The sequence below is a fragment of the Brevibacterium sp. S22 genome, from assembly GCF_004745485.1.
GTDB lineage: Bacteria > Actinomycetota > Actinomycetes > Actinomycetales > Brevibacteriaceae > Brevibacterium.
On sequence record NZ_RHFG01000012.1, the window covers coordinates 1 to 57671 of the forward strand.

Sequence of the window (57671 nt, forward strand, 5' to 3'; positions counted from 1 at the left end):
CGCTGCTGAGCTCAACGCCCGGCCCCGGAAACGGTTGGGTTGGAAGACGCCGGCCGAGGCCCTGGCTAAACTATTGAACGAACACGACGATTCGACAGGTGTTGCAACGATAGCTTGAATCCGCCGCTCGGAAATCACGGTGGATCGACCAGACAATCCAGACGAAACGGTGTCCGGGGGTGAGGATCCTTCGAATTCGGCAATGCTCAGGGGAGAACATCCGGCCGACCGGCCCTCCGGCACCCTGGCTGACGTGGAAAATCGCTCTGCACGAGGCTTGCGGCCAATCGTCGTCACACGTCACTCCACCCGCCCCGCCACACGCCGAAACCTGCGGATTTGCTGGGCAGGAGCGCAATATCGTCCTAAGATGAGAGACATGGCGACCAGAACGACTTCCCCCGCTTCTGGTTCCGGGAAACGCACAGCGCGCAAAAACGCTGGTCGGTCCGGTAAAGCGGGGACCGAAGAACCCGGGACAAACGTTGTCACCGGTGCATGGAGGGGAGTGGCCCACATGGCCGGCAACCGTGCGCGAAAGACTCTCAGCGACGAACCGACCGATCAGTCACCGACGAAGCGAGACGGCACCGCCTTCTTCCTCGTCGGGCTCTCGATCATCATCGCCGCCTTCGAATGGTGGAACTTCCCCGGCGCAATCAGCGACGGCGTCCGCGGAATCGTCGAAGGCACCTTCGGCCGGGTGGCACTCGCCCTGCCGGTGATCTTCACCTGCTACGCGATCCGCCTGTTCCTGCGCGGCGACGACAACCGCGGCAACAACCGCATCCTCATCGGGATGATCTTCGGCCTGTTCGCCGCCTCGGGCCTGGCCCATATCGCCGCCGGCAACCCGACCTTCACGAACTCCCGCGACGCCATGGCCAACGGGGGAGGCGCGCTCGGCTTCGTCGTGTCCTCGCCGCTGGTCGTCGCGACCACGGTGTACGTGGCCGTGCCTCTGCTCGTCCTCCTCGGCCTGTTCTCCCTGCTCGTGGTCACCGCGACCCCGGTGCGCGCCATCCCGCAGCGCCTCACCGCTCTGTACCACCGGCTGACCGGCGGTGCCCGACCCGATTCCAGCACCGAGGCGGCCCAGTCCGACCTCGTCGCTGAGAACGGCCGCACCTCCGACCTCAAACCCGTGCTGGGGGCCAAGCGCCGCAGCCGGAAGAAGAAGACCGAGATCCCCGATCCCGACTCCGAGTCCGCCGACGACGACACCGTGACGAAGGCCTACGACAAGGCTTATATCCACGAAAACGACGTCAGCGACGAAGAGGCCGACACCACGCGCATCGAGACCGACCCCGAGCCGAAGCTCAAACCCGGCCAGCGCCGCCCGACCAAGGCCGAACGCGAGATGGCCGAGCTGAAGAAGACCATCGGGATGGACGACGACGCCGCGAACCAGGCGAAGAAGGCCGACTCCGATGCCGCCTCGGCGCCGGTGCCGACGACGAACGCACCCGCGCCTCCGCCCACAGAACAGCTGCCCGAACGCGTCGAGCAGCTCACCCTGGCCGGCGACGTCACCTACACCCTGCCCGCCTCGGACAACCTTCAGCCCGGACCTCCCGCGAAGGAGCGCTCCGAGGCCAATGACCGTGTCGTCGAAGCCCTGCGCGACGTGCTCACGCAGTTCAAGATCGACGCCGAAGTCACCGGGTTCTCCCGCGGACCCACGGTCACCCGCTACGAGGTGGAGCTGGGCCCCGGCACGAAGGTCGAGAAGGTCACAGCGCTGTCGAAGAACATCGCCTACGCGGTGGCCAGTGCCGATGTCCGCATCCTCTCGCCGATCCCCGGCAAGAAGGCCATCGGCATCGAGATCCCGAACTCCGACCGTGAGAACGTGGCGCTGGGCGATGTGCTGCGGTCGAAGGCCGCCCGCAAGACCGACCACCCGATGGTCATGGGCGTGGGCAAGGACGTCGAAGGCGGATTCGTCGTCGCCGACCTCTCCAAGATGCCCCACCTCCTCGTCGCCGGTGCCACCGGTGCCGGTAAGTCGAGCTTCGTGAACTCCATGATCACCTCGATCATGATGCGCGCGACCCCCGACGAGGTGCGCATGATCCTCGTCGACCCCAAGCGCGTCGAGCTGACGATCTACGAAGGCATCCCGCATCTGATCACCCCGATCATCACGAACCCGAAGAAGGCCGCCGAGGCGCTCGAATGGGTCGTGCGTGAAATGGACGCCCGCTACGACGACCTCGCGAACTACGGGTTCAAACACGTCAAGGAGTTCAACAAGGCCGTCCGCGAAGGCCGCATCCAGCCGCCCGCCGGATCCGAACGCGTCCTCCAGCCCTACCCGTACCTGCTGGTCGTCGTCGACGAGCTCGCCGACCTCATGATGGTCGCCCCGCGCGACGTCGAAGCCTCGATCCAGCGCATCACGCAGCTCGCCCGTGCCGCCGGCATCCACCTGATCCTTGCCACGCAGCGACCCAGCGTGGATGTCGTCACCGGCCTCATCAAAGCCAACGTGCCCTCCCGTCTGGCGTTTGCGACCTCGTCGCTGGCCGACTCGCGAGTCGTGCTCGACCAGCCGGGTGCTGAGAAGCTCATCGGCCAGGGTGATGCCCTGTTCCTGCCGATGGGTGCTGCCAAGCCGATGCGTGTCCAGGGCGCCTGGGTCAACGAGTCCGAGATCGAGAAGGTCGTCGAACACGTCAAGGGCCAGCTGACCCCGAATTACCGTGAAGACGTGGCCGTCGAAGCTCCGAAGAAGGTCATCGACGAGGACATCGGAGACGACCTCGAACTGCTGCTCCAGGCGATCGAGCAGGTCGTGACCACGCAGTTCGGATCGACCTCCATGCTCCAGCGCAAGCTGCGTGTCGGCTTCGCCAAGGCGGGCCGCCTCATGGACCTCATGGAGTCCCGCGGCATCGTCGGACCCTCCGAAGGATCGAAGGCCCGCGATGTGCTCGTGCGCCCCGATGACCTGCCCGGCACTCTGGCCATCATCAAGGGCGAGACCCCGCCCGAGGACGGCTCTTCCGGAGCCGCCGAGGTTCCGGAAGGCGGCGCGGGCCACGGCGGCCAGGGCAACGGCCGATCTGGGCACGCCTCAGCCGCCGGTGACTACGACGAGGAGTTCGACGACGGCTACGGCGAGACATCGCACGGCTCGGCTTCGTCGCGCGGCGGCGCTTCGGCCGACCGCTACGCACACGGAGTCGGCCACGCCGGCGACCTCACCGTCGGCGATACCGACCCGGAGACCGGGCTCGAGGTCGTCGACGCCAGCGGAGAGGACGCATGGCAGCTCACCGGTCGTTGATCTGATCACGACCCCACCCCTCGCCGAGGCGGCGCACATTTTCAACGGTGCGCCGCCTCGGCGATTGTGGTTGGGGTGGCCTTCGTTGGAATGATCTGCTCAGCTCACTCCGATAGGCTGGACGTGTGAACGATCGAGTCGAGGCCGGAGCCTCTCAGCAGCCCTCTGCAGAACCCAGTCCGTGGAACATTCCGAACGCGCTCACGGTGCTGCGTATCCTCATGGTGCCACTGTTCCTGGTGCTCCTGCTGATCGACGGCGGCAACGATGTGACACTGCGCTGGTGGGCACTCGTCGTGTTCCTGCTGGCCATGTTCACCGACTTCGTCGACGGATACCTGGCCAGGCGAAACAACCTGATCACGAACTTCGGCAAGATCGCCGATCCCATCGCCGACAAGTCGCTCATGGCTGCAGCCCTGATCGGATTGGCGATCATCGTCGAACTTCCGTGGTGGGTGCCGGTGATCATCCTCGTGCGCGAGTTCGGCATCACCGTGCTGCGGTTCTTCATGATCCGCATCGCCGTCATGCCCGCCTCACGTGGGGGCAAGATCAAGACCGTCCTGCAGACCGTGGCGATCGGACTGTTCCTGCTCGTCTTCCCGATCTCGGACGTGGTGCCCCCCGTCGTCTATGTCATCCTGCTCGTCTTCGCGTGGATCGTCATGACCGCGGCCATCGTCGTCACGATCGTGACCGGAGTCGACTACTGCGTACAGGCGGCGAAGCTGTACAAGGACGCGAAGAACGATGGGGACGCGCAGCGTGGCTGAGTCCGAACCGATCGCGACCGCGCGTCGCATCATCTCCACCTGTGCTCAGCTGGGGATCTCACTGGCGTCGGCGGAATCGCTGACAGGAGGGCGGTTCGTCGCCTCACTCGTCGACGTGCCGGGGGCCTCAGCCGTGGTGCGCGGGGGACTGGTCACCTATGCCACCGACCTCAAGGCGAGCCTGGCCGGCGTCGCTGCCGACCACCTCGAAGAGACCGGGCCGATCGATCCGGTCGTCGCTGCGCAGATGGCCGTCGGCACCGCCGCGCAGTGCGTCGCCGATATCGGGATCTCGTGCACAGGAGTCGCAGGACCCGATCCTCAGGACGACAAACCCGTCGGACTCGTCTACACCGCGATCGCCTTCGGCGGGAAGGCGAAGGTCTTCGAGCACGAGTTCACCGGTGACCGCGACGCTATCCGCAGCCAGACGGTGCAGGCGATGGCGGTGAACCTCGATGAATTCGTCACCGATCTCGCCTTCGGGCCAGAGCGTGAGCAGGACGCGGAATAAGTTGGCACGCCGCGGGGTTGACTGAGTGATGACCATCGGACGAAAATTCTCCAAAGTCTTCGAATGGACTGGCAAAACCATCCGCTCGGGACACCAGGTTGGTGCAGTGTCACAGCCAGGTTGTAAGGTTGTTGGAACGACAATGACGGGACGCGCTGACAAAGGGAGGGCCGCGTTATGTTACTGAGAGTCGAAATCGGCGACGCACTACGCTCCGCCCGCCGCCGTCAAGGACGCACCCTTCGCGACGTCTCGACCGGGGCCAGCGTTTCGCTGGGTTACCTCAGCGAGATCGAACGCGGACAGAAAGAAGCATCCTCGGAGTTGCTGTCTGCCATCTGTGAGGCACTCGACCTGCCGCTGTCGGCACTGCTGTCATCCGTGTCCGATCGCTTCGCTCTCGAAGAGGGCGTGCAGATCCCCGACACCATTCCGCAGGAGCTCTCGGACAAGATCCTCGGCCACCCCGAGGGATACTCTTCTCCGCGCCTGGCTACTAAGCCCTGATGCGGCACACGCTCTACTGGATCCTCATGAACGAGGAGTTCGGTGAGGCTCGTGCTGCCTCCCTGCACACCGACCTGACTCTGAGTTCACTGGGTTCACGGACGGCCGAAGAGGCATTCTCCGCCGGAGTCGAACCCCGCGACATCTGGATCGCCGTGTGCGATTCCATGGGTGTGCCCGAATCCCGCCGCCTCGGCAAAGAGAAACCGCGCTCGACCCCGTTCTGAGTCATTGGTACGTCCATTTTCAGCATCCACGCGGCATCCACGCGATCGAATGCAACACGCGACACACCCGAATATATAGAACACCTGTTCCCATGTCGGATAGACTGATGCTGATTCACGGGACCTGTGACCATGAGTGGCTGGTTATCCACGGGGGAATCTCATCCTCTGTCGTTATGTCAGTGCCATCTTCTAGCCTTGGTCTCAAAGGAAAAGCAACGAAGAGGAGACGTCATGGCACGTACACCCAAGAACCTCCAGGTTCCCACCGGCGGCGACAAGTCGAAGGCTCTCGACGCCGCGATGGGACAGATCGATCGCAACTACGGCAAGGGTGCGATCATGCGCCTCGGCGACGGTGTGCGTGAGCCCATCGCCTCCATTCCGACCGGTTCGGTCGCTCTCGACATCGCTCTGGGCATCGGCGGTCTGCCGCGCGGCCGTGTGGTCGAGATCTACGGTCCGGAATCGTCCGGTAAGACGACCGTGGCCCTCCACGCGGTGGCGAATGCCCAGAAGGGCGGCGGAATCGCTGCGTTCATCGATGCTGAGCACGCCCTCGACCCCGAGTACGCGAAGAAGCTCGGCGTCGACACCGATCAGCTTCTCGTCTCCCAGCCGGACACCGGTGAGCAGGCGCTCGAGATCGCCGATATGCTCATCCGCTCCGGAGCCCTCGACATCATCGTCATCGACTCTGTTGCTGCACTCGTGCCCAAGGCCGAAATCGAAGGCGAGATGGGTGACAGCCACGTCGGTCTCCAGGCCCGCCTGATGTCGCAGGCTCTGCGTAAGATCACCGGTGCCCTCGCGCAGTCGAAGACCACCGCGATCTTCATCAACCAGCTGCGTGAGAAGGTCGGCGTCTTCTTCGGTTCGCCGGAGACCACCTCGGGCGGTAAGGCGCTGAAGTTCTACGCCTCGGTGCGCATCGACGTCCGTCGCATCGAGACCCTCAAGGAAGGTCAGGACGCGGTCGGCAACCGGACGCGGGCGAAGATCGTGAAGAACAAGATCGCTCCGCCGTTCAAGCAGGCCGAATTCGACATCCTCTACGGGCACGGCATCTCTCGTGAGGGCAGCCTCATCGATATGGGCGTCGACAACGGCATCGTGCGCAAGTCCGGCTCCTGGTTCACCTATGACGGCGACCAGCTGGGTCAGGGGAAGGAAAATGTCCGCAACTTCCTCCGCGACAACCCGGGCCTGGCCGAAGAGATCGAGCTGAAGATCAAGCACAAGCTCGGTCTGATCCAGGTCGACGAGCCAGAGGAAGACGCCGAGGCGGCCGGAGAAGCACAGACGGATGACGTCGAAGTCTCCTGACACCCCGTCGACTGACGACGGGTTCACCGACGGCGAGTCCACCGCATCGACCAACAAGGTCGGTGCGGGGGATTCCAGTCGGACCGGCTCGTCTCAGACCGAGGCACTCTCGCAGCTGCGCAGTGCGATCTCGGAGATCGACCAACGCCATGCTGAGGGCGAGACCGGATTCTTCGCCGGTCTCTCCGGACTCGATGACGATGATATTGCTGGTCGCGCCCGTTCGGGAGCGAGCACAACCTCGCGGCGGAAGAAGAAGACGAACAGCGGGAAGCGTCCGCGACCGGAACCCGACAACGGATGGGTCGAAGGCGGTACCGGGTCGATCCCGGATTTCGTCGACGGTCCCGACTTCCTCGGCTCGGACGACGCTGGAGCGGATCTCGCGGCCGGCCCCGGACTGAGCTTCGACGAGGACGAAGATGATGCCCCCGACTTCGACGCTGACTACGCACAGGCGAAGAAGACAGCGATGAACATGCTCGCCATGCGCGATCACTCCAGCGACGAACTGCGCAAGAAACTCCTCAAACGCGATCTCATGCCCGAATCGATCGAGGTTCTCATCGAGAAGCTGCAGAATTCGCGTCTGCTCAACGATGAAGAGTTTGCTCACCGCTTCGCCCGGGCCCAGCGAGAGAACCGGAAGCTCTCCCGCTCCGTGCTCAAACGGGAACTGAGCAAAAAAGGCATCAGCCCCGAACTGGCCTCCGATGCCGTGGCCGACATCGACGGGGAGGAAGAGCTCGCCCGCGAAGTGGCCGAGAAGAAGGCCGCCTCCACCCGGCGTCTCGACTATGCGGTGCGAGAGCGCCGGATCCTCGGAATGCTCGCCCGCCGCGGCTTCCCCTCAGCGATCTGCATCAAGGTCACACGGGAAGTGCTCGCCGACGACTGAAACGGTGCCTGCAGAACGGCTAGAATGGGTGCGCCATGACTGAACTGATTGAATTCCCGTCGACATCCGAGGCCATCGCTCGCAGCTACGAGGTCAAGACCTACGGATGTCAGATGAACGTGCACGACTCCGAGCGTCTGTCCGGACTGCTCGACGACGCCGGCTACGTTCAGGCGAATAGCGACGACCAAGCCGACGTCGTCGTCTTCAACACCTGTGCCGTTCGTGAAAATGCCGACAACCGTCTCTACGGCAACCTGGGCCAGCTCGCGAAGGTCAAAGAGAACCACCCCGGCCTCCAGATCGCCGTCGGCGGATGCATGGCACAGAAGGACCGCGACACCATCGTGAAGAAGGCCCCGTGGGTCGACGTGGTCTTCGGCACCCACAACATGGGATCCCTGCCGGCGCTGCTCGAACGCGCCCGCCACAACGAGGAAGCACAAGTCGAGATCCTCGAAAGCCTCGACGTCTTCCCCTCCACTCTGCCCAGCCGCCGCGAATCCCAGCACTCCGGTTGGGTCTCGATCTCGGTCGGCTGCAACAACACCTGCACCTTCTGCATCGTGCCCAGTCTGCGCGGCAAAGAGAAGGACCGCCGTCCGGGCGACATCCTCGCCGAGGTCGAGGCACTCGTCGCCGACGGAGTCGTCGAAGTCACCCTGCTGGGCCAGAACGTCAACTCCTATGGCGCCGAATTCCGTGACAAGGGTGCATTCGCGAAACTGCTGCGCGCCGTAGGCAATGTGGAGGGAATCGAACGCGTCCGCTTCACCAGCCCGCACCCGGCCGCTTTCTCCGACGACGTCATCGACGCGATGGCTGAGACACCGACAGTCATGCCGCAGCTGCACATGCCGCTGCAGTCCGGTTCGGACACGATCCTCAAATCCATGCGCCGCTCCTACCGGACCAGGCGGTTCATGAACATCCTCGACAGTGTGCGCGAACGCATCCCGCACGCAGCCATCACCACCGACATCATCGTCGGCTTCCCCGGCGAGACCGAAGAGGACTTCCAAGGCACGATGGACATTGTCCGTCGCGCCCGATTCTCCCAGGCATTCACCTTCCAATACTCCATCCGCCCCGGCACGCCTGCCGCGACGATGGACAACCAGGTTCCGAAGGACGTGGTGCAGGAACGATTCGAACGCCTGACTGCGCTGCAGGACGAGATCGCCTGGGACGAGAACAAGGCACAGATCGGCCGTGAGGTCGAAGTGCTCGTGACCAAGCTTCCCCACAACGATTCCCCACGCTTGAGCGGCCGTGCCGAAGACAATCGACTCGTCCACGTCGGAATCCCCGAAGGCGCCGAACTGCCCCGTCCCGGCGACTTCGTCACCGCCACCGTCACCGAAGCCAAGCCCTACTTCCTCCTCGCCGATTCCGGATTCTCCGTGCGTCCGTCTCGTGCCGGTGGCGCCTACGACCGGGCACAGGCCGAGAGCTGCGGCGCACCGACCCCTGGCCAGGGTTCGGCAGGTGCAACGAACCTCGGCATGCCGACCATCCGCCCCCGCGGCTGAGATGGGTGCCTTCGCCATCATCCCGGCTGCACCCGTACTGCTCGACGACATCGACGGCAGTGAGCCCGTTCGCATGGTCGAGCTGCGGACCGCCATCCGCGAGACCCTGAGGACACAGACCGATTGGGCTCTGCCCATTGACACTCTTCCGCCCGTGGCTGGGCTCGGCGGCTGGGGGATCGACCGTGGAGTCGACACTCGAACCGGTCGCCTGCTGTGCGGATCCGAATGGGTCGAAACCGTTGAGGCTCTGACCGAGGAAGAACGCACAGTCGCCGAGGCGGCCGACGCCGCCGTCATCGTCGCCATCCTTCACGCTCGCGCCGCCGACGTCGAAATCGGCCCGATCGGCTCGAGTGAGAATCTCCTGCTGCCTATCGACCTCTCGGGAGCCGCAACAGACGACGCGCCCTTGGCGCCGATCGACGGCGCCGCGGAATTCGACATCGCAGTCATCGAGGCACTCACGTCTGGGATTGCAATCGGCAGCGAAAGACTGCTCGAACTCTGTGATCAGGCAGAGTCCTTGGCCGCCAACCTCAGAGTGCTTGCCGCTGGGATCCGCCATGTCGTGGACCAAGGTGCTCGGCTCTCGACACTGCAGCCGGTCGTCGACGAACCCGTTCACGAAGTGCATTCGCTCTGCGGCACCGGACTCTGGGCATGACTGAAGACCATTCGTCGGCTCCGACCGACACATCGCTGCAGCAGGGAGACCGATCGGCACTGCCGATCATCACTGTGATCGGCGCTACTGCCACCGGAAAATCAGATCTTGCGCTGGACCTTGCCGGCCGCCTCGGCGGGGAGATCATCAATACGGATTCGATGCAGTTCTACCGAGGGATGGACATCGGCACGGCTAAGCTGCCGGTCGACGAGCGGCGGGGGATTCCACACCACCTCATCGACATCCTCGACGTCACCGAAGAGGCAAACGTCCAGGACTTCCAAGCACGTGCGCGCGCTGCGATCGCAGACATCCGAGGTCGCGGACTGCGGCCGATCCTCGTCGGCGGATCAGGACTCTACGTGCGCGCCGCGGTCGACCATATGGAGTTTCCGGGCACCGACCCCGAGGTGCGGGCCCGGCTCGAGGCTGAGGCGGCGAGGGACCGCTGGGGTCTGCACCAGAAGCTGCGGGAGCTCGATCCGAAGGCGGCCGCGAAGATCACCGTCAATGACCTGCGGCGCATAGCCCGAGCGCTCGAAGTCATCGAACTCACGGGGCGTCCCTTCAGCGCTCAGCTGCCGGACTATCAGGAGAGAGAACCGACCATCCATATCGGTCTGAGCATGGATCGGCCCGTTCTCCATGAGCGGATCGCCACACGCGTCGAACTCATGTGGGAGTCAGGCTGGGTCGACGAAGTACGGCAACTGCTCGACGCAGGACTGGCCGAAGGCAAGACCGCGTCGCGCGCCATCGGCTACGCCCAGATCCAACGCCATCTGACCGGAGAGCTCACCGCCGCCGAAGCGAAGGAAGACACGACGATCCGCACCAGGCAGTTCGCACGCCGGCAGGACACGTGGTTCCGTCGTGATCCTCGCATCCACTGGATCGACGGCAGCGCGGCCGATGCCGAGGCGAACCTGGGTGGTGCGCTCGAGGTTCTGAGCGAGCACTGAAGACCTGACCGGCTTGCCACCGATAGGATGGAGACATGAGCACTCCGGATTCCCCGTTCGCAGCCTGGACCGATGTCACCTTCGTCAAGGGGCACGGCACTCAGAACGACTTCGTTCTGCTCTCTGATGATGACAGCACACTGGAGATGCATCCCGAAACCGTCGCCACGCTCGCCGACCGGCGGGCCGGCCTCGGCGCCGACGGCATCATCCGCATCGTCCGCTCCGCAGCCAGCGGCATCCCGGGGGCCGCCGAGCAGGCCGAAGCCGGAGCCGAATGGTTCATGGACTACTACAACAACGACGGCAGCCTGTCCGAGATGTGCGGCAACGGTGTGCGTGTCTTCGCTCACGCGCTCGTCACCAGCGGTCGCGTGCCCGCAGATGCCCGCGACATCCTCGTCGGCACCCGCGACGGCATCAAAACGGTGCGCACCACCCTCAACCCCGGGCTCGGAGTGCAGACCGGCGACGACGTCGTCGGCACCGGCACGTCCGGACCTGGATCTGCCAGCGATGCGTGGTACACGATCGACATGGGCGACTGGTCACTCGACCCAACGAGTTCGGTGCTCGTCGACACCGGCGGCATCGAGGTCGCCCGACCCGGACTGCGGGTGGCCACCGGCAACCCGCATACCGTCGTCGCCCTGGCCGAAAACGCCGAGCTCGCAGCAGCCGATCTGCGCGATGCCCCGATCCTCGACCCCGTACCGCCACAGGGGTCGAATGTCGAATACATCGTCATGGAACCGGCCCGCTCCGATGTGGCCGGGGGAGAGGGCGCCTTGCGCATGCGCGTGTTCGAACGCGGCGTCGGAGAGACCCGATCCTGTGGAACCGGTGCCTGCGCGGCGGCGATCGCAGCCCATCACTGGGCCGGCGAGAAGTCGCCTCTGCAGTGGCGAGTCGATGTGCCCGGCGGTCAGCTGCGCATCGAAATCGAACCCGATGCCGAAGGCACGAGCGGACGCGTCAGCCTCGCAGGCCCTGCAGTCCTCGTCGCCCGCGGCACGATCAGCTGAGTCAGTCGCGCTCGACCGTGATCACGCGGAAGCCCTTCGACGAGCCCGTGCGCACGACCTCGCAGCCGTCGCCGAGCATCTCAGCGATCCACTTCTGCAGGGAATCGGCGCCGAGATTCTTCGACACGACCAGGTCGGCGCGGCCGCCCGGGGCCAGGCGCGGCAGCCATGTTTCCAAGAGTTCGTGCAGTGCTTCCTTGCCGATGCGGATCGGCGGGTTCGACCGGATCGCTGCAAACTGCACATCGTCGGGAACATCTGCGGCCGTGACGGTGTTGATCGTCTTGAGGCCGAGCCTGCGCGCATTCGCCGCAGTGGCTTCCAAGGACCGGGAGTTGACGTCGAGCGCCCACACCCGCACAGCCACCTCGGCGTCCTGGGCATCGAGGGCCGTGTGCAGGGCGATCGGCCCCCAACCACAGCCGAGATCGAGGATCTCGCCGGCCGGAGGCTGCGGCAGATGCCGCAGCAGCACAGCCGTGCCGAGGTCGAGGCGAGTGGGCGAAAACGTGCCTGATACGGTTTCGACGGTGACGGCGCGACCAGCCAACTCGAGGTTGAGCTCCCGCGACTTGGCCTCGCTGCTCGGCGATTCGGTGAAATAGTGCTCTGACACCGTTTCAGTCTAGACGGCTGTGGGAGAATTGACGGACACCACCGTCGGTGCGCATCGCGATGACCGATGCCAAGCATGACGACGCCCTCACGTGAAATTCCGTGCGGGCGGCAGAGAACAAAGGAATGAATGACGTCTGAAGACAAAGAGCGTCGCAACGCGATGCTCGACCGTGTGCTCTCCCGAGGCGCCCAAGCCCTCGACGATCACGACACCACCCCCGAGGATGACCAGTTCGACCTCGCCGAGCGCGCCGCCCTCACCCGAGTGGCCGGACTCTCCACCGAGCTCGAAGACATCACCGAGGTCGAATACCGTCAGGTCCGCCTCGAACGCGTCGTCCTCGCCGGCATCTGGAACACCACCCAGGCCGAAGCCGAGAACTCGATCCGCGAGCTCGCGGCGCTGGCCGAAACCGCCGGTTCCGAAGTCCTCGACGCCCTCATTCAGCGCCGCGACAAACCCGATGCCAGCACCTACCTCGGCAAGGGCAAAGCCGCCGAACTCGCCGACGTCGTCGCCTCCGTCGGTGCCGACACCGTGATCATCGACTCCGAACTCGCCCCCAGCCAGAGGCGCGGACTCGAGGACGTCATCAAGGTCAAGGTCGTCGATCGCGTCGCGCTCATCCTCGACATCTTCGCCCAGCACGCGAAGTCCCGCGAAGGAAAGGCCCAGGTCGAACTCGCCCAACTCGAATACCTCCTTCCCCGCCTGCGCGGTTGGGGCGAGTCGCTGTCCCGCCAGGCCGGTGGCCGTGTCGCCGGCGGTGCCGGAATCGGCTCCCGCGGACCCGGTGAGACGAAGATCGAACTCGACCGACGCCGCATCCGCGCCCGGATGTCGAAGCTGCGCCGCGAGATCAACGCGATGGCACCCTCACGTGAGACGAAGCGGAAGAACCGGGCCCGCCACCACGTGCCCTCCGTCGCGATCGTCGGGTACACGAACGCGGGCAAATCCTCCCTGCTCAACCTGATCACCGACGCCGAGGTGATGGTGCAGAACGCCCTGTTCGCCACCCTCGATCCGACCGTCCGTCAGGCCAAGACCGCCGACGGCATCGTCTTCACCTACACCGACACCGTCGGTTTCGTTCGCAACCTGCCCCACCAGCTCGTCGAAGCCTTCCGCTCGACCCTGGAGGAGGCCGCTGGTTCGGATCTGCTCCTCCACGTCGTCGACGCCTCCCACCCGGATCCGCACGGACAGATCCAGGCCGTGCGCGACGTCCTGGGAGAGGTCGAGACCGGGAACATCCCCGAACTGCTCGTGTTCAACAAGGCCGATATCGCCGAGGAGGCCGTGATCACCGGCCTGCGCGCAGAGTATCCGCAGGCCCAGTTCGTCTCCGCCGTGTCGAAGGAAGGCATCGATGACCTCATCGAGGCCATCGAGGACCGCCTGCCCGTCCCCGACATCGACATGACCGTGCTCATCCCCTATGAACGCGGTGACCTCGTGTCGAAGATCTACGCCCTCGGCACGGTCGAACACGAAACCCACGGCGCAGAAGGCACCAGCCTGCAGGCGAAGGTGCCGACCGAACTCGTCGACGAACTGCGCGAATTCCAACGTCCGGACCTGGTCATCGACGAGTGAAAGCTGTCGACAACCTCCTCGAATCCGCTGTCGGAGCCATCGGCGGATCGTCGCGCGCTGGTCAGCAGGAGATGGCCCAAGCCGTCGCCTCGGCGCTGGACAAGGGAATCCACCTGCTCGTACAGGCCGGTACCGGCACCGGCAAGTCCCTGGCCTACCTCGTCCCGGCCTCCGAATACGTCACCCGTACGGGAGGAAAGGTCGTCGTGTCCACGGCGACTCTGGCCCTGCAGACGCAGATCATCCACCGCGACCTGCCGCGACTGTTCAAGGCCGCGAAGAACGACCTCGATCCGCTGCCCAGGGCGGCGCTGCTCAAGGGGCGGCGGAACTACGTGTGCAAACACAAGCTCGCCGGCGGTTACCCCGACGAAGGAGAGGGAATGCTCTTCGACCTCGGCGCCGACGCCGAGGCGGGACGCAAACCCGCCGAGCGCTCCGGCCTGGGGGAGGAGATCCAACGGATCCGCACCTGGGAGAAGACCACAGATACGGGCGACCGGGACGACCTCATGCCCGGTGTCAGCGATCGTGCCTGGTCACAGGTGTCAGTCAACGCCTTCGACTGCCTCGGTTCGAACTGTCCGCTGTTCACCGAATGCTTCGCCGAACTCGCCCGGAACAAGGCCGCCGAGGCCGATATCGTCGTGACGAACCACGCCCTGCTGGCCATCGACGCCTTCGGGGAATTGAACGTTCTGCCCGAACACGATGTCATCATCATCGACGAGGCGCACGAACTCAAGGACCGGGTGACCAGCGCCCTGTCCGGTCAGATCAACACAAGCATGCTCTCGGCGGCGACGAGTTCCGTCCGCAAACACACCACCGTCCAAGACGGAGTCGTCTCCCTGCTCGATTCCGCCGCGGCAGCCCTCGAACGCGCCCAGAAATCGGTGCCCGAAGGCCTCATCCTGCATCTGAGCGAAGCGCTCGGACTGGCCATGGCGCAGATCCGCGACTCAGCACGACAGATCATCAACGACATCGGCGGCAAGACCGAGGACGCCGATGCCGGTCGACAGATGGCCAAGGCCCGCTGTCAGGAGATCTTCGAACTCGCCGAACGCTTCTGCGACCCGGGCAAGAACGACGTCATCTGGCTCTCTCGCTCGACCTTCAGGGAGAAAGAGACGACGAACCTCGTCGTCGCGCCCCTGAGTGTCGCCGGAACCATGCGCAACGGCATCTTCGAAGAATCCACGGTCGTGGCCACCTCGGCGACCCTGTCTCTGGGCGGGAACTTCGACGCGGTCGCTGCCTCATTGGGGCTCTTCGGACCGGATGCCCCGAAATGGGACAGCCTCGACGTCGGATCACCCTTCGACTATGGGAAACAGGGCATCCTCTACGTCGCCTCCCACCTGCCCAAGCCCGGACGAAGCGGGCTGAGCGACGAAGCCCTGACCGAGCTCGAAGAACTCGTCGAAGCCTCGAACGGCGGTGCCTTGGGACTGTTCTCCTCCCGCGCGGCAGCGAATGCGGCAGCCGAACACCTGCGGAACAAGCTCGATTTTCCGATCCTGCTGCAGGGCGACGACGGACTGCCTGCGCTGGTCTCCCAGTTCACGGCCGATGATCAGACCTGCCTGTTCGGGACCATGTCCCTGTGGCAGGGAGTCGACGTGCCGGGGCGGACGAACCGCCTGGTCATCATCGACCGTCTGCCGTTCCCACGTCCCGACGACCCGCTCATGCAGGCCCGGGCACGCGATGCCGACCAGCGCGGAGTCAACGGATTCATGGCCGTGTCAGCCACACACGCCGCGCTGCGCCTGTCTCAGGGAGCCGGACGGCTCATCCGTTCGACCGATGACAGGGGAGTGGTCGCCGTGCTCGATTCCCGGCTGCGTTCGGCCCGCTACGCCGGATTCCTCGTCAACTCGATGCCGAGGATGTGGCCGACGACGAACTCCGGGCTCGTCCGCAAGAGCCTGGCACGGCTGGCCGAGACCGATGACGACTGATATGACGATCAGCTGACCGGCTGATGGCCGGAAACCGACTGACTGAACCACGAAAGCCCGCGACCGAGGAGGTCGCGGGCTTTCATGCCGTGCCGTTGGACGGAGACTCAGAGGCGACTCAGAGGCGACTCAGAGGCGGCGGATGACAGCAACGACGAGTCCCATGATCTGCGCGTAGGTGCCGTCGATGGGCTCGTAGTTCTCGTTCTGCGGCATCAGCCACTGCTGACCGGCCTTGCGCTTGAGCGTCTTCACCGTGGCCTCACCGTCGAGCAGCGCTGCGACGATCTGACCGTTGTCAGCCGTATGCTGCTTGCGTACGACCACCCAGTCGTCGTGGCAGATGGCGGCTTCGATCATCGAATCGCCGACGACCTTGAGCAGGAACATCTCACCGGAGCCGACCACCTGGGTCGGCAGGGAGAAGACGTCGTCGACCTCCTGCTCGGCCAGGATCGGACCACCGGCGGCGATGCGTCCGACGACCGGAACCTGGACGGTGTTGTTGGCGAGCTCCTCGTACTTCGCGCGCTCGGCCTCTTCCTCCTCGAAGGGATTGACCACCTCGATGGCACGCGGGCGCTTCGGATCGCGACGGACATAGCCGAGGCGTTCGAGCTGGGCGAGCTGGTGGGCGACGCTCGAGAGTGAGGCGAGTCCTGCGGCCCTGCCGATCTCGCGCATGCTCGGCGGGTAGCCGTTGGTGACGACAGCGCGTTCGATGGTTTCGAGTACGAGGCGCTGGCGAGGAGTGAGGCGGAAGTCGCCCTCACCGGTCGACCCCTCAGGGATCTGGACCACGTCGTCATCGCTGCGAGCGGCAGCGATCTCGCTGGCAACATCTTCGTTGCGAGGCCTGCCTCTGCCTCGTTTGTTCTGAACCATTGCTCGTTCCCCTTCGTTCTATTCCCTGCCGCTGAACGCCGTGATCTCCGCTTCGGAAATTCTCGTGTCAGTGCCGACTGAGATGGTTCTGACAGATCAATCAACAACGCTGGTTCCCTCTCATTGTCGCATAGATGTTCGAGTTGGACTGGACATTTGTTCGATTGGCATGTTGAATAGAACAGACGTTCTACCGATTGCTGGTGGAATCGTACGAATGAAAGAGGTAATGCGATGTCTGCACAGAACACCGGGCTGCGCCTGACCACTCGTGGACGCCAGGCTGTGCGCCTTCTCCGGACCCTGCTGGTCGCTCTCGTCATCATCGGCGGAGCGCTCCTCCTCGCCACCCAGTCGTTCTCGGCCGCCGCCGTCGCTGAACCGGAGGCGGAGAGTATCGGCATCGACGCCGAGGCCGTCGTCGTCGGCGAAGGCGAATCGCTGTGGACCGTGGCTTCGAATCTCGGCATCGACCGCGACACCCGTGACGTCGTGGCCGATATCGTCGAGATCAACCACCTGGACACCCCGACAGTCCACCCGGGCCAGACCCTCGACGTCCCCGTCCGCTGAGGGCAGGGCGGATCCGTCCGCCTCGGCGAGTCTCGCGGCCCGACCCGCCGCCCGGGCGGCAGGGGTCTCTCGGTAGAATGATCGCCGTGGGAAACATCGAATCTCTGCCAGTGCGTTCCGACCTCGTCGGCCTCAAGCCCTACGGGGCTCCGCACCTCAATGTGCCGGTTCAGCTCAACGTCAATGAGAACGCCTATCCGCTTCCGGACATCGTCGTCGACAGCATGCGCGCCGCGGTCGACGATCACTTCTCCGGACTCAACCGATATCCCGACCGCGAATTCACCGCGTTGCGCGAACACCTCGTGAGCTACCTCGACGGAGTGAACGAACGCGCGGGCGACGCCGTCGAACTCGATCCGTCCATGATCTGGGCAGCCAACGGTTCGAACGAAGTGCTCAGCCATATCGTGCAGGCTTTCGGCGGACCCGGACGCACCGTCCTCGGGTTCACTCCCTCCTATTCGATGCACCCGCTCATCACCACGGGCACCGGTGCCGAATGGCAGCACGTCGAACGCAGGGACGACTTCACTCTCGATGCGGACACGGTCGCCGCCGAGGTGTCCCGCGCGAATCCGGACATCGTCTTCCTCTGCACCCCGAACAACCCGACTGGCACGTCGATCGGCCTCGACGTCATCGAAGCCGCCTACGACAACTGTTCGGGAATCGTCATCGTCGACGAGGCGTATGCGGAGTTCTCCCGCCCCGCCAAATCCTCGGCGATGACCCTGTTGGAGGGCCGCCCCCGCCTCGTCGTCTCCCGCACCATGAGCAAGGCCTTCGCCTGCGCCGGACTGCGTTTGGGCTACGCCATCGCCGCTCCTGAACTCATCGACGTCCTCCGCCTCGTCCGTCTGCCCTACCACCTCTCCGAGATCACGCAGGTGCTGGCCTGCACGGCACTCGAACACGCGGAGCTGCTGCTGGGCAACGTCGACCGACTCATCGACTCACGCAACCGGATGGCCAGCCACCTCGCCGAGGTCGGCTTCAGCGTGCACGACAGCGATTCGAACTTCGTCCTCTTCGGCAACATCGCCTCACCGGCCGATCTGTGGCAGAGGCTGCTCAACCGCGGAGTCCTCATCCGCGATATCGGCATCACCGGCCATGCCCGCGTCAACGCCGGCACCGAGGATGAGACCGAAGCGTTTCTGACCGCCATCGACGAGATCCTCGCCGAATCACCGGAGGTCCTCGCAGACCGTCCGCAGACCCCGACCCCGTCATCCGCCGCCCCGACGAAAGGCACTCCATGAGGCAGGCCCAGAACTCACGCACCACCTCCGAGTCCACGGTGTCCGTGTCCGTCGACCTCGACGGCACCGGCACCTCGAACATCTCGACGAGCGTGCCGTTCTTCGACCATATGCTCACCGCCCTGTCGAAGCACTCGATGATCGACCTCGACATCACCGCCACCGGCGACACCCACATCGACGTCCACCACACCGTCGAAGACACCTCCATCGTGCTCGGCCAGACCCTGCGTGAAGCACTCGGCGACAAGGTCGGCATCCGCCGCTACGGATTCGCCGCCGTGCCTTTGGACGAAGCACTGGCTCAGTGCGTCGTCGATGTCTCCGGCCGTCCCTACTTCGTCCACGAAGGCGAACCCGAAGGTCAGCAGTACCACCTCATCGGCGGTCACTTCACCGGATCGATGACGTCCCACTCGCTGGAGTCCATCGCCTTCAACGGCGGACTCACCGTCCACCTCGACCTCGTCCGCGGCCGCGACCCGCACCACATCGTCGAAGCCGAGTTCAAGGCCTTCGCCCGGGCGCTGCGCGAGGCCGTCGAAACCGACCCGCGAAGCAACTCCGTTCCCAGCACCAAGGGAGTCCTGTGAGCACGACCGTCATCGTGACCCCGTTCGGGGTCGCCCAGCAGCTCGCCGCCGCCTGCGTGCTCTCGAACATCTCCGGCACCATCGTGCCGATCGGCGAATTCAGTGGAATCGTCCTCGCCGACACCGATGTCCAAGCCGGCAACGAGGCGGCCGCAGCGATCTCGAAGCTCGCCGGCAAACATGAGGTCCTCCTCCTCGTGCGCAGCGAAGAGCAGATTGATGCCGGCCACTACCGCCACGGCAGCCGCGAATCCGACGTGCCGGCCGGACTGGCGCTGAAGAACCTGCCCGACGTGCTCGAAGGGCTGCTGCTCGAAACCGTTGCCGCAGAAGACATCGACGGCAATATTCCGACCTCATCGATGACGAAGCTGCAGGCCAGCGCCGCCACCATGAGCCCGGGCCGTGCCGCCATGGCACGCACGGCACTGCTGTGGATCATCGCCGCCGTCCTGGCCGGACTCGTCGCCGCCTTCGGCATTGCGCTGGGCCTGGGTGGGAACACCGTCGCCTGGGTCGTTGCCGCACTCGGCGCCATCGTCCTCGGATTCTCCCTGTGGAGGATCTGGTCGGTGCTGAGCAGGGGCGCGAAGCGATGACGACCGTCGCCGTCCTCGACTACGGAGCAGGCAATGTCCGCTCGGCCGTGCGCGCGGTCGCCGCGGCCGGCGCCGAGGTCACGCTCACGGACGACCATGATGTCATCAACGACTCCGACGGACTGTTGGTTCCCGGCGTCGGTGCCTTCTCCGCCGTGATGGCCGGACTGGAGAAGGTCGGGGGAGTCGAACTCATCCTTGCCCGCCACGCACAGGGCCGACCGCTGCTCGGCATCTGCGTCGGTCTGCAGGTGTTCTTCTCCCGCGGTCAGGAGCACGGAGTCAAGACCGAAGGCATCGGTCTGTGGCCCGGAGCCGTCACCGCGCTCGAGGCCCCGGTCATCCCGCATATGGGCTGGTCGAAGGTCGACGCGCCCGCGGACTCGGCCATGTTCGCCGGCATCGGGGACGAACGCTTCTACTTCGTCCACTCCTATGCCGCGGTCGAGCCGCCTGCGGACACGACGGTGACGACCGCCCGCCATGGCAGCGATTTCATCGCCGCCGTCGAAGACGGCACCACCTGGGCCGCGCAGTTCCATCCCGAGAAATCCGCGGCGGCGGGCGCCGGACTGCTTCGCAACTGGCTCGCCTCGTTCGCCGTCGACAGCAGTCCGGACAGCGTTTCCGGCCGCACCGGCACCAACACCACAGACGCACTCAGCTCCTGACCGAGCACACCGACTATGGTTGCCCGCAAACCCCGTGGCACCCTGGCAGAAAGGTCACAATGACAGACAGTTCGAACAAGCTGGTCCTCCTCCCCGCCGTCGACGTCGCCGACGGCAAGGCCGTCCGTCTCGTCCAGGGCGAAGCCGGAACCGAAACCGACTACGGCTCACCCATCGACGCCGCCCAGGACTTCGAGAACCGCGGCGCCGAATGGATCCACCTCGTCGACCTCGACGCCGCCTTCGGACGCGGATCGAACTCCGACCTGCTCAATCAGGTCGTCAAGGCAGTGGGGATCAAGGTCGAACTCTCCGGCGGAATCCGTGACACCGAAAGCCTCGAACGCGCACTCGACACCGGAGCCGAGCGGGTCAACATCGGCACCGCTGCCCTGGAGAACCCCGAATGGACAGCCGAGATGATCGCCCGTTTCGGCGACCAGGTCGCCATCGGCCTCGACGTACGCGGAACCACCCTGGCCGCCCGCGGCTGGACGCGGGACGGCGGCGACCTCTACGAGGTGCTGGCCACCCTCGAAGCCGCCGGCTGCTCCCGCTACGTCGTCACCGATGTGCGCAAGGACGGCACCCTGCAGGGCCCCAACGTCGAACTCCTCAAGGACCTCGCGCAGAAGACCGAGTCTCCGATCGTCGCATCCGGCGGAGTCTCCAGTCTCGATGACCTGCGTGCCCTCCGTGAGCTCGTGCCCTACGGCGTCGACTCCGCAATCGTGGGCAAGGCCCTCTACGCCGGCAAGTTCACCCTGGAAGAAGCCCTCGACGTCGCAGGACGGTGAGCCTGTGAGCACACACTCCCACGAACCGGACGAGCCCCGGTCCACCCCGTCTGCCGACCCGGCGGACGGCGCCCACACCCCAACGGATTCAGCCGGACAGGCGTGGGCGGGCCGGGACCTCAAACCCAACCCGTTCTCCGGTGACTCCGGCCTGGCCGACCCGGCCCTGCTCGAAGCCATGAACCTGGTCGCTCAGGCACCTCTGGACCCGGCCGCGCACCAACGAGTCGTCCAGGCACTGTCCGGGGCCAGGCTCTACGCCCCGATCGTGCCGATGGTCGTCGACCAGGAGGTCGGAGCCAACGGTCTGATGGCCGACAACTCCTCGGAGATGGCGATGGTCCGCCTCCAGGCCGAGGACGGACGCGAGTGCACCCCGGGTTTCTCCGGAATCCCACCGCTGACGGCGTGGCATGCCGATGCCCGGCCCGTACCGATCGAGTCCGAACGGCTGGTCCTCGGGGCGATCGAGGCCGAATCCCAACTCGTCGTGCTCGACCCCGGGGCCGAAACCTCATTCCTGCTGCGCCGACCGGCCATGTTCGCGTTCGTGCAGTCCCAGCCGTGGACGCCGTCATGGGCCGACGCCGAGGTGGCCCAGCGTCTGCGTGCCATCGCCGAGTCCTTCCCCTGGTTGGCCAGGCTCGGTGTGAGCCCCGGCAGCAGCAGCGTCCACCTCGGTGGGCCGGAGCTCGGCATCACACTCGGTGTCGAAACCGAAGTGCCACCGGAGGAAGTCCGCCGGTTCCAAGAGACCGTGGCCGGTGACGAAGACCTCGTCGCGAAGATCGATTCTCTGGCCATCCGCCTCGTCGAAGTCTGACTGTTCCGGGCGTGTCAGATCGGCAAGGCGCCTATGCTTGTGACCCATGAGCGACATCCGTGACCTCGGCCACTCGACCGCACCCGATGGCAGCTACCTCGACGAGATGGCTCGCCAGACCCGGACTCGGGCCGCGCAGGCCGCTGAGTGGGTCTCCGACTTCACCGGCGCCCCGGAGACGAGTCGTTCCCGCATCGCGGCAGGTCTGGAGGCCGTGAAGGGTGACCTCACGGATCTGCTCCACACCATCCATGGCCTGGCCGAGACCGCCTTCGAAGAGTTCGATTCGGTGGCTGCGGTCGCCTCGGTGCTGGAAAGACATGGGGTCGACGTCGACACGGGACTCTACGGCGTCGACACCACCCTCCGGGCCACGACCGGATCCGGCCGCGGGCGCACGATTGCGATCCTCGCCGAGTACGACGCCCTGCCGGAGATCGGTCACGCGTGTGGGCACAACATCATCGCCACCGCAGGAGTCGGCGCCTTCCTCGCCCTCCAATCCCTGTTCGAGAAAGACCCCGAGGCCGTGCCGGGCACTGTCGTGCTGCTGGGAACCCCGGCCGAGGAAGGCCACTCGGGCAAGGAAGTCATGGCCCGCGGCGGTGCCTTCGACGGGCTCGACGCGGCCATCATGGTCCACGGGTACGGCTACGACTGCGCCGACCAGGTGTGGCTGGGCCGCCGCCTGCTCACGGTCACGTATTCGGGAGTCGCCGCCCACGCCTCGGCACAGCCGTTCATGGGACGCAACGCCCTCGATGCGGCGAACCTCTTCTACCAGGGACTCGGCCTGCTGCGCCAGCAGATGCCTCCGATCTCCCGCCTGCACGCCGTCATCAGCGACGGCGGAACGAGGCCGTCGATCATCACAGAATCCGCCACAGTGCAGTGCTATGTCCGTTCGAAGTTCCCGGACACGCTCAAGGAGCTCTCCGACCGGGTCGAGGCCGCGGCGAAGGGCGCCGCGCTCATGACCGGCACAGGTGTCACCGTCGATTGGGACGAACACCCGCCCTCGCTGCCTGTGCGCACGAACCAGGCGCTGACCGCCCGGTGGGCCGAACATGAACAGACCCGCGGCCGCCATCCGCTTCCCGCCGGCGTCCTCGACGAATCAATCGCCGCGTCCACGGACTTCGGCAACGTCTCCTACCGGATTCCCGGCATCCATCCGCTCATCAAGACCGCCGACGCCGAGGTGGCCCTGCATACCCGTGAATTCGCTGCAGCTGCGCAGACCCCCGCCGCGGAATCCGCGGCACTCGACGCAGCCTACGGGCTCGCGTGCACTGCCTTGGACTTCCTCGCAGACGATGCCCTCGCAGCCGAGGTGACCGATGAATTCGCCCGCGACGGGGGAACGATCGACGTCGAGCACTTCTTCGACTGAGACCACCGCCGTACCCAGCTCCTCGCCAACGAGAAGAAGGACTGCTTATGTCGACGACGACTGATGGGAAAGTCGGTTTCGGCCAGCGCGCACTCGACTGGATCGAACGCATCGGAAACAAACTGCCCGAACCATTCACTCTGTTCCTCGGGCTCTTCATCATCACCGGTCTCGTCTCCACGGCTATGGCCATGGCCGATATCACCGTGGCCATCCCCGGCGGTGACGAGACCATCGCAATCAAGGGGCTGTTCACCGGTGAGGGCCTGTCCTGGCTGACCACGACGATGGGCGACAACTACATCGGGTTCCCGCCCCTGGCCACCGTGCTGCCGATCCTGCTCGCCGTCGGTGTGGCCGAGAAGTCGGGAATGCTCGCCGCCGCCGTGCGCATCGCCTTCGGCAAGAGCCCGAAGTGGCTGCTGCCGTACGCCGTCGGATTCGTCGGGGTGGTCGGGTCGATCATGGCCGACTCGGCCTTCGTCATCATCCCGCCTCTGGCCGCACTCGTGTTCAAAGCTGCCGGTCGGCATCCGATGGCCGGTCTCATCGGCGGGTTCGCCGCCACCGGTGCCGGGTATTCGACATCGATCGTGCCCACGAGCCTCGACGCACTGTTCGCCGGGATCACCACCTCGGTGATGGAGACCCTGCCGAACACCGACTACACCGCGGTCAACCCGGTATCGAACTACTACTTCAACATCGCCTCGTCGATCGTGCTGGCCGTCATCGCCGGATTCATCATCGACCGCCTCATCGAGCCGAATATGGTGCGAAAGGGAGTGCCCCGCGAATACGCGAACGCCGCGGCGAGCGGGCTCGCCCGCGAATACCAAGCACCCGACAGCCCGTACGGGAATGCCTCGGCGAAATCAGATGCCCCGTCCGAGTCCTCGGGCGAGGGCGATTCCACCGAGATCAAGGCCGAACTCGGACCGGAGGAGAAGCGAGGACTGATCTGGTCGCTGGCGGCGGCACTGCTGCTGACCGCGGTGATCCTGTTCTCCGTGCTCATCCCGAACTCCCCATGGCGGAACGAAGACGGCGGATTCCTCCCGGAGTCCCCGCTGCTGTCATCGATCGTCTTCATCGTCTTCGCCTACTTCATGCTCATGGGCGTCGTCTACGGCTTCGTCGTCCGCACCGTGCGATCGATGAATGACCTGGTGAGGATGATGAGTCAATCGATCATCGACATGATGTCGTTCCTCATCCTCGCGTTCATCCTCGGCCAGTTCATCGCCCTGTTCAATTGGACCGGCATCGGTTCGTGGATCGCCGTCGCCGGTGCCGACGGCCTCGAAGCGATCGGTCTGACCGGATTCGCCGCGGTCATCGGATTCATGCTCCTGGCCAGCGTGCTCAACCTGTTCATCATCTCCGGATCATCGATGTGGACGCTCATGGCTGCCGTATTCGTCCCGCTCTTCTCCCTGCTCGGGTACGAACCGGCGTTCATCCAAGCCGGGTTCCGCGTCGGTGACTCGGCCACCCAGGTCATCACCCCTCTCAACCCGTACATGATCGTCCTGCTCGGCCTCGTCCGCCGGTATGAGCCGAATGCGGGGTTGGGGACGGTCATCTCCCGGATGTTCCCGTTCGTCATACCGTTCTGGCTGGCCTGGGCCATGCTGCTGGGCATCTGGTTCGTCTTCGACCTGCCGCTGGGGCCGGGCAACGGAATCTTCCTCAAGTAGAGGTCGTTCCGTCGCGGTCGGGCTCCCGGCACGAGGCTCGTGCCGTCGCGGGAATCAGAGCATCTGGCGGACGCCGTCGCGCCAATCGGTCGTCGGGACAGAGCCTGCCAGGACGCCCTGCTCGATGATGCACGGCTCGTACCAGACGGGAGCGAGCTGACCCACCTCATACATCGAGCGGTCGAACAGTCCGATCGCCCGGATGACCCAGTGGGGCAGCGCCAGCGGTCGCTTCGCCCGGGAGCCGAGTTCGGCGTGCGTGAACTCGGCGATCTCGCCGAGAGTCGGATTCGATGCGGGAGCGAGGAGGAGCCGGTGCGTCCCCGCGGTGTCGTCGGCCAGCAGTTCGGCCGCCCGGATCATCGCTGCCGCGAGGTCGGCGATGACCGTGATCCCGTGGGCGACATCGGAACGAGCGGGGACGAACGCTCGCCGTCCGTGGGCGATCGGTTCCGTGATGCACATCCGGACCACCGAGGTCTTCGGTTCCGCAGTCCTGCCGAGCAGGTCACCTGCGATGACGCTCGCCGAGGTGGCCGGATGTGCCGCACGCGCCTGAAGGAGGCGCTGCCGGATCCGACCCTTGTCATCGACGGGGGCGAAGGGGGAGTCCTCCGTGATCGGTCGATCGAGTCCGGCGAAGGCATAGACGGATTCGGGGAAGACGACGGGGATGTCGAGTTCTGCGGCGGTGTCGAGGACCGCAGCATCGAGTGCCGGAAGGACCCGTTCCCAGACTCGGCTGTCATAGGCTGCGTGGGCGCAGGCGAAGATCACGTCGGCGCCAAGGGCGGCCTCGACGAGCTGTTCGCGATCGCTTGCGTCGGCCTTGATGTGAGTGGGAACGGGCGCAGCCGTGGTCGCGGGCGTGTCGGCGGTGGACCCGGCGATTGCCGAAGCAGCGGACGGGCGCGCGGTATCGGCTGCTGAGGGTGCGGAGGCCCTCGTCAGTATCGAGGTTGTGGTCGATTTCGAAGGCGCAGTCGAGCTCGTGGCTGCGTTTCCGCCGCCAGAGCGAGTGGCGATCCGGACCGTGGTCCCGGCTTCGCTGAGTTGAGCGGCGATCTCTGCGCCGATCTGTCCGTGTCCGATGATGAGTGCAGTGGTCATGGCGTTAAGTCCTTCATGTGATGAGTTCCCGAAAGTATCTCCGAGAGCAGTGCTCTCTCAAACGAGCCTAAAGCTGTCAGCCACTGAAAACAAGAGCAGTGCTCACTTTTGTTATTGACGCTCTCGGACCGTAGGGTGTCGGCATGGATCACACGACCCCGCGGCAGCGTGCGCGGCTTGAGACGGAAGCACATATCACACAGATCGGCAATCGGATGATCGACGACGAAGGCGTCGCCGGTCTGTCGCTGCGAGCGATCGCCCGCGAGCTCGGTGTCGTCTCGAGTGCCGTCTACCGGTATGTGCAGAGCCGCGACGAACTGCTGACGATCCTCATCCGCGACGCCTTCACGCAGATCGCCGATGCCGTCGATGTCGCATTGGCGGAGGAGCGGAGCGTGGAAACGCTGGCGCTGACGATGCTGAAATGGTCTCGCGCCTACCCGAACAGGTGGGCGCTCATCTACGGCACTCCGATCGCCGGCTACGAGGCTCCACACGAGGAGACCACGGTGCCGGGAACACGGATCATGGTCACACTTGCAGCTTTGGTGGCGGAGCTGACGGCCGACGCCGAAGAGACTGGTCAGAAGAGTGCCTACTCTGCTGACGGGAACGCACTCACGCCTCTGCGCGAAGGGCTCGAAGAGCTCGGCCTCGACTACGGCGACGACATCATCATGGAGACCATCACGATCTGGGTCGCGATCATCGGGCTGATCAACGGTCTCCGGTTTGGTCAGTTCGGGCCGGGATACGACGATGTCGAGGGTGATCTGATGACCGGAGTCATCGCCCGCCTCGGCGAATGAGGAAAAGAACGCGGCCCCCGATCGATGATCGAGGGCCGCGGGGAGAGCGGTCGGCGCGGAGGGTCAGCGGACGGGGCCGGTGAACTTCTCTCCGGGGCCTTCGCCGGGGGCGTCGGGGATCTCGGAGGCCTCGCGGAAGGCCAGCTGCAGACTGCGCAGTCCGTCGCGCAGCGGGCGGGCGTGGTGGTCGCCGATCACGGTGGCGGCGCCGGTGACGAAGCCGGCCAATGCTGTGATGAGCTTGCGGGCCTCATCGAGGTCTTGGAGGTCGGCGCCGCGGCCTTCAGCGGAGTCCTCGGCCAGACCGCACTTGACGGCGGCGGCGGACATGAGATGGACGGCACTGGAGGTGATGACCTCGACGGCGGGCACCTCGGCGATGTCGCGCGTAACGTCGTCGATCGCCTCGGCGGGAACAGATTCTTCAGAACTCATGCCATAAGCTTGACATATAAATCAATGCGGCGATCACACCAGGGCCTCGATGTGCGAAGAGTCATGAAGCGTAGTACACTGGTAGCTGGTGCGAAGCGGAGTCTGTCTCCCACCTTGATCGCGAAGAGCGATCGGGTCCAGAGATCTGTCCTTCGGATTCTGTCCGAGCGGATGCAGATCGAGGTGTATTCACTGAACGTACGTCTACCGTACTGCTCGTGTGTGCAGGCTCCCTTTGCATGTGTCAACGGGAGCCTTTTTCGTTGCCACGACCACATTTGAGCAAAAAGGAGTGAACACATCAGCGAGACGCGCATCAATGACCGGATTCGGGTTCCCGAGGTCCGGTTGGTCGGACCCAATGGTGAACAGGTCGGTATCGTTGCCATTCGCAAGGCACTCGATCTCGCCGGTGAGGCAGGTCTCGATCTCGTCGAGGTAGCCCCGCAGGCGAAGCCACCCGTAGCCAAGCTCATGGACTACGGAAAATTCAAATACGAATCTGCCCAGAAGGCCAGAGAAGCCCGGAAGAACCAGGCGAACACTGCGCTCAAGGAGATCCGCTTCCGTCTCAAGATCGACGAACACGATTACGAGACGAAGAAGGGCCACGTCACCCGCTTCCTCGAAGGCGGCGACAAGGTCAAGGTCATGATCATGTTCCGCGGACGTGAGCAGTCCCGCCCCGAGATGGGCATCAAGCTGCTCAATCGCTTGGCCGAAGATGTGTCCGACCTCGGCTCCGTCGAATCGTCCCCGCGAGTCGACGGTCGCAACATGGTGATGGTCATCGCCCCGCACAAGTCAAAGTCTGACGCCAAGGCGGAGGCCCGGAAGGCATCAGCAGGTGCCAAGGGCAAATCCGCTGAGGTGAAGTCCCGTCGCGATCGGGTCGCTGCAGAGAAGAACTCAGCAAGCCCCGACGCGTGAGAAATTAAGTAGCGTCGCGTTCCAGGTCCATCCTGGTCTGTGCGTGTGAAGTAGTTGCCGGCGGTCGACGTCGGCAACGAATTGCAAAGGAGAACGGCACTATGCCGAAGCAGAAGACGAACAGCAGCGCCAAAAAGCGCATGCGCGTGACTGGCAGTGGCAAGATCATGCGTGAAGGCGTGAACAACCAGCACAAGTTCGAGGGCAAGTCCTCGGGTCGTAAGCGCCGCGTGTCCACCGATCAGGAAATCACCGGCGGCGACCGCGCCATGGCCCGCAAGCTTCTGGGCAAGCTCAAGGGCAGGTGAGACCCCTCTCGGGTCTTTCTTCCCGGACAGTCTCCGGGATCTCCCACGGGCAGCTGAAACCGGCTGCCACAGCTTGAACCAGAGTCCGGCACCGCCGGCAGATACGAACTTTTCAAAGGAGTAACACGTGGCACGTGTGAAGAGAGCGGTCAATGCTCACAAGAAGCGCCGGGTCATCCTTGACCGGGCAAGCGGCTACCGCGGACAGCGTTCGCGCCTGTACCGCAAGGCCAAAGAACAGGTCATCCACTCGCTGGTCTACAGCTACCGGGACCGTCGCAAGCGCAAGGGCGACTTCCGTCGTCTCTGGATCCAGCGCATCAACGCTGGTGCCCGCGCCAACGGCATGACCTACAACCGTTTCATCCAGGGTCTCAAGGCCGCTGGAGTCGAGGTCGACCGTCGCATGCTCGCCGAGCTCGCCGTGAACGACTCGGCCACTTTCGCGCACCTGGTCAAGGTCGCCAAGGATGCACTTCCTGCTGACGTCAACGCAGCGAAGACCGACGCCGCCTGAGCAGCGTCATACAGACATTCGGTCACCTCGGTGACTGACCGGTCACCACTGTGATCGTCAACGGCCCCGAACTGACATGGTTCGGGGCCGTTGGTCATTGCCGATGGCGGTCCTTGGACAGTCCGTCGGTCTGGGCCGCGGTTTCCACCGCATCCTCCACCTCTCAACGGATCGAGAACACGGTTTCATGAAACTCCCTGACGTCATCTCCTCGCCCCAGTCGAAGCGGATCAAGAACGCTGCGAAGCTGCTCAAGCGTCGTGACCGAAAGTCGACCGGACAGTTCCTCGTCGAGGGCCCGCAGGCCGTGCGTGAGGCGTTGGCGTTGAAAGGCTCCGTCGTCGAGCTCTTCATCACCGACGAGGCCGCCCAGGAGAATTCGGAGTTCATCGCCGCGTCCAAGCACGGACGCATTCAGTGCAGCATCGTGACCCCCGAGGTGCTCACAGAACTCGCATCGACCGTGAACTCTCAGGGCGTCGTGGCGGTGTGCAAGACGCTCGACGTAGAGCTGACTTCGGTGCTCGACAAGGAAGCGCAGCTCATCGTCGTCCTCTCTCAAGTTCGCGACCCCGGCAATGCCGGCACCATCATCCGCCTGGCCGATGCCGCCGGTGCCGATGCCGTCGTGCTCACCTCCTCCTCGGTGGACGTCTACAACGACAAGACCGTGCGCTCGACCGCCGGATCGCTCTTCCATATCCCCGTGGTCACCGGCGTCGGACTCTCCGAGGTGACCGAACTCGCCCGTGCGCGCGGCCTGCAGGTGCTCGCCGCCGATGCGAACGACGAAGCCCACGATCTTCACCACCCGTGGGACACCGGCCTGGATCTCACCGCACGGACCACCTGGGTCTTCGGCAACGAAGCGTGGGGGATGAGCGCCGAGGATCTGGAACTGTGCGATTCGTCCGTGGCCGTCCCGATCTACGGCTCGGCCGAAAGCCTCAACCTCGGCACCGCCGCCGGCGTGTGCATCTACGAGAGTGCTCGCAACCAGCGGATGTGAGGGCTATTCGGCCCCGGCGGCCTTCGCCGTCTGCTCATTGGCGACGAGTTCCCAGATGTAACCGTCGAGGTCAGCGAAATAGCCCATGTACGAGCCATCGACGTCTTGACCCGCATCGGCTGATCCACCGGCAGCGACGGCACGGTTGAGCACTTCGTCAATCTCGGCTCGAGTGGCAAATGCGCACGAGATGATGCTGGCACCCGGGACCGGATTCTTCGAACCCGGCTGACCCGAGAGTTCGAGGTACTGTCCGTACTCGTCGGCGGCGATGAAGAAGATCGACAGGTTCGGCAGCTCGAACGCGACGATGCCGTCCTCCACACCGTCTGTTTCGAGTCCAAGTCCCTCTGAGTAGAAGTTCTCTGTGGCCTGCGGGTCGGCAACGGGCAATGACAGGATCGTTGTCAGTGGCTTCATGCCTGCAGTCTAGTGCGGGAGACGACTGTCGGGCAGGGGCCGACTGTGTCACACACAGCGGATAGGGTGGGCGCATGGTCACTACAGCTCCGCGCCCACCGAAGCTCAACCTCGGCGAACTGGTGGAAGGCCTCCTCGGCGATATTGGTTCAGAGGAATTCCTCGAAGGCATGGAGTTCACGGAGCTCAACCTCGCCGAGGCGGACGCCACCCAAGCGACGTTCCTCGACTGCCGAATGACGAACGTGAACTTCGGCGATGCCGACGCACCGATCGACCTCACCGGAGCCCGGATCTCCGGTACGGAGATCACGGACTGCCGTGCCGACACCTGGAACATGACCCGTGGAAACCTGTTGCATACCGAGATCTCCGGAACACGGATCGGGGCCGGCGTGGTATTCGACAGTGTGTGGGAGAAAGTGCGTTTCACCAACTGCCGCATCTCCTACCTCAATCTGCGCGAATCGAAGCTCACTGATGTCGAGTTCCGCGACTGCAAGATCGACGAAATCGACCTCGACCGTGCCAAAGTCAGCCGGGTTGCTTTTCCGGGCAGCAGTGTCGGGGTGTTCCAATGCGAAGGCGTCACCCTCGGCAACGTCGACATCCGGGGCTTGGAACCGCACAAGATCTCCGGAGCCCACTCTCTGCGCGGAGCGACCATCGACGATACTCAGCTCATGCTCTTCGCTGAACTCTTCGCCTCCGAGCTCGGCATCACCGTGGAATGAGTCGAAGACGGCTGCAGGGGCCAAGGAATCTCGCGGAATCCTGCAGCCGCCCGACCGACTCAGACCAAAGGACTTAGGCCATAGATGGAAGCTTCGCGATTGAGCCGGTCGAGCCCTTCGTTGGTGATGTCGGCACCGTTCTCCGCTGCGTCCAGTGACCGGTCGTGCTCGACGAGTCCGGGATAGTACACCCGCCCTCCGTCTGCTGGTTCCATCGACGAGATCGTGGCCAGGACCGTGTCGACGAGTTCACCGAACGCCGTCCCTCCGATGAACTTGTCGGGATCCAGCGCGATCATCAGATGGGACGTTTTAGCCGTCCTGCTCGCATCAAGAAGGTTTCCGACATCCCCGGTCACGGTCGTTCCAGACAGGACTCCAGTGAGCAGATCGATCATGAGCGCCAGTCCGGCTCCCTTCGGCCCTCCGATCGGCGCAAGCGAACCCTTGAGCGCCTCGTGCGGGTCGGTAGTGGGACGGCCCTGTGCGTCATTCGCCCAGCCGCGAGGAAGAGTTGTCCGACCTTCCTCCAGGTGGCGGCGGATCTTGCCGCGCGCCACAAGAGTCGAAGACATGTCCAACACCGCCAAGGGCTGGTTGAGGCTGGGAACTCCGATCGCCACCGGGTTCGTGCCCAGCAACTTGTCCTTGGCATTGAACGGAGGCAATGCTGGAGACGCATTTGTCATGACGATGCCGATCAGTCTGTTCTCCGCGGCGGTCCGTGCATAGTGACCGGCGATGCCGAAATGGTTGGAGTTCTTAACCGAAACTGCGGCGATGCCGGTTCTGCGTGCTTTGTCCATTGCCAGGTTCATAGCCAGGGTAGCGGCCACCTGGCCGAAGCCATTGGCCGCATCGACAGTGGCCACCGAGGCCGTCTCCGAAGTGACGACCACTTCCGGATCGATCTCCATGACGCCGGCCCTCACGCGTTCGAGGTATGTCGATAGCCTGGCGACTCCGTGGGAGCCGAGGCCGATGCGGTCGGCCGCGCACATCACCTTGGCCACGGTCGACGCGTTCTCCTCAGCCATACCGGCGTGGTGGAGAATCGTCGTCGCGAAGTCTTCGAGTCTCGACAGTTCTATCCTAGGCATTGTGCTCCTTTGCATGGGGCATCGGTGTATCGATGTGATGCAGACCGTTGAGCTGCATTGCGTGCGGTCGTCTCGGGTTCGTTCATGCGGGACCGGGTCGTTGTTGAACGGTCAGTCTTCGTCTTCACCGTCCTTGTCGATCGTGGTGTAGTAGCAGTATCCGAGCAGCCCAACCACGATTGCGGCGATGATGCTCGGCTGAGACAGCGACTCACGGGCGGCGTCGATCCACGCGCCCTGTGCGAAGAGGATTCCGGCGATCTGGGTGAAGACGATGAGGAAGGCGAGGAGGAGGAACACGACCATCGCCAGTGTGAACAGGGGCAGCAAAATGGATCTGAATGTGGCTTTCATGTCAACCTCCCATGGGGACAGGAACGATGCCCAGCGCGATTAAGACGCCGAGAATGAAGAATGGAACGACGTAGTAGATGACCAAGGGGATGAATGTCTTCTCCGGTCTGGCCTTCGTGATGCCGCAGGCGACGAAGATCGATCCCGAGGCCGGTGGTGACGCCCCCTCTGTCGACGCGAACACGAGAATCGCGATAACTGCCAGAAGCGGATCGATGCCGGCGCCCACCATCGAGAAGAGCGCCACCTGACCGACCGCACTCAACGTCGCGGTCGACGACAGCGGACCTGCGACGATGACGATGAGGGCACCGATGAGGGTCACCAGCAACCATAACGGCAGACTCATTGCGTCGAGCACGGAGTTGACGTCCTCATCGAGACCCAGCGACGCGAGTACCTCCGAGGCGGTGATGGCGAAGAAGAGTATCGCCCCGATGGTGAAGAAGCGAGGGACAGATCCCGCGAGGAAGTGCCACCACTGGGGAAGAGTCTTCGGCAGCTCTTTCCACGCAACGACCCCGCTGATGAAGATGATGAGGATGGGAATCCACATGATGAGCGAGATGTTCTCCAGCGAGTCGCCGATGCGCGGCGAGGACGCGAGCAGATCGGCGAGGGGCCCGACAGTGACCAGGATCGGGAGGACAGCGCCGAGGAAGATGAGCGCGGAAGTCCACCCGCGGCTCAGGGAAGTTTTCAGCGCAACGTGCTCGGCACCGGTTTCGGACCTGATTCCGTCGCGATGGACGAACCACCAGGTGAGGAACACTCGGTAGATGACCTGATACGAACCAGCCACCAGCAGTGCGAGGTAGACCTGCGAGGTCGTCACCAGCGTCCCGGCGAACCCGATCATGATGATCATCGAGGCACTGGGCGGAAGCGCCGCGCCGAGGCCGGCATTGCCGGCGATGACGGTGGCCGCGCGTTCTCTCTTCCACCCGGTGCGTACCATCCACGGCCCGGTGATCGAGCCGGAGGCCGCCGCGTTGCCTGTGTTCGACCCGCCGGCCAAGGCGCCCATGGCTCCCGACGCGGCCGTGTCGACAAAGGCAGGTCCGCCTGGGAGCCGGCCGAGCAGGGACGACAGGATTCCGATGAGTTTGTCCATCACTCCTGTCTTCTCGACGAAATACGTCATGAAGACGAACGCGACGGCGGCGTAGAGAACGTCGTTCTCAGACGCCTCGACAAGTGCGTCGGCCGCGTACTGCGGAGCGTTTCCTCCGGCGAACAACAGTGTGGCGATGAAGCCGAGCAGCATTGCTTCGGCCATGTTTCTTTTGACGACGACGTTCCACACCACGATGACTGTGATGAAGACCGCCAGAGCGATAAGGGCGAGAGGCATCTTTGTCCTCCCCTTTCTGGATTCGTTGGCGAAGTTCGTTACTGCGTCTGCTGGGACGCCTCTTGGCGCATGACCGCTTTACGGCCCTCTTCATCGGCCACGACGGCTCGACCATCGGCGAGGACCTTCTCCGCTTCGAGCGGATTGACGACGAAGACGCCGTCGGCGTCGGCGACGATGAAATCTCCGTGGTGGCACACGGCCCCTGCTGCGGATATGGTTTCGCGGAGTCGCCCGGGGCCGGTCTTGTACGGTCCCGCGGGAGAGACGCCGCGCGCCCAGACAGGAAATCCGAGCGCTTCGATCTCGTCGACATCGCGAATCGCGCCGTCGATCACCATGCCCGCGATTCCGCGAAGCTGAGCTCGCTCGGCGATGAGCTCACCGATGAGGGCACGTTCGCAGTCTCCTCCGCCGGCGACGACGAGGATGTCCCCGGGCTGAGTCAGGGGGAGCGCCTGGTGGATGGCCAGATTGTCCCCGGGGCGTGTGTGCACTGTGAACGCCCGACCTGAGATCGGCGCCGACTTCCACATCGGTTTGACGGCGGAATCGAGAAAGCCCAACCGATCGCCGGCATCGCCGAGAGCAGAGGTGGGAATCGATGCGAGCTGTTCGGCTACGGAGGCTTCTTCAGTCCGTGAAAGGGTGAGATGGACCGACTGCGCGGCTTGAGTCATGGGCCATTGGCGCGGGAAGCTGGCCAAGAGAGTCAGGCTGTCGTTGAGTTCGATCGATCGGCGCCGCGCGTGCTGTGCAGTGCCGTTGAGCAGTCGATCGAGTGCTTTCTCCCCGAGTGCGAGTTCGCCGGCGATCTGTGCTCGGACCCATTCGGTCTCTCCTGCCTCTTCACCGGCCTGAATGGCCTCTGTGATGAGAGCGCCCAGACCTTTCATGAAAACGCTGCGAAGGAGTTTGCGCTGTGAGGCGTCACCGATCTGCCCTTGGAGGGACTCGGTCTGGGCGCCGATCGTTCCCAGCACGGTGGCGGCAAGGTCGGAATATGGTCCCGACAGGAGCACGTGAGCCCGAGCCCCGAACTGAATGACGGATCCGATGACTGCACCATCGACGAATTTGGCATCGGATCCGAGCGCCGACTGCACCTCACGCTTCTTCTGTGGTGAAGCCGCGTTCATATCGATGTAGATCGCCTCGGAACGCAGATGACCGGCGGTTTCGGAAGCTACCGCAACCGAGGGTGCGGCAGTGGTCAGACCGAGGACGACCTCGGCCTCGGAGACGGCTTCGGCTGCCGAGGCGGCACGCGTGACATTTGGGGGAGTCGCGACCGGACTTGGGTCGAACCCGGTGACTGCGTGTCCCGCCTCGTCGAAGGCAGACGCATAAGCCGAACCGGCTTCACCAAGACCGAGAATGGTTACTCTCATATTATGTTCCTCTCACTGGATGATAGCTAATATCATTTGGCGCGGGTGACGGTAGTATTGAGTGGTAGTGCGCTCTTGTCAACTGTCGGCGACCGGAAATCGGTACGTCTTCGAGGCGGCGCTCGGAAATCTGCTGAGAGGACGTGAGATCGTGGAAGCCAAAGGAAACCAAGGGCGCACCCTCGACAGGGCGCTGGATGTGTTGGAGAGTGTGACGAACAGCCGGGAACCGGTCAGTCTGACCGACATCTCGAAGATGACTGGTCTGCACATCGCCACGACTCAGCGGCTAGTGGGGCAGTTGGTCGGACGGGACTATCTGCAAGGTGGCAAGCGCGGGTACACGCTGGGGCCGAAGGTTCTGCCGATGTCACATGCCTATGTGCTGCAGGATCGGTTGGCACTGATTGCGCCTGGTCTGCTGTCGATGCTGACCGCGCAGACCGGGCTCACCTCATCGGTGTTCGTCCGTGTGAAGGATACGAGGGTGTTGGTCGCACGGATTGAAGCGCCGAACCCTTTGAGCTATCAGTTCCCGGTCGGTCAGGTCCTCAGCCTCTTCTTCGGCGGCGGCAAGGTCTTGCTCGCCCATGCTGAACCGCAGGCGCGTCAGCAGCTCCTGGATGAATACTCGCCGATCCGATTGGAGAATGGACGCATCCAGGATCTGAACGCGTTGCAGGAGGATCTCGAGGCAATCCGACGGGACGGCTACCTGATTGCCGAGTCGGAGCGGAACCTCGGGGCGATGAGCATCACGGCACCCATCTGGTCGCCGGACATGGAGCTGCTCGGGTCGCTCAATTTGGTCGCCGAGCATGGTGAGATGGACAGGGAAGGGCTGTTCGACCACCGGGCAGAGCTCCTGCGAGCATGCAGGAAGATCACCGCACAGATGTGATGGCAGTGATCATCCTGCACTGACTCGAAGTCGGGTACCGGCCTGTCGTCACACCGACGTCGAATACCTCCTGGACCCGATGATGAGGAGGGCCACACTGCTGATCGCCAGCACCATCAAAGGCACCATCGACAGCGCAAAGCTTCCGGTTCGATCATTGATGAAGCCGATGAGGATGTTGTTGCCGAATGCCGCCAGCGATCCGATCGAGTTGATGATGGCGATCCCGGCGACTGCTTCCTTTCTGCTGAGCCACTCGGAGCTCAGGCTCCAGAAGGGCCCTTTGGCGGCATAGGTCCCCACCAGTACGCCGCAGATCACGATGACGAACACGACGATTGTCGACGCGTTCGGGACGAAAGCCAGAGAGATCGCGGCCACGATTGTGGGGACCAATGTCATCAGCACTCGTTCGGAGCGCCGATCCGACAGCTTGCCCCAGAGGTACATGAGGATTGCTGCCACTGCGAACGGGATCGCATTGATGAGGCCGACCTGAGAGTCCGTGAGACCGAAGCTCTTGATGATCTGCGGCTGCCATAGTGACAGCCCTTGGCTGATCGCGGCGGTTGAGGTGTACACGAGGGCGAGCAGCATGATGCGGCCGTTAGTGAAGAGTGTCCAGAAGCTGGTGTGGGATCGTGTCTCCTCGAGGGTCTGCTCCTGCTCGCTCATTGCTGTCGTCAGCCATACGCGTTCTTCGTCGGAGAGCCACTTGGCGTCCGTCGGGCCGTTCGGCAGCACTTTGAAGGCCATGACGCCGAGGATGACGGCCGGCAGACCCTCGATGATGAACAGCCATTGCCAGCCGTCGAGGCCGAACATCGACAGTCGCAGAAGGAGCCCGCCGATGATCGATCCGAGGACGTTGGACAAGGGAATGGCAATGCTGAACAGCGCCATGTTCCGCGCACGGTAGCGCGGAGGAAACCAGTAGGTGAGGTAGAGGATGATTCCGGGAAAGAATCCGGCCTCAGCTGCTCCGAGGAGGATGCGCATCGCCGTGAATGAGAAAGGTCCGATGACGAACGCCATGGCGGTCGCGATGATCCCCCAGGTGATGAGAATCCGTGCAATCCACAGTCGCGCGCCGACCTTGGCGAGCATGATGTTGCTGGGCACTTCGAGCAGGACGTAGGCGAGGAAGAACAGAGAGGACCCGAGTCCGAAGATCGTTGATGTCAGACCGATGGCGTCGTTCATCTGCAAACTGGCGATTCCGACGTTGTTGCGGTCGACGTGCGCGATGAAGTATCCGAAAGTGAGGAAGGGCATCAGTTTCAGTGAGATCTTTCGAATCGTCCTCCTTTCGAGCTCGCTGTGCTGCGATGATTCAGTGGCGGTATGTGACGACAATGTCAGCTTCCTTTCGTGGTCGGTCGGTGAATCATCAAGATTCAGGAGATTGAGTAGACGGAGGATGCGGTGCGGGCGAAGAGATTATCGATATCCTCCGCCGCCAGACCCTGGCAGAGTCTGAAATAGGAGTTCCACAGCACCGTGTACGAGGCGATTCCCTTGTCGACGGGGAAATTGCTCCCGAACATCAGCCGATCCGAGGTGAACTCGGTCAGCAGGACGTCGAAGAACGGAGCCTGGACCGTTGCCAGCTCCGCCGAAGACGGAGGTCGATCGCGGTGCTCGACCTCGAGCCCGAACGACCGCAGGCCGATGCCGGAGATTTTAATGTGGACATTCGGCAGGTCGGCAAGCCTGCGGACTCGATCCGACCACGGCGAGTTCGGTCGAGGCAAGCGTCCATTTTTACTCAGAGGCCCACCGAGGTGATCGATGACGATGCATGTTTTGTTACATTCCTCTGCGAGTGAGACCACCTCATCGAGCTGACTTTCGTAGGCCCATACGTCGAGGACGAGGTCGCGTTCACCGAGCAGTTTGACACCGTCGCGAAACGCTGGGTCGGACAAGCGGCCCGGGGGAGGAGGGAAGGGTGAGGTGACGATTGAAGGGTCCGAGTGCCACGCCGTCTGGTTGCGGATGCCTCTTAGGCGGCCGTCGGAGGCGGCGAGCATCGCGTCGAGGACGGAGTTCAGCGTGTCGCCCTGGTCGAGGTCAGCACCGGCGATGATCGCTGCTGCAACCTGACCGCGAGGTGAACGAGACGACTCCGCAGCGACTGCCGCCGCGAACTCCACCTCGCCCACGGACCTCATGCATTCTGGTCCGGTCGTCCTGTACCCCGTTCTGCTCTGCACATAGACACTCGCCCGAAGCTTCGGAACTGCGACTGCGTCCTGATCGAAGTCATCGAGCAGATAGCGATCCCCAGGCCTGTTCCAGAGGTGGTGATGCGAATCGATGATATCGACGTCGGACGTCAGCGGCTCTTCAGCACCGAGGGCCAGCCAGGCCGGTCGAATCGGTACATGGACTCGGCGCGGACCGGCCGATCGCGCACGGGGGTGGGTGGTACTCATCTCAGCATCTCCATCGACGTCGAAACTCGACAAACTATCATTAGATGACAACTTCTACCACTGAGTGGCAGATGAACGATAGAGTCCTCTGGAAGGCTTGTCAACGCCCAGGCAGCCCAGAAGAGTTCGGGCACGAACTGTGTCGAAGTTCGTCGGAAGAGAAGTGGGGTTTCGCGATGTCGCCGAGTTCTCCTCGAGACACCAGTAACATGCGGTCACTGGACAGAGCGATCACTGTGGTCGAGGCTTTGGAGGAAGCCGGTCGGCCATTGAAGCTGGTCGAGATCTCTCGTGTGACCGGACTGCACAATGCAACCGTCCAACGCATCCTCAACGCGCTCGAATCGCGAGGGCGGGTCGAGCGAGACGGAAGGGAATATCGATCCGGTGCCAGCGCGGTCTACGGTGCTCATGCGTATCTGACGACGAGCCCATTGGTCGAACGTGCAAAGCCTGTGCTCAGGGAACTGGCTCAGCGAACGTCGTTGACCGCGTCGCTCTTTGTGCGAGCGGGGTGGTCGCGTGTCGTCGTGGCCAGAGTTCCTGGGGCCAAACCGTTGGCATATGAACTTCCGATGGGGTCGCGGCTGTCCCTCCACCGGGGAGCGGGGAAGATCTTTGCCGCCGAATTCTCAACTGAGCAGTTGACTCAGTACATCGAACAGGTCGCTCCTGCAGAAATGTGCGGGGAGTCCGACGCATGGGGCGCGCAGCTGAGGGCGCAGCTCAATGAGATACGTGCACAGGGTTATCACATCGCAAGAGGCGAACGTATCGTCGGAGCAATGTCGATCTCGGCGCCTGTGCGAGATCGTTCCGCGGCAGTGCGGGCTTCGATCACTGTCGGTGCCGAGTCACGGGACGTCGCAGAGGCTGCCGAACAAGAGCTGCTGGCGGAGGTGAAACACGCTGCCGAAGCCGTTCGGCTATCGTGAGCCCTCAGCTCAGCTTCCTCTTCGCCTCCGATCTCGACATTTCCGTGGAGCGAGAGTGGGCGACGCCTAGCGGAGGTGCAGGCTCTCTGACCTTGTGAGACACCTATTGCGCAGATCACGCTTCGGTGAAAGACTCACAGCATCGCGGCATTCGCCCGCAGCGAGTCCGCGTTCTCACTTTCGACTCGACGGAGGATGCGCAAGATGGCCAAAGAGATTTTCGTTTCACTCGGTATCGACATCGACGCAGTGTCAGGTTGGCTCGGTTCCTACGGCGGGGAAGACTCTCCCTCGGACATTCAGCGGGGCATCTTCGCCGGCGAAATCGGAGTTCCCCGGCTCCTGAAGATGCTCAAACGCCGCGATCTCAAGGCAAGCTGGTTCATCCCCGGTCATTCGCTCGAGACCTTCCCTGACCAATGCAAGATGGTGCACGACGACGGACATGAGATCGGCGCCCACGGCTATAGCCACGAGAACCCTGTCGCAATGACGAACCGTCAGGAAGACATCGTCATGGAGAAGTCCGTCGAGCTCATCACGAACCTCACCGGCAGCCAGCCACGTGGCTACGTCGCCCCATGGTGGGAGCTGAGCGCATACACGCCTGAGCTGCTCAAGAAGTTCGGTTTCGAATACGACCACAGCCAGAGCCACAAGGATTTCGTACCGTACTACTCCATCGCCGGCGACGAATGGACGCCGATCGACTACTCGCAGACGCCGGAAACGTGGATGAAGCCGCTCAAACACGGCAAGGAGATCGACCTCGTCGAGATCGCCGCGAACTGGTACGTTGACGACTTGCCGCCGATGCTGTTCGTGAAGAGCAGCCCGAACAGCCACGGCTTCGTCAACCCCCGCGATATCGAGACCTTGTGGCGCGACCAGTTCGACTGGGTCTACCGCGAACTCGACTATGCGATCTTCCCGATCACGATCCACCCGGACGTGTCCGGCCGACCGCAGGTGCTGCTCATGCTCGAACGGCTACTGGACTACATCGGCGGGCACGACGGAGTGAAGATCGTGACCATGGGCGAGATCGCCGATGACTTCCGGGCACGCTATCCGTTCGAATCACCTGAACGCCCGCCGGCGTACTGAGCCTCGTTACGAGACCGTCCAGACTCACGACGAGAGCCCCAGCCGCGACGATCTCGGCTGGGGCTCTCAGCGTTTCAGCGAATGCCGCTCGCGATCGCCGATCGGTTCACCGTAAGTACTTCACCGCTTCCCCAACTCGTCGATGAGCACACGCTTGTTCTCCGAATAGTCGACGGGCACGACCACGACGTGCACACCGCCGGCCTCGAACGCATTCTCCAGCGCGTCGCTGATGCTGTCGACATCCTCGACGCGGGTGCCGGTGGCCCCATACGACTCCGCGTACTTCACAAAATCAGGGTTGCCGTAGGTCAGACCGTAGTCGGGGAATCCGTCCGCAGCCTGCTTCCACCGGATCATGCCGTAGGCGTTGTCCTCGAGAATGACGACAACAAGATCGAGACCCAAACGCACAGCGGTCTCCATCTCCTGGCTGTTCATCATGAACCCGCCGTCGCCGACCACGGCCATGACCCGACGCTCCGGGTAGGTCAGCTTCGCCCCGATGGCCGACGGCAGCCCGGCGCCCATCGCCGCCAGAGCATTGTCGAGCAGCAGGGTGTTCGCCCGGGTCGTGCGGTAGTTGCGGGCGAACCAGATCTTGTACATTCCGTTGTCCAGGGCCACGATCCCATCGGTCGGGACCACGTCGCGGACCTCCTGGACGATCCGCTGCGGGATGAACCGATCCTCATCGGCTCCCTCGTGGATCTTGATGAGGATCTCATCACGCATCGGCAGGAGCGCCTCGGCGGTGGGCACGGGACCGCCGAGTACCTCGGCGAGCTTGTCCAGGGACGGACCCAGGTCACCGATGACCTCGAACTGCGGGAAATACACCTGCTCGACGATGGCGGGACGGTACCCGATGTGCACGACGGTCGGCCCGGTCTCATCCATCGTGAACGGCGGCTTCTCCGTCGTATCGTGACCGATCGTGACGATGACATCGGCCGCATCGATCGCGTCATGGGCGTAGTCACCGGATGTCAGCGCCGCCGTGCCCATGTACAGTTCCGACGCGCCCGTCACCGACCCCTTGCCCATCTGCGTGGTGACGTAGGGGATGCGCATCTGGGCGACGAAACGCGACAGCGCCTCACTGCACGAGGCCCGGGAAGCATCCGCACCGAGCATGAGCAGCGGGTTCTTCGCCTCCCTGATGACGTTCGCGGCGTTCGCGATCGCCGTATCCCCGGCGACGGGCAGACCATTCGTATGCGGTTCGACGAGCTCGAACCCGTCGACCGGCATCCCCGCGATGTCCTCGGGCAGTTCGAGGTGCACTGGTCCCGGACGCTCGGCCTGAGCGGCGCGGAAGGCCTCGCGGACCATCGTCGGAATCATCGCCGCCGAGGTGATCTGCTTGCTCACCTTCGTCAGCGGGTCCATCGTCGCCACCGTGTTGACCATCTGGAACGCCGCCTGCTCGGCCGTGCGGATGCCCTTCTGCCCGGTGATCATGATGACCGGCATCCCGCCGAGGTGGGCGTACGCGGCCCCGGTCGCCAGGTTGAGCGCCCCCGGACCCAGGGTCGTCAGCACCACCCCGGGCTTGCCCGTCAGCCGGCCGTAGGTGGCGGCCATGAATGCGGCGGCCTGCTCGTGGCGGGTGAGGATGAGTTCGATCGAAGAGTTGCGCAGGGACTCGACGAAGTCGAGGTTCTCCTCACCGGGAATGCCGAAGATCCGCTCGACGCCTTCGTTCTCCAGGGCTCTGACCATGACATCTGATGCACGTTGTGTCGTCATGTGCCCGACCCTACGCTTTTCTCCGCTCAGTCCCTATGACCGGTCCCACACCTCCATCACGGAGGTGGACCACCCACCCAGCGGACGTGCGGAACCGCGGGGCCGCCTCGGCGAGGGGATCGCCCACCGAGGCGGCCCACCCACCCAGCGGACGCCGCCCCAGGTCCCGGCAGGGGAAGCGATAGACTTGCTGACGAAGAAGAATGACGTCCCAGCAGCTACGGGCAAGTACGGACAAAAGGACATTGATGACAGACCAACTCGACCCCTTGGACGAGTCGGCCGTGAAGCAGGCCGTCGACGCGGCACTGCAGGCATTCGCGGATTCGACGACTCTCGACGAGCTCAAGCAGGCGAAGATCGACCACACCGGTGACAAAGCCCCGCTGGCGCTCGCCAACCGGGCCATCGGCTCGCTCGACAAGGCCGACAAGGCCGCCGCCGGCAAGATCGTCGGCAAGTCCAGGGGCCAGGTCAAGCAGGCCCACGACGCCCGCCTTGCCGAGCTCGAATCAGAACGCGACACGGCGGTTCTCATCGAGGAGGCAATCGACGTCACTCTGCCCACCGATCGGCGCCGCCTCGGCGCTCGCCACCCGCTGTCGCTGATCCAGGAACAGGCGGCGGACTACTTCATCGGCCTCGGCTGGGAAGTCGCCGAAGGACCCGAGATCGAATCCGAGTGGCTGAACTTCGACGCGCTCAACTTCGGACCCGACCACCCGGCCCGGCAGATGCAGGACACCTTCTTCGTCGACCCCGCCGAGGCGGGACTGGTGCTGCGTACGCACACCTCCCCGGTGCAGTCGCGGTCCCTGCTCGAACGCGGAGTCCCGCTCTACGTCGTGTGCCCCGGCAAGACCTTCCGCACCGATGAGCTCGACGCCACGCACACCCCTGTCTTCCACCAGATCGAAGGCATCGCCATCGACAAGGGCCTGACCATGGCCAACCTCCAGGGCACCCTCGACGGCTTCGCCCGCGAGATGTTCGGACCCGAGTCGAAGACCCGCCTGCGGCCGAGCTTCTTCCCGTTCACCGAACCGAGCGCGGAGATGGACTTCTGGTTCCCCAACAAGGTCGGCGGACCCGGCTGGATCGAATGGGGCGGCTGCGGCATGGTCCACCCCAACGTGCTCCGCGCCGCCGGCATCGACCCCGAGGTCTACCAGGGGTTCGCGTTCGGCATGGGCATCGAACGCACCCTGATGCTGCGCGAGGGAATCAACGATATGCATGACATGGTCGAAGGCGATGTGCGCTTCTCGGCCCGTTTCGGAATGAAGGCTTGATATGCGCGTCCCACTGAACTGGCTGGCCGACTATGTCGATCTTCCGGCCGAGACAGATCCCCATGCCCTCGCGGCCGAATTCGCGAGCGTCGGACTCGAAGAAGAGGACTTCTTCGGCCCCGAGACCACCGGCCCCCTCGTCGTCGGCCGGGTCCTCGACCTGGTCAAGGAAGAGCACTCGAACGGCAAGACCGTCAACTGGTGCCGCGTCGACGTCGGCCCCGAACACAACGAAGCCCAGGATGATCCGAAGGACCCGCAGCCCGGTCCCGAGGTGCCCAGCCGCGGCATCATCTGCGGGGCGCACAACTTCGTGCCCGGAGACCTCATCGTCGCCTGCCTGCCCGGAGCCGTCCTGCCCGGCGACTTCGCCATCGCCGCCCGCAAAACCTACGGACACAAGTCCGACGGCATGATCTGCTCGGCCAAGGAGCTCGGCCTCGGCGAGGACCACTCCGGCATCATCGTCCTCTCCGACCTCGGTCTGACCGGTGAACCCGGCGACGACGCGATCGCCCTGCTCGGCCTCGACCAGGTCACCCTCGACGTCAACGTCACCCCCGACCGCGGTTACCAGCTGTCGATGCGCGGCATCGCCCGCGAATACGCGCAGATGAAGGGACAGTCCTTCACCGACATCGGCAGCCCCGCCGTCGCCCCGGTGAACGAACCGACGACTGATGGATTCCCCGTCGTCATCGACGACGTCAACCCCATCAACGAGGTGGCCGGCTGTGACCGTTTCACCGCACTTCAGGTGACCGGACTCAACCCGGAAGCGAAGACCCCGTTCTGGATGCAGCGTCGGCTGCAGCAGGCGGGCATGCGCCCGATCGGCCTGACCGTCGACGTGACGAACTTTGTCATGCTCGAACTCGGCCAGCCGCTGCACGCCTACGACTCCGCGCTGCTCGGCGACGAGATCGTCGTCCGCCGTGCCACCGCGGGGGAGAAGTTCACGACCCTTGATGACGTCAAGCGCAAGCTGGATCCCGAAGACCTGCTCATCACCGACCGCGGTGCTGACGGTACGGGCGGGAAGATCATCGGCCTGGCCGGTGTCATGGGCGGCGCCGACGTCGAAGTTCACTCGGGCACCACCGACGTCGTCATCGAGGCGGCCCACTTCGACCCGATCTCCATCGCCCGCACCTCGCGTCGCCACAGGCTCTCGTCCGAGGCCTCGCGTCGTTTCGAACGCGGCGTCGATCCGGAGCTCGGTCCTGTGGCGGCACGTCGCTGCGCGGACCTGCTCGTCGAACTCGGCGGCGGCACGCTCAGCCCGGCGACCACGCAGATCGGGGACGCCCCCGAACCGACCGTCATCGAACTCCCGGTCGAGCGCATCGGCAACCTCGTCGGGGTCGAATACACGACCGCCGAGGCGACCGGGCTGCTCGAGGGCATAGGCGCGACTATCGAGGTCGTCGGCAAAGATCGTCTGGCAGTGACCGTACCCAGCTGGCGCACGGACATCACCGACGACGTCGACCTCATCGAAGAAGTCGCCCGCACAGGTGGCTACGGGCGCATCCCGTCCGTGCAGCCCGCGGCGCGTGCCGGCAAGGGACTGACGACCGCGCAGAAGACACGGCGTCGGATCTCGAACCTGCTCGCCGCCGACGGCTTCACCGAGGTGCTGTCCTACCCGTTCACGAGCACGAAGCGGGACGATCAGCTCCGCCTTGAGGCCGATGATGTGCGACGTGAGCACATCCGCCTGGCCAACCCGATGTCCGAAGACATGCCGCTCATGCGCACGAACCTGCTGTCGACGCTCGTCGACCTTGTGGTGCGCAACCTCGGCCGCGGCGCCAAGGGCGTCGCGCTCTTCGAAGCGGGACTCGTGTCCACCTCGGCAGGACTGCCCGAAGGCCCCGGACCGCGGCACCTGCCGGGCTACCACCCCACCGAGGCAGAGCTCGAGAAGATCTACGCCTCCGTGCCGGCCCAGCCCTACCACTACGCGGGCATCATCGCCGGCAATGCGGAGCTGCCAGGAGTCTGGGGCAAGGGTCGCAAAGCCGAGGCGACCGACGTCATCGACACCGTGCGCCGGATCGTTGCCGTCAATGGTCTCGAGGTCACCGTCGAGTCCGACCAGATCGCCCCATGGCATCCCGGTCGGGCCGCGAAGTTCGTCCTCGCCGACGGCCAGGTGCTCGGGCATGCGGGTGAACTCCACCCGAAGGTGTGCGAGAACCTCGGCCTGCCCGCCAGGACCGTGGCCTTCGAGATCGACCTCGACGCGCTGCTGGCACAGGAGGACCTGCGAGCTTGGGACGGCGCCCTGTCGACGTACCCGGTGTCCCGTCAGGATGTCGCGCTCATCGTCGATGCGGACCTGCCGACGCAGACGCTCGCCGCGACGCTGCGTGAGGGTGCGGGCGAGGAGCTCGAGCTGCTCGAGACCTTCGACCTCTACACCGGTGACCAGCTGCCCGAGGGCAAGAAGTCGCTGGCGTTCCGCCTGACGTTCCGCGCCCCGGACCGCACGCTCAAGGCAGATGATGCCTCGGCGATGCGTGAGGCGGCGACGAAGTTGGCCGCCGAGCGTCACGGCGCTGAAGTCCGCAGCTGAGCTGAGTGCGTCACAGAGCCCGGTTGACCGCTACAGTGGTTCGACCGGGCTCTGCCGTATCCGTGCCGAGCATCGCGGCAGCGAGTACGAGAGCGATCGACCAAGCGGCGGTCAGAACCTGTACCGCACTCCACGACACCTGAAAACCCGCACCCGACCAACACCGAGGAGTCCTGAAATGTCTGAGAAGCTGCCCTACGGAACTAACATGCCGACGACCGATGGGTCCTCTGAAGCGACCGCGGCCCCGTCCGAGACGATCGCACTCATCACCGGCGGTGCCCGCGGAATCGGACGCCACCTGTCGGAGGCGTTCGCGAAGGCCGGGTATGACGTGATCGTCACGGCCACCTCGGCGGAGAAGGCGGAAGCTGCGGCTGAAGAGATCGCTGAATCGACCGGGGGAACGGTGACCGGTGTCGGTCTGCGCACTGATGACATCACTGTGGTGAACCAGCTGCGTGACTCTGTCGCTGAACTCGAGAAATCGACGGGGAAGCGTCTGCAGGTGCTCATCAATAATGCCGGTCGAATCGAGTCGACGGAGGGTCCGCTGTGGGAGGCCGACCCGGAGGCCATCAAAGGTGTCGTCGACGCGAACGTCCTCGGTGTCGCACTCATGGTGAACACGTTCGCCCCGGTGCTCATGGATGCCGCCGAGGCGACCGGTCGTCCCAGCCGGATCATCGACCTCAACTCGGGGTCGGGTGCGCAGGGCACTCCGGCGTATGCCGTGTACTCGGCCTCGAAGGCGTCGCTGTTCCGTCTCGCCGATTCGGTCGTGCACTTCGGCCATGAGAAGGGGCTGCGGATCTTCGAGATGGCGCCTGGTGTCGTCGAGACCGCGATGACGAAGTCGATGCCCGTCCACGACTTCCGTCAGGGAGATGACTGGACCTCGCCCGCGCAGGTCACCGACCTTGCGCTGGCGCTGGCTTCGGGGATTTTGGATGCGTTCACCGGGCGGTACGTCCGTGCAGGTGCGGATTCGGAGGAGTCACTACTCGCCGAGGCGGCCAACGGCCTGTCGGATTCGTCCCGGCGACTCGTGCTCGGGTGATTTGGTGTCCTTCTCGGCCGATCTGATCATCGACAGTAGATGAAACGGCTGTGGGTAGCGAAAGTTGGTTTAGACGAGGAATCCGAATCGCAGACTCGGTCGAGTGGGGTGAGCGGCTCAAAGATCACCTGAACGTTCTGTAGTTGAATCGTAACGTTTGCATAACCATCGGCGTAGTGTTAGGCAATTGGAATAATCGGCTAGTTTTGTCGGATACTCTAGTTTGAGTTTCAACTTCCGAGTGTCGAGGTGACATGAGCCAGAACCCAGCCCCTTACAACCAGCAGCCTCAGCAGAATGTTCCTGCTGGGCAGCCACAATACGCCCAGCCATCGGGCGCTCCTTTCGAACCCGCCTATCCTCAGGCCGGTGGGCCCGGTTCCTATGGCAGCACCGGCGGTCAGGACCCGCTCGCGGGACGAGGGGGACAGAAGCGCGGAAAGAACGTGATGGGAATCATCGCGTTCATCGTTGCGGTAGTCGGTTTTATTTTTGCTTGCGTTCCTGGGGCACTTATTGTCGGTTGGGTTCTTCTTCCAGCCGCATTTTTGCTTTCGATCATCTCCTTCTTCTTGAAAGGTAAGAAGGGTTTTTCCATTGCGGCCCTAATCATTTCGGTCGTGGGAACGATTGTCGGTATTCTTGTCTTCTTCTTCGTTGTCGCATCTTCGTTCGACGAGGCGTTCAGCGATGAGGTGTCCGCCGACACGCCAGTGCAGGAAGCAGATAGCGCTGCAGTCGAAGAAGGTGGAGACGCTGGGGAGGAAGGCACACGGGAAAACCCATACGCTATCGGTACCAAGATCAGTACCGATGACTGGGATATGACGATTACCGATGTGACCTTGGACGCCACGGACGAAGTTCTCGCAGAGAATGAATTCAACGAAGCGCCAGACTCCGGGAACCAGTACATGCTTATTGACGTCGAGCTGACCTATAAGGGCGATGAGCCTGGCGGTGAAATGCCAATGTCGACCGTCGAGTATGTGACGTCAGGAGGCAATACCTTTGATGGTCTCGACGACATGGTTGTTGCACCGAATGCGCTGGACGAGATGGAGAATCTGTATAACGGTGCTTCGGCATCAGGATCCGTTGCCATCCAGATCCCCACTGAAGACGCTGAGTCAGGAGTGCTCGCGGTGAGTCCTGACATGTTTGCGGACAAGGTGTTTGTTGCCGTCAAGTGACTCACTAGGTCGCAAGAAGACATGGTTCCTCCTGGCGCAGTTCTCGCTTCGTCAGACTGCCTTGGATGTATCGGTACCGCAGATTCTGCGGTACCGATACTTTTGACGTTCTGTTGAACCACGCTGGATCCCTATCGGTCGTTCAGCGCTTGTATGAGTCTGGTTGACCACGCACCTTTCGAATTGACCGGCGGCCGCTCGTTCTCGGAGAATGATGAAGCAATCGATGCATGGTTGTTGAGTAGCATCAGGGTCACTTCGTAGTCGGCTGAATCTGTCCATGCCGCGGTTCGCACCAATCGATCGAACTGCAGTCTTTGCCAGAGCGATTGGTATGGCGATCACCTACTGGCGAGGAGGCAGCTGTGGTTCGCACATTGCTCATCGACAACGCCGATTCATTCACACTCAATGTTTTCCACCTCCTCGCCGAGGTGAATGGTTGCGTCCCGACACTCGTGGCTAATGATTGGGCGGAGTTCTCGGCCGACGTGCTGACTGAGTTCGACAACATCGTCATCTCTCCGGGGCCCGGAACACCGGAGAAACCGGCAGACTTCGGAATCTGCACCGAGGTGATCGCACAGTCGCCGATTCCCATCCTCGGAGTGTGCCTCGGACACCAGGGGATTGCACACGTGCATGGTGGAGCGGTGGCGTATGCTCCCGAACCCCGACACGGTCGAGTGTCTCCGATCAGACATTCCGGCACCGGACTCTTCGCTGGCCTTCCGTCACCGTTCTCGGCGGTGCGGTACCACTCACTCGCGGTCACCGAACTGCCCGAGTCACTTGAAGCTACTGCTTGGTCCGAAGATGGTGTCATCATGGCACTGCAACATCGGACCAGACCGCAGTGGGGAGTTCAGTTCCACCCGGAGTCGATTGCTTCCGAGGGAGCCCGAGCACTACTGCAGAACTTTGCGCAACTGACGATAGAGTCCCGCGGTCGAGGAGCGAGTACTCCAGGAAGTGCCGAAAAGAACCCGGCCGGCGAGAGCATTTCGATTGGTGTAGGTACCATTTCAGGTGCCGACGTTCCCGCGGGGACGCGCTCAGCTTTCGGGTCTCCCAAGATCACTGATCATTTCCGCGAACGACCACGCCGCTACATTCTCGATACCGACGAACTGCCGCAGACGGTCTCCGATGCACGCCTCTTCACCGAACTCTTTGGCAACGAGCCAGAGTCCGTGTGGCTCGACGGGAATCTCCCCGGTAACGCCTCTTCGAGGTTCTCGATCATGGGCGCTCCGACGGGTCCGCTGACCGAGGTCGCGACTGCCTCGGTGCCGGAGGGAACTGTCAAAGTCCGAACGAACAATGACGGATCAGAGACTTCCATTGAGACCTCCGGTTTCTTCGACTGGCTCGACGGTGAACTCGCCGACAGGGAAGTTGAACTCTCTGCCATAGGAGAGGAGAGCTCGGACCTGCCGTTCGAGTTCCGCCTCGGGTGGGCCGGCTATCTCGGCTACGAGCTCAAAGCCGAGGTCGGCGCGCCGAACCCGCACGAGTCCGACCTGCCTGACGCTGTGATGATGTTCCTCGACCGTGGTCTCGTCATCGATCACGACACTGACCGCATCCATCTCCTTGCGCTGCGTGAGCCTGATGATCCTGCGGGCAGTGCCGCCTCGCAGCAGTGGTTCGACGATATCCGTGCACGGATCGCTGCTATCCCCGCTCACGACGTCGGTGAACTCGTTCGACCGAGGGCAGCCTCGGCGCGGGTTGAGGACACAACCCACGCAGACCACACACGCCCACGACTGTCGGCCCGGCACAGCCAGCAGGACTACCTCAGGCTCATCGACCGGGTGCAGCAAGAGATCACCGACGGCGAGACCTACGAGGTGTGTCTGACGAACATGCTCGAGGCCACGGTCGATCCACATGAGGACGCACTGGCGATGTACCTGCGTCTGCGAGTGGACAATCCGACGCCATTCGGAGCGTTCATCCGGACCCGGGACTCAACGATCCTCAGCACGTCGCCGGAGCGATTCCTGCGCATTGACGCCCGTGGGCGAGTGGAGTCGAAGCCGATCAAGGGCACGCGTCCCCGCGGGGACACACTCGAGGAAGACGCGGCGATCAAGGCCGAGTTGGCTGCCTCGGTGAAGGATCGGTCGGAGAATCTCATGATCGTCGATCTGGTTCGGCACGACCTCGGGCGCACGGCGGAACTCGGATCGGTTCAGGTGGACACGCTCTTTGGCATCGAGTCATATGCGACGGTGCATCAGATGGTGTCAACGGTGAGCTCACAAGTGGATGAACAGAGCAGTCCGGTGGAGTGTGTGCGGGCGGCATTCCCGCCGGGGTCGATGACCGGGGCACCGAAGTTGCGGACGATGGCGATCATCGACGAGCTCGAGGCCGGCGCGCGTGGGGTATACAGCGGTGCGGTCGGATACTTATCGCTGAACGGTGCCGTTGACCTCAGCGTTGTCATCCGCACCCTCGTGGTCCGTGACGAGACCTGGAGGTATGGGGTCGGTGGGGCGGTTGTCGCGTTGTCGGACTCGGATGAGGAGTATGCGGAGACCGTGCTGAAGGCGGAGCCGCTGCTGCGGTTGTTTGGTGGAGCGGAGTTCCCTGGTGTGAGCGACCGGAATGACGGGAGCGGAGTCAACTGTGATTATGGAGACGGTATCCATACGGTGATCCGCGCCGAGGTGGCTGGTGCTGCCAACGACAACATAGCCGAGGGTGCAAGTGGAGTAGACCGATGACTGTTTGGGTATGGGACTCGCAGGAGTCCCGATTCGAGGAGGCACCGGAGGACGTCGGAACGTGGACATTGCTAGCGGCGGATTCGTGGTTGGTCGAAGAAGGGCAAGTGAGGGCGTTCGAACGTCATCGAGCACGATTCGCCGATGCTGCGGTGCAGGTGGGTGTCGGCGCCTTGGTAACTGCCGAATTCTGGGCGTCGGTCGTCGAGAAGATCCCGGAGGCAGGGGAGTGGTTCCCGCGAGTGGACGTTCTTGAGACGGCACCGGGCGGCACTCGAGTACTGGCGCTCCGTTTACGGCCAGCACCGCCCCGGACTCATGAACTGGGAGTCCTCATCCCTCCCTATTTCGATCCGCGTAGCACGCCTGGGCGTAAGGGACCGGATATCGCAATGCTCGAGAACCTGCGGACGCAGGCTCGGGAAGAGTATGACTGCGACGAAGTGCTCCTGCTCAGCAAAGATGGCTACGTCATCGAGGGTGCGACGACGAGCCTGCTCTGGTGGGACGGAGACACGTTATGTGCACCGGACCCAGCCCTGGGTGCCTTGCCGGGGGTGACCTCGGCATTGATCCTCAATGAAGCTCGCGTAAGATCGATCCCGGTCGAGTATCACCAGGTGAGGCCCGAAGTGCTAATCCGGCACGAAGCATGGCTGGTTAACGCGTTGCATGGAATCAGACGGGTGTACCAGCTCGTAGACACAAGAACTGACTCAAGCCCCGTTCATGTTCAGTCCGCAACAGCCGTGGTATTCGGGCGTTGGCGGGAGTGGATGAATTCCCGCCAACGCCGCTTCCTCCGGCAGTAGTTCATCCAACTTGCGGATAATCGCGAGTGCGTTTCTCTATGACTGAGTGCATTGCTCAGTTGGCTGGTAACTCAAGTCATTTTCATTATCGTCGCCGCGAGACGATGCGCCGTGATCCAGTGTTGATCCATACCCCATGTCCCATCTGGTCGTGCCGAGCTCCGGGCTCTAATACCCCAGCTTTGCATTCGACAAGATTGGAATGCTCTGCCGCGCTCGTTTCGAGTGGTCAGGATCGATGTCGACGAAGGACAACGACTCTTCACCGCCAAGTTCAAGCAATACATGACCAAATGGGTCTACGACAGTGCTATGGCCAACACCAGTTGGAGCCTCGTGTGCTGCCGCCACGCCAGACATCCCAGGGTCTGCTTGGTCGACAGCGACAATAGTCGTATTACTATCCAACGCTCGGGCGCGAGTAAGTACCTGCCACTGTTCGACCTTCCCCTCTCCGGCTCCCCATGATGTCGGAACTACAACGACCTGCGCTCCGGACCTAGAGAGCTCGGCGAACAGCTTGGGAAATCTGATGTCGTAGCAGATGGCCAAGCCGAAAGTTACACTGCCGATGTTGATCGTAAGGACGGAACTGCCGGGTTCCACAGCTTCAGATTCTCGATAGCCGAAGGCATCATAGGTGTGAATCTTGGCATATGCCGCGCGAGTGCCGTCGGGAAGATACACCGCGGCGAGATTGCGGACTCGATGGCCAGCTTTCTCGAATTCTCCGATGACGATGCTGATTTCAGCCTCTTGCGCGAGAACTGACACGGTCTTCGTCCAGTATTCTCCGAAATCAGCACAAGCTTGGGTGAGAGGCGTTCCGAAGGCAGTCATCGTTGCCTCGGGAAACACGATCATCGAGGCGTCACTGTCCGCGGCCTCGAGGACGTATCGTTTGACCTTGTCTAGGTTGGCATCAACCCGGCCATCAGTATTTATCTGCGCTAGTGCGATCTTCATGTTCACATCCCTTATAAATACACTTGGTATACATTTGATGCATGCCTCCTCAGAAGTCGATGAACAGCCAGCAAAAGGCCTACGAGTACTTGCGGTCAGAGGTACTCGTTGATCCCGCGATCCAAGGGACCTTTCTGAACGAGCAGAACCTTGCTTCCGAGATCGGGGTGTCGCGCACCCCTGTTCGAGAGGCCCTGCGAGTTCTCGCGACTGAGGGGTTGGTGGAGATGGTCCCGAACCGAGGAACCTTCGTTTCGAAAGTCAGCCGTCAGCAAGCTCGCGACGTGATGGAACTCAGAAAAATTCTTGAGTGCCACGCCGCGCGTGTCAGCATTGAACGCGAGCGAACTCCGGTTGACATAATGCTTGAAATCCTCAACAAACAACGTAGCTTCATCAACAGTTCGTCGGACTCTTCCTCAATCGATTTCATCGCGCTCGACAGGGACTTCCACTTTGAGCTCCTCAAAGCCACCGGCAACTCGGAGATCATTCGTACCTATGATCGACTGCAGACGCGGCAGCGCATCATCGGTGCTGAGGCTCTCAGTACTTCGACTCGGCGAGAAGCAGTGTGCTTAGAGCACCAAGCCATCGTCGACTGCTTGGAGTCAGGCGATGTCGATCGAGCCGAGACTGCAGTGAGCGAGCATATCGATGTGACCGAAGCACACCTGCTGATGGTGCTCTCGGAATAGCCGAGGGGTCCGTACTTGCAACTCACACAGAGTCGAGACCAGCTCAGTTCGCATGTGTTTCATTGTCTGAGCCTGTCGACTGCTGCAAATACTGTAGGTCTTCTGCGGGCACCGAGTTTCTTCCGAGAGCGAGTCCAACCAGAGTCAGAACGCAGGCGATCGTCACGTATGTCGCAACTGGTACGAAGTTCTGGTCTCGGCCAGCGAGGACAGTGAACATCAGTGGAGCGAGCGCCCCTCCGAGCACACCTGCAAATGTGTATGCCAGAGAGGCTCCCGTGTAGCGCAACCTGGGGTGGAACTGCTCAATGACAAATGCTGCTTGTGGGCCGTACATCAATGAGTGACAGGTGCCTGCGACAACCATTGACAGTGCCAGGACCCAGAACGGTGCAGAATGAATCGTTGGGAACAGCAGGAAGGCCCAGATCGCTGCGATGACTGCGCCAGTCGCATAGACCAGTCGTCGGTTGAACAGATCTGAGAGCCAGCCCGCCAAAGGAATAGTGATGATCTGCGACGCCGACCCGAAGAGCACTGCGCTGAGAACAGTGCTGTTTGACAGCCCCTCGCGCTGCACGCTGTAGCTCAGTATGAACACGGTGTAGAGGGCATAGAAGACGTCGGGGCCGATCCTGGACAGGACGGCAGCTGTCAGTTGTCGGCGCTGTGTTGTGAAGACCTCGGTGATTGGCCGTTCCGCGCGGTCTCCCTTGTCTTGAAGTGACTGGAATATGGGAGTGTCCTCGAGCTTCAGACGAATCCAGAGACCGAAACCGACAAGGGCAAGCGAAAGAAGGAAAGTGATGCGCCAGCCCCAGCTGTAAAACGCGTCCTCGCTGAGTGCCATGGTGAGACCGACGAGCACTCCGTTGGCCATCAGATTGCCGGCTGGCGGTCCGATTTGAGCTGCTGATGCCCAGAATCCGCGCTTATTGGGATCGCCGAATTCGCTCGAGAGAAGTACAGCTCCACCCCATTCGCCACCGACGCCAACACCTTGTGCGAACCGCAGGATGACGAGCAAGACGGCGGCAGTAATGCCGATGCTGTGATAGGTCGGCAGAAGTCCGATGAGGAATGTGGAAATGCCGATCAGCAAGAGCGTCGCTACGAGAACCTTCTTGCGACCGATGATGTCGCCCAGCCTGCCGAAGACGATTCCGCCTAGTGGCCGGGAAATGTATCCGACCGCATAAGTGGAGAACGCTGCGATGGTTGCAGCGTAAGGGTCACTTGCTGGAAAGAACAGCTGACCCAAGATGAGTGCAGATGACACCGAATAGACGGCGAAGTCGTACCATTCCAAAGTCGTACCGGACAGAGACGCTGCGAAGGCTTTGTAGAGATCCTTCTTGGCTGGCACGTAGGTTCCTGTCGGCGATGGTGTCGCCTCAGGTCCATTCTGTGGAGTGCTCACGATTACCTCCTTGTAGCGCTTAGGATGACTCTAAGCAGATCGTGTATACAATGAGTATACACATGAGATCAATCTGCAACGACGAAGAACGGATCAAACTATGAACAGTGCTCAAGCATTGCCTGTGCTGCGCTTCCAGCTACCCGATGGGACAACTGCGGAAGCTACCGTAAAGCGGCTGCTGAATGCTGGATACGCCGGCAAAGACCAGCACGAGGTACAGGCCCATATCGATGAGTTGGCAAAGCTAGGAGTTCCGGTGCCCGGAACGACCCCTACTCTGTATCCGGTGTCTCCTTATCTCGCGCAGCAGGCTGACCGGATCGATGTGCAGCATTCAGAGACTTCTGGTGAGGCGGAATGGGCGATTATCGTTGACAACGATGGTCAAGTCCTCATCACCTGCGCATGCGACCATACGGACCGGAAGCTTGAAGCTCACGGAGTTGCATGGTCTAAGAATGCCTCTCCCGATGTTTTGGGTGACCGTGCGTGGCTCTACAGCGACATCGCAGAACGATTCGACGAAGTGATCCTGTCTTCTTGGGTCGGCGAAGAGCGAATGGTGATTCAAGAAGGGTCGGCGGCTTCATTGCTTGACCCGGAATATTGGTTGAACATCCTTGATGAACGAGGTGAACTCGAACCTGGCACTGTTCTGCTGTCGGGAACGATTCCGATGAACGCTGAAGTCGATCAATTCTCAAGCCGTTGGGGCGTGTCGCTCGAAGACCCGGAATTTGGAAGGATCAGTTTGGAATACGACATTGTGAAAATGCCTGCTCCTGTCGAATAGACGCTAGGAACAGCGTGTGTTTAGTGGGTGCGGGTGAGAATGTGCGCAGTGCCCAGTTAGCCAGATTGATGGCACCAACATAGACGCCGCACATTGTTGCGGGCTCTGTCATTGATCATCGAGCGGGCCGACAATGCCTAATGCAAACTGACCGTTCCACTGGTTCGGAGCCGACCACGAAGTTTCGGTGCATATCCGGAAGTCGGGTGTGATCACTCTCATCGCATTGAGGTTGTTGTCTGGCCGCTAGCGTAGCGTAATCACCTACGAGCGAACCAGCTACATGGGTGCTGAAGTATCAGGTCGAAGGACAACTGGCCGATGGTGGCGGCGATGACTCTCCGCCACCATCAGTTCTTCTAAACGGAGTTGGGTCAGCGGTGGAGCAGAAGTCGACTGGTCAAAAGGCTGATGGAGTTCACCACCAACCGAAGAGCGCCCAAACGATGAGTGGACCAACGACGACTGATATCAGACCATAGGCGAGCAGCTGTTTAAAGAGCCGTGGTCTCACTTCTTCTTGCGCCGATCCGAGAATGAGGCCACCGGTGATTCCTAAAGGATTGATATCGACGACAACAGAGGACAACGCGATAGCGAGAATTGCGCCGATCGGTGAGATTCCGGCTTCGACGACGCTCGGGATGAGCGGCATCGCAGTCACGAAGACGGCGATCGAACTTGCAGCGAACGAGGTGACTCCCGCGATGTAGCACAGGAGAAGCAACGTGATCATCGGCGAACCTTCGACGGTAAGCAACTGACTGATCCGCTCGAAGGCACCGAGGTCTTGCATCACGCCTATATATGTCAGCAATCCTCCAATCAGGAGGATAACTTCCCAGGGTATTTTCGCTACGGCTTCCGATGGCTCCATCCGCAATACTAGTAGTTGCAGGCAGGACACGGTGGCTCCCAGCAAACCGATGTTCGCATCGAAGCCCACAGCGAAAACGAGTACGAGAGCGATTCCACCGAGGGTGACGACGAGATCTCTCGTGCGAGGGGTCGTTCTTACAGCGGTGGCCACTCCGTACCCGGTGGACTCAGGTGAAACGACCGGCTGGTCGATTCGGCCCTTGGGGAGCAGTCCGCGTGCGCGTGAGAACGCCAACGCTCCCAAGCATACGAGTACACCCGCAAGGATCGACCCTGCCAGGAGAGTGATCGGCATATTGGACGGGACTGTCAGATGCGATGCTACAGATTGCTGTTTAGCAGCGATGCCGAATACGGCCAGCGGAGACAACAGTCCGCTGAGGATTCCCATGATTCCGAGGACAGCCATCATT

The 57671-nt window shown here is 62.9% G+C and carries 53 protein-coding genes and 1 pseudogene (1 of these 54 running past the window's edge); 39 read left to right on the forward strand and 15 right to left on the reverse strand.

The genetic code is table 11. The features are described from left to right. From EB835_RS11180 to dapF, 12 genes and pseudogenes are all read left to right on the forward strand, one after another. A pseudogene (locus tag EB835_RS11180) lies at window positions 1-118 on the forward strand (IS30 family transposase); the annotation flags it as partial. A gap of 399 nt (window positions 119-517) precedes the next feature. Then, window positions 518-3295: a DNA translocase FtsK gene (locus tag EB835_RS11185; RefSeq protein ID WP_135809554.1), complete on the forward strand. Its 2778-nt coding sequence runs from the start codon at window positions 518-520 to the stop codon at window positions 3293-3295. Between the two features lie 125 nt (window positions 3296-3420). Further along, window positions 3421-4071 (forward strand): CDP-diacylglycerol--glycerol-3-phosphate 3-phosphatidyltransferase, encoded by a 651-nt coding sequence (pgsA, locus tag EB835_RS11190; RefSeq protein WP_135809555.1) that lies wholly within the window; start codon window positions 3421-3423, stop codon window positions 4069-4071. Next, on the forward strand, window positions 4064-4585 hold the full coding sequence (locus EB835_RS11195; RefSeq protein WP_240688693.1) for a CinA family protein: 522 nt from the start codon (window positions 4064-4066) through the stop codon (window positions 4583-4585). Before pgsA ends, EB835_RS11195 begins: the two co-directional genes overlap by 8 nt. 177 nt (window positions 4586-4762) lie before the next feature. Then, window positions 4763-5092: a helix-turn-helix domain-containing protein gene (locus tag EB835_RS11200; RefSeq protein WP_135809557.1), complete on the forward strand. Its 330-nt coding sequence runs from the start codon at window positions 4763-4765 to the stop codon at window positions 5090-5092. Further along, window positions 5092-5319: a DUF3046 domain-containing protein gene (locus EB835_RS11205; protein ID WP_135809558.1), complete on the forward strand. Its 228-nt coding sequence runs from the start codon at window positions 5092-5094 to the stop codon at window positions 5317-5319. The genes EB835_RS11200 and EB835_RS11205 overlap by 1 nt, the downstream gene beginning before the upstream one ends. A gap of 234 nt (window positions 5320-5553) precedes the next feature. Next, complete coding sequence (gene recA / locus EB835_RS11210; protein WP_135809559.1) at window positions 5554-6645, forward strand: recombinase RecA; 1092 nt, start codon at window positions 5554-5556, stop codon at window positions 6643-6645. Continuing rightward, a complete protein-coding gene (locus EB835_RS11215; protein WP_135809560.1) occupies window positions 6626-7543 on the forward strand; it encodes a regulatory protein RecX in 918 nt (305 codons plus the stop codon). Before recA ends, EB835_RS11215 begins: the two co-directional genes overlap by 20 nt. 35 nt (window positions 7544-7578) lie before the next feature. Continuing rightward, window positions 7579-9075 carry a tRNA (N6-isopentenyl adenosine(37)-C2)-methylthiotransferase MiaB gene (miaB, locus tag EB835_RS11220; protein ID WP_135809561.1) on the forward strand — a complete coding sequence of 499 codons (1497 nt, stop codon included), beginning with the start codon at window positions 7579-7581 and terminating at the stop codon, window positions 9073-9075. Continuing rightward, window positions 9032-9742 (forward strand): hypothetical protein, encoded by a 711-nt coding sequence (locus EB835_RS11225; protein ID WP_205749927.1) that lies wholly within the window; start codon window positions 9032-9034, stop codon window positions 9740-9742. Before miaB ends, EB835_RS11225 begins: the two co-directional genes overlap by 44 nt. Further along, on the forward strand, window positions 9739-10707 hold the full coding sequence (gene miaA / locus EB835_RS11230) for a tRNA (adenosine(37)-N6)-dimethylallyltransferase MiaA (protein WP_135809563.1): 969 nt from the start codon (window positions 9739-9741) through the stop codon (window positions 10705-10707). The genes EB835_RS11225 and miaA overlap by 4 nt, the downstream gene beginning before the upstream one ends. 35 nt (window positions 10708-10742) lie before the next feature. Continuing rightward, window positions 10743-11732 (forward strand): diaminopimelate epimerase, encoded by a 990-nt coding sequence (gene dapF / locus EB835_RS11235; RefSeq protein WP_135809564.1) that lies wholly within the window; start codon window positions 10743-10745, stop codon window positions 11730-11732. Window position 11733: 1 nt separating this feature from the next. On the opposite strand, the gene EB835_RS11240 is transcribed toward dapF, so the two are convergent. After that, a complete protein-coding gene (locus tag EB835_RS11240; protein ID WP_135809565.1) occupies window positions 11734-12348 on the reverse strand; it encodes a class I SAM-dependent methyltransferase in 615 nt (204 codons plus the stop codon). A 129-nt stretch (window positions 12349-12477) separates the two neighbouring features. Between EB835_RS11240 and hflX the strand changes: the two genes are divergently transcribed. Together hflX and EB835_RS11250 are read left to right on the forward strand one after the other, a co-directional pair. Beyond that, the gene (gene hflX, locus EB835_RS11245) at window positions 12478-13950 is read left to right on the forward strand and encodes a GTPase HflX (protein ID WP_135809566.1); all 1473 of its coding nucleotides are present in this window, start codon (window positions 12478-12480) and stop codon (window positions 13948-13950) included. Beyond that, complete coding sequence (locus EB835_RS11250) at window positions 13947-15917, forward strand: ATP-dependent DNA helicase (protein ID WP_135809567.1); 1971 nt, start codon at window positions 13947-13949, stop codon at window positions 15915-15917. The genes hflX and EB835_RS11250 overlap by 4 nt, the downstream gene beginning before the upstream one ends. Before the next feature lie 129 nt (window positions 15918-16046). Here the strand turns inward: EB835_RS11250 and lexA are convergent, their stop codons facing one another. Continuing rightward, window positions 16047-16802: a transcriptional repressor LexA gene (gene lexA / locus EB835_RS11255; RefSeq protein WP_135809568.1), complete on the reverse strand. Its 756-nt coding sequence runs from the start codon at window positions 16800-16802 to the stop codon at window positions 16047-16049. 234 nt (window positions 16803-17036) lie between these two features. Here lexA and EB835_RS11260 point away from each other — a divergent pair, with 234 nt between their 5' ends. The 9 genes from EB835_RS11260 (at window position 17037) to EB835_RS11300 (ending at window position 25216) form a co-directional block, all read left to right on the forward strand. Further along, window positions 17037-17375, forward strand: a complete 339-nt coding sequence (locus EB835_RS11260) for a LysM peptidoglycan-binding domain-containing protein (RefSeq protein ID WP_135809569.1) — start codon at window positions 17037-17039, stop codon at window positions 17373-17375. 86 nt (window positions 17376-17461) lie between these two features. Continuing rightward, window positions 17462-18640 (forward strand): histidinol-phosphate transaminase, encoded by a 1179-nt coding sequence (locus EB835_RS11265; protein WP_240688694.1) that lies wholly within the window; start codon window positions 17462-17464, stop codon window positions 18638-18640. Next, a complete protein-coding gene (gene hisB, locus EB835_RS11270) occupies window positions 18637-19233 on the forward strand; it encodes an imidazoleglycerol-phosphate dehydratase HisB (RefSeq protein ID WP_135809571.1) in 597 nt (198 codons plus the stop codon). Before EB835_RS11265 ends, hisB begins: the two co-directional genes overlap by 4 nt. After that, window positions 19230-19832, forward strand: coding sequence for a hypothetical protein (locus tag EB835_RS11275; protein ID WP_135809572.1), 603 nt, complete (start codon window positions 19230-19232; stop codon window positions 19830-19832). Before hisB ends, EB835_RS11275 begins: the two co-directional genes overlap by 4 nt. Further along, window positions 19829-20503: an imidazole glycerol phosphate synthase subunit HisH gene (gene hisH / locus EB835_RS11280; RefSeq protein WP_135809648.1), complete on the forward strand. Its 675-nt coding sequence runs from the start codon at window positions 19829-19831 to the stop codon at window positions 20501-20503. Before EB835_RS11275 ends, hisH begins: the two co-directional genes overlap by 4 nt. A gap of 59 nt (window positions 20504-20562) precedes the next feature. Next, entirely contained in the window at window positions 20563-21300 is a 738-nt protein-coding gene (gene priA / locus EB835_RS11285; protein ID WP_135809573.1) for a bifunctional 1-(5-phosphoribosyl)-5-((5-phosphoribosylamino)methylideneamino)imidazole-4-carboxamide isomerase/phosphoribosylanthranilate isomerase PriA, read from the forward strand. 4 nt (window positions 21301-21304) lie between these two features. Next, window positions 21305-22123 (forward strand): SseB family protein, encoded by an 819-nt coding sequence (locus EB835_RS11290; protein ID WP_240688695.1) that lies wholly within the window; start codon window positions 21305-21307, stop codon window positions 22121-22123. A 46-nt stretch (window positions 22124-22169) separates the two neighbouring features. Beyond that, a complete protein-coding gene (locus EB835_RS11295) occupies window positions 22170-23516 on the forward strand; it encodes an amidohydrolase (protein WP_135809575.1) in 1347 nt (448 codons plus the stop codon). Window positions 23517-23563: 47 nt separating this feature from the next. Further along, window positions 23564-25216: an AbgT family transporter gene (locus EB835_RS11300; protein WP_135809576.1), complete on the forward strand. Its 1653-nt coding sequence runs from the start codon at window positions 23564-23566 to the stop codon at window positions 25214-25216. Window positions 25217-25270: 54 nt separating this feature from the next. Here the strand turns inward: EB835_RS11300 and EB835_RS11305 are convergent, their stop codons facing one another. Further along, window positions 25271-26326 (reverse strand): Rossmann-fold NAD(P)-binding domain-containing protein, encoded by a 1056-nt coding sequence (locus EB835_RS11305; RefSeq protein WP_135809577.1) that lies wholly within the window; start codon window positions 26324-26326, stop codon window positions 25271-25273. Between the two features lie 143 nt (window positions 26327-26469). Between EB835_RS11305 and EB835_RS11310 the strand changes: the two genes are divergently transcribed. Continuing rightward, a complete protein-coding gene (locus tag EB835_RS11310; protein WP_135809578.1) occupies window positions 26470-27138 on the forward strand; it encodes a TetR/AcrR family transcriptional regulator in 669 nt (222 codons plus the stop codon). A 63-nt stretch (window positions 27139-27201) separates the two neighbouring features. Here the strand turns inward: EB835_RS11310 and EB835_RS11315 are convergent, their stop codons facing one another. Next, a complete protein-coding gene (locus tag EB835_RS11315; RefSeq protein WP_135809579.1) occupies window positions 27202-27573 on the reverse strand; it encodes a DUF1844 domain-containing protein in 372 nt (123 codons plus the stop codon). Window positions 27574-27888: 315 nt separating this feature from the next. Between EB835_RS11315 and infC the strand changes: the two genes are divergently transcribed. The 4 genes from infC to EB835_RS11335 all read left to right on the forward strand — a co-directional run bounded on the left by infC (window position 27889) and on the right by EB835_RS11335 (window position 30337). Then, window positions 27889-28503: a translation initiation factor IF-3 gene (infC, locus tag EB835_RS11320; protein ID WP_276606002.1), complete on the forward strand. Its 615-nt coding sequence runs from the start codon at window positions 27889-27891 to the stop codon at window positions 28501-28503. Window positions 28504-28604: 101 nt separating this feature from the next. Next, window positions 28605-28811: a 50S ribosomal protein L35 gene (rpmI, locus tag EB835_RS11325; RefSeq protein ID WP_135809581.1), complete on the forward strand. Its 207-nt coding sequence runs from the start codon at window positions 28605-28607 to the stop codon at window positions 28809-28811. Window positions 28812-28938: 127 nt separating this feature from the next. Then, entirely contained in the window at window positions 28939-29328 is a 390-nt protein-coding gene (rplT, locus tag EB835_RS11330; RefSeq protein ID WP_025779787.1) for a 50S ribosomal protein L20, read from the forward strand. A gap of 187 nt (window positions 29329-29515) precedes the next feature. Continuing rightward, window positions 29516-30337, forward strand: a complete 822-nt coding sequence (locus EB835_RS11335; protein ID WP_135809582.1) for a TrmH family RNA methyltransferase — start codon at window positions 29516-29518, stop codon at window positions 30335-30337. A gap of 3 nt (window positions 30338-30340) precedes the next feature. Here EB835_RS11335 and EB835_RS11340 read toward each other — a convergent pair whose 3' ends face one another. Further along, window positions 30341-30757 (reverse strand): VOC family protein, encoded by a 417-nt coding sequence (locus EB835_RS11340; protein ID WP_135809583.1) that lies wholly within the window; start codon window positions 30755-30757, stop codon window positions 30341-30343. A 74-nt stretch (window positions 30758-30831) separates the two neighbouring features. On the opposite strand from EB835_RS11340, the gene EB835_RS11345 reads away from it, so the two are divergent. Further along, on the forward strand, window positions 30832-31491 hold the full coding sequence (locus EB835_RS11345) for a pentapeptide repeat-containing protein (protein ID WP_135809584.1): 660 nt from the start codon (window positions 30832-30834) through the stop codon (window positions 31489-31491). Window positions 31492-31550: 59 nt separating this feature from the next. Here EB835_RS11345 and EB835_RS11350 read toward each other — a convergent pair whose 3' ends face one another. The 4 genes from EB835_RS11350 to EB835_RS11365 all read right to left on the reverse strand — a co-directional run bounded on the left by EB835_RS11350 (window position 31551) and on the right by EB835_RS11365 (window position 35690). Next, on the reverse strand, window positions 31551-32591 hold the full coding sequence (locus EB835_RS11350; protein ID WP_168216714.1) for an Ldh family oxidoreductase: 1041 nt from the start codon (window positions 32589-32591) through the stop codon (window positions 31551-31553). Between the two features lie 111 nt (window positions 32592-32702). Beyond that, on the reverse strand, window positions 32703-32945 hold the full coding sequence (locus EB835_RS11355) for a hypothetical protein (RefSeq protein ID WP_135809586.1): 243 nt from the start codon (window positions 32943-32945) through the stop codon (window positions 32703-32705). Between the two features lies 1 nt (window position 32946). Continuing rightward, on the reverse strand, window positions 32947-34299 hold the full coding sequence (locus tag EB835_RS11360; protein ID WP_135809587.1) for a TRAP transporter large permease subunit: 1353 nt from the start codon (window positions 34297-34299) through the stop codon (window positions 32947-32949). Between the two features lie 38 nt (window positions 34300-34337). Next, window positions 34338-35690 (reverse strand): RraA family protein, encoded by a 1353-nt coding sequence (locus EB835_RS11365; RefSeq protein WP_135809588.1) that lies wholly within the window; start codon window positions 35688-35690, stop codon window positions 34338-34340. Window positions 35691-35841: 151 nt separating this feature from the next. Between EB835_RS11365 and EB835_RS11370 the strand changes: the two genes are divergently transcribed. Further along, entirely contained in the window at window positions 35842-36591 is a 750-nt protein-coding gene (locus EB835_RS11370) for an IclR family transcriptional regulator (protein WP_229664192.1), read from the forward strand. A gap of 48 nt (window positions 36592-36639) precedes the next feature. On the opposite strand, the gene EB835_RS11375 is transcribed toward EB835_RS11370, so the two are convergent. Both EB835_RS11375 and EB835_RS11380 read right to left on the reverse strand, forming a co-directional pair. Next, window positions 36640-37866: an MFS transporter gene (locus tag EB835_RS11375; RefSeq protein WP_135809589.1), complete on the reverse strand. Its 1227-nt coding sequence runs from the start codon at window positions 37864-37866 to the stop codon at window positions 36640-36642. Window positions 37867-37988: 122 nt separating this feature from the next. Next, complete coding sequence (locus tag EB835_RS11380; RefSeq protein WP_135809590.1) at window positions 37989-39029, reverse strand: amidohydrolase family protein; 1041 nt, start codon at window positions 39027-39029, stop codon at window positions 37989-37991. 209 nt (window positions 39030-39238) lie between these two features. Here EB835_RS11380 and EB835_RS11385 point away from each other — a divergent pair, with 209 nt between their 5' ends. Together EB835_RS11385 and EB835_RS11390 are read left to right on the forward strand one after the other, a co-directional pair. Then, a complete protein-coding gene (locus EB835_RS11385) occupies window positions 39239-39964 on the forward strand; it encodes an IclR family transcriptional regulator (RefSeq protein WP_168216715.1) in 726 nt (241 codons plus the stop codon). Between the two features lie 204 nt (window positions 39965-40168). Further along, window positions 40169-41071, forward strand: coding sequence for a polysaccharide deacetylase family protein (locus EB835_RS11390; protein WP_135809592.1), 903 nt, complete (start codon window positions 40169-40171; stop codon window positions 41069-41071). 120 nt (window positions 41072-41191) lie between these two features. On the opposite strand, the gene EB835_RS11395 is transcribed toward EB835_RS11390, so the two are convergent. Beyond that, window positions 41192-42823, reverse strand: a complete 1632-nt coding sequence (locus tag EB835_RS11395; protein ID WP_135809593.1) for an acetolactate synthase large subunit — start codon at window positions 42821-42823, stop codon at window positions 41192-41194. 248 nt (window positions 42824-43071) lie between these two features. Here EB835_RS11395 and pheS point away from each other — a divergent pair, with 248 nt between their 5' ends. From pheS to pabB, 5 genes are all read left to right on the forward strand, one after another. Continuing rightward, a complete protein-coding gene (gene pheS, locus EB835_RS11400; RefSeq protein ID WP_135809594.1) occupies window positions 43072-44115 on the forward strand; it encodes a phenylalanine--tRNA ligase subunit alpha in 1044 nt (347 codons plus the stop codon). Between the two features lies 1 nt (window position 44116). Continuing rightward, window positions 44117-46696 carry a phenylalanine--tRNA ligase subunit beta gene (gene pheT / locus EB835_RS11405; RefSeq protein ID WP_135809595.1) on the forward strand — a complete coding sequence of 860 codons (2580 nt, stop codon included), beginning with the start codon at window positions 44117-44119 and terminating at the stop codon, window positions 46694-46696. Window positions 46697-46874: 178 nt separating this feature from the next. Continuing rightward, window positions 46875-47756: an SDR family NAD(P)-dependent oxidoreductase gene (locus EB835_RS11410; RefSeq protein WP_135809596.1), complete on the forward strand. Its 882-nt coding sequence runs from the start codon at window positions 46875-46877 to the stop codon at window positions 47754-47756. 254 nt (window positions 47757-48010) lie between these two features. Beyond that, on the forward strand, window positions 48011-48949 hold the full coding sequence (locus EB835_RS11415) for a DUF308 domain-containing protein (RefSeq protein ID WP_240688697.1): 939 nt from the start codon (window positions 48011-48013) through the stop codon (window positions 48947-48949). A 365-nt stretch (window positions 48950-49314) separates the two neighbouring features. Further along, the gene (pabB, locus tag EB835_RS11420) at window positions 49315-51687 is read left to right on the forward strand and encodes an aminodeoxychorismate synthase component I (protein WP_135809597.1); all 2373 of its coding nucleotides are present in this window, start codon (window positions 49315-49317) and stop codon (window positions 51685-51687) included. Between the two features lie 980 nt (window positions 51688-52667). On the opposite strand, the gene EB835_RS11430 is transcribed toward pabB, so the two are convergent. Beyond that, window positions 52668-53465, reverse strand: a complete 798-nt coding sequence (locus EB835_RS11430) for a nitrilase-related carbon-nitrogen hydrolase (protein ID WP_135809599.1) — start codon at window positions 53463-53465, stop codon at window positions 52668-52670. 41 nt (window positions 53466-53506) lie between these two features. Between EB835_RS11430 and EB835_RS11435 the strand changes: the two genes are divergently transcribed. Beyond that, window positions 53507-54163: a GntR family transcriptional regulator gene (locus EB835_RS11435; protein WP_135809600.1), complete on the forward strand. Its 657-nt coding sequence runs from the start codon at window positions 53507-53509 to the stop codon at window positions 54161-54163. A 43-nt stretch (window positions 54164-54206) separates the two neighbouring features. Here the strand turns inward: EB835_RS11435 and EB835_RS11440 are convergent, their stop codons facing one another. Next, complete coding sequence (locus EB835_RS11440) at window positions 54207-55529, reverse strand: MFS transporter (protein WP_240688705.1); 1323 nt, start codon at window positions 55527-55529, stop codon at window positions 54207-54209. A 154-nt stretch (window positions 55530-55683) separates the two neighbouring features. On the opposite strand from EB835_RS11440, the gene EB835_RS11445 reads away from it, so the two are divergent. After that, window positions 55684-56379, forward strand: coding sequence for a DUF2848 domain-containing protein (locus tag EB835_RS11445; protein WP_240688698.1), 696 nt, complete (start codon window positions 55684-55686; stop codon window positions 56377-56379). Between the two features lie 418 nt (window positions 56380-56797). Here the strand turns inward: EB835_RS11445 and EB835_RS11450 are convergent, their stop codons facing one another. Beyond that, window positions 56798-57671: the 3' portion of an SLC13 family permease gene (locus EB835_RS11450; protein WP_135809602.1), read on the reverse strand. It continues 218 nt past the right edge of the window; the window shows 874 of its 1092 coding nt (coding positions 219-1092); the start codon falls outside the window, past its right edge — the gene reads right to left on this strand; it ends in the stop codon at window positions 56798-56800.

Excerpts from the sequence above, each read along its gene's own strand:
- EB835_RS11185 (WP_135809554.1), top strand. The coding sequence starts at position 518 with ATGGCCGGCAACCGTGCGCGAAAGACTCTCAGCGACGAACCGACCGAT.
- EB835_RS11200 (WP_135809557.1), top strand. The coding sequence starts at position 4,763 with ATGTTACTGAGAGTCGAAATCGGCGACGCACTACGCTCCGCCCGCCGC.
- EB835_RS11205 (WP_135809558.1), top strand. The coding sequence starts at position 5,092 with ATGCGGCACACGCTCTACTGGATCCTCATGAACGAGGAGTTCGGTGAG.
- recA (WP_135809559.1), top strand. The coding sequence starts at position 5,554 with ATGGCACGTACACCCAAGAACCTCCAGGTTCCCACCGGCGGCGACAAG.
- EB835_RS11215 (WP_135809560.1), top strand. The coding sequence starts at position 6,626 with ATGACGTCGAAGTCTCCTGACACCCCGTCGACTGACGACGGGTTCACC.
- miaB (WP_135809561.1), top strand. The coding sequence starts at position 7,579 with ATGACTGAACTGATTGAATTCCCGTCGACATCCGAGGCCATCGCTCGC.
- miaA (WP_135809563.1), top strand. The coding sequence starts at position 9,739 with ATGACTGAAGACCATTCGTCGGCTCCGACCGACACATCGCTGCAGCAG.
- dapF (WP_135809564.1), top strand. The coding sequence starts at position 10,743 with ATGAGCACTCCGGATTCCCCGTTCGCAGCCTGGACCGATGTCACCTTC.
- hflX (WP_135809566.1), top strand. The coding sequence starts at position 12,478 with ATGACGTCTGAAGACAAAGAGCGTCGCAACGCGATGCTCGACCGTGTG.
- lexA (WP_135809568.1), bottom strand. The coding sequence starts at position 16,802 with ATGGTTCAGAACAAACGAGGCAGAGGCAGGCCTCGCAACGAAGATGTT.
- EB835_RS11260 (WP_135809569.1), top strand. The coding sequence starts at position 17,037 with ATGTCTGCACAGAACACCGGGCTGCGCCTGACCACTCGTGGACGCCAG.
- hisB (WP_135809571.1), top strand. The coding sequence starts at position 18,637 with ATGAGGCAGGCCCAGAACTCACGCACCACCTCCGAGTCCACGGTGTCC.
- hisH (WP_135809648.1), top strand. The coding sequence starts at position 19,829 with ATGACGACCGTCGCCGTCCTCGACTACGGAGCAGGCAATGTCCGCTCG.
- priA (WP_135809573.1), top strand. The coding sequence starts at position 20,563 with ATGACAGACAGTTCGAACAAGCTGGTCCTCCTCCCCGCCGTCGACGTC.
- EB835_RS11295 (WP_135809575.1), top strand. The coding sequence starts at position 22,170 with ATGAGCGACATCCGTGACCTCGGCCACTCGACCGCACCCGATGGCAGC.
- EB835_RS11300 (WP_135809576.1), top strand. The coding sequence starts at position 23,564 with ATGTCGACGACGACTGATGGGAAAGTCGGTTTCGGCCAGCGCGCACTC.
- EB835_RS11305 (WP_135809577.1), bottom strand. The coding sequence starts at position 26,326 with ATGACCACTGCACTCATCATCGGACACGGACAGATCGGCGCAGAGATC.
- EB835_RS11310 (WP_135809578.1), top strand. The coding sequence starts at position 26,470 with ATGGATCACACGACCCCGCGGCAGCGTGCGCGGCTTGAGACGGAAGCA.
- EB835_RS11315 (WP_135809579.1), bottom strand. The coding sequence starts at position 27,573 with ATGAGTTCTGAAGAATCTGTTCCCGCCGAGGCGATCGACGACGTTACG.
- rpmI (WP_135809581.1), top strand. The coding sequence starts at position 28,605 with ATGCCGAAGCAGAAGACGAACAGCAGCGCCAAAAAGCGCATGCGCGTG.
- EB835_RS11335 (WP_135809582.1), top strand. The coding sequence starts at position 29,516 with ATGAAACTCCCTGACGTCATCTCCTCGCCCCAGTCGAAGCGGATCAAG.
- EB835_RS11340 (WP_135809583.1), bottom strand. The coding sequence starts at position 30,757 with ATGAAGCCACTGACAACGATCCTGTCATTGCCCGTTGCCGACCCGCAG.
- EB835_RS11345 (WP_135809584.1), top strand. The coding sequence starts at position 30,832 with ATGGTCACTACAGCTCCGCGCCCACCGAAGCTCAACCTCGGCGAACTG.
- EB835_RS11350 (WP_168216714.1), bottom strand. The coding sequence starts at position 32,591 with ATGCCTAGGATAGAACTGTCGAGACTCGAAGACTTCGCGACGACGATT.
- EB835_RS11355 (WP_135809586.1), bottom strand. The coding sequence starts at position 32,945 with ATGAAAGCCACATTCAGATCCATTTTGCTGCCCCTGTTCACACTGGCG.
- EB835_RS11360 (WP_135809587.1), bottom strand. The coding sequence starts at position 34,299 with ATGCCTCTCGCCCTTATCGCTCTGGCGGTCTTCATCACAGTCATCGTG.
- EB835_RS11365 (WP_135809588.1), bottom strand. The coding sequence starts at position 35,690 with ATGAGAGTAACCATTCTCGGTCTTGGTGAAGCCGGTTCGGCTTATGCG.
- EB835_RS11375 (WP_135809589.1), bottom strand. The coding sequence starts at position 37,866 with ATGCCCTTCCTCACTTTCGGATACTTCATCGCGCACGTCGACCGCAAC.
- EB835_RS11380 (WP_135809590.1), bottom strand. The coding sequence starts at position 39,029 with ATGAGTACCACCCACCCCCGTGCGCGATCGGCCGGTCCGCGCCGAGTC.
- EB835_RS11385 (WP_168216715.1), top strand. The coding sequence starts at position 39,239 with ATGCGGTCACTGGACAGAGCGATCACTGTGGTCGAGGCTTTGGAGGAA.
- EB835_RS11390 (WP_135809592.1), top strand. The coding sequence starts at position 40,169 with ATGGCCAAAGAGATTTTCGTTTCACTCGGTATCGACATCGACGCAGTG.
- EB835_RS11395 (WP_135809593.1), bottom strand. The coding sequence starts at position 42,823 with ATGACGACACAACGTGCATCAGATGTCATGGTCAGAGCCCTGGAGAAC.
- pheS (WP_135809594.1), top strand. The coding sequence starts at position 43,072 with ATGACAGACCAACTCGACCCCTTGGACGAGTCGGCCGTGAAGCAGGCC.
- pheT (WP_135809595.1), top strand. The coding sequence starts at position 44,117 with ATGCGCGTCCCACTGAACTGGCTGGCCGACTATGTCGATCTTCCGGCC.
- EB835_RS11410 (WP_135809596.1), top strand. The coding sequence starts at position 46,875 with ATGTCTGAGAAGCTGCCCTACGGAACTAACATGCCGACGACCGATGGG.
- EB835_RS11415 (WP_240688697.1), top strand. The coding sequence starts at position 48,011 with ATGAGCCAGAACCCAGCCCCTTACAACCAGCAGCCTCAGCAGAATGTT.
- EB835_RS11430 (WP_135809599.1), bottom strand. The coding sequence starts at position 53,465 with ATGAAGATCGCACTAGCGCAGATAAATACTGATGGCCGGGTTGATGCC.
- EB835_RS11435 (WP_135809600.1), top strand. The coding sequence starts at position 53,507 with ATGCCTCCTCAGAAGTCGATGAACAGCCAGCAAAAGGCCTACGAGTAC.
- EB835_RS11445 (WP_240688698.1), top strand. The coding sequence starts at position 55,684 with ATGAACAGTGCTCAAGCATTGCCTGTGCTGCGCTTCCAGCTACCCGAT.